This is a genomic window from Pseudomonas sp. Sample_9, from assembly GCF_004307535.1.
GTDB classification, from domain to species: Bacteria; Pseudomonadota; Gammaproteobacteria; order Pseudomonadales; family Pseudomonadaceae; genus Aquipseudomonas; species Aquipseudomonas mercuritolerans.
Genome location: NZ_RAZO01000306.1, coordinates 3,750 through 61,420, shown reverse-complemented (window position 1 = coordinate 61,420; position 57,671 = coordinate 3,750). Strand labels below are relative to the sequence as shown.

Annotated in this window: 40 protein-coding genes and 1 other RNA gene (1 of these 41 only partly in view); 20 read left to right on the top strand and 21 right to left on the bottom strand. The window is 60.9% G+C overall.

Features of this window, described 5'->3' with window-relative positions; genetic code table 11:
* From D6877_RS17130 to D6877_RS17100, 7 genes are all read right to left on the bottom strand, one after another.
* Positions 1 to 1,190, bottom strand: partial view of a nitrate reductase gene (locus tag D6877_RS17130; protein WP_130911544.1) — the start only. The gene continues 1,522 nt to the left of window position 1, outside the view; only the first 1,190 of its 2,712 coding nucleotides appear in the window; the start codon lies at positions 1,188 to 1,190; its stop codon lies beyond the left edge, outside the window.
* Complete coding sequence (gene nirD / locus D6877_RS17125) at positions 1,190 to 1,507, bottom strand: nitrite reductase small subunit NirD (protein ID WP_016773836.1); 318 nt, start codon at positions 1,505 to 1,507, stop codon at positions 1,190 to 1,192. Before nirD ends, D6877_RS17130 begins: the two co-directional genes overlap by 1 nt.
* Positions 1,504 to 3,957, bottom strand: a complete 2,454-nt coding sequence (nirB, locus tag D6877_RS17120) for a nitrite reductase large subunit NirB (protein WP_130911543.1) — start codon at positions 3,955 to 3,957, stop codon at positions 1,504 to 1,506. The genes nirD and nirB overlap by 4 nt, the downstream gene beginning before the upstream one ends.
* 412 nt (positions 3,958 to 4,369) lie before the next feature.
* On the bottom strand, positions 4,370 to 6,040 hold the full coding sequence (locus D6877_RS17115) for a bifunctional protein-serine/threonine kinase/phosphatase (RefSeq protein ID WP_130911542.1): 1,671 nt from the start codon (positions 6,038 to 6,040) through the stop codon (positions 4,370 to 4,372).
* Positions 6,041 to 6,047: 7 nt separating this feature from the next.
* On the bottom strand, positions 6,048 to 7,259 hold the full coding sequence (locus tag D6877_RS17110; RefSeq protein WP_016773839.1) for a nitrate/nitrite transporter: 1,212 nt from the start codon (positions 7,257 to 7,259) through the stop codon (positions 6,048 to 6,050).
* Positions 7,260 to 7,690: 431 nt separating this feature from the next.
* Complete coding sequence (locus D6877_RS17105; RefSeq protein ID WP_007916390.1) at positions 7,691 to 8,266, bottom strand: ANTAR domain-containing protein; 576 nt, start codon at positions 8,264 to 8,266, stop codon at positions 7,691 to 7,693.
* A gap of 15 nt (positions 8,267 to 8,281) precedes the next feature.
* Positions 8,282 to 9,493: a CmpA/NrtA family ABC transporter substrate-binding protein gene (locus tag D6877_RS17100; RefSeq protein ID WP_130911541.1), complete on the bottom strand. Its 1,212-nt coding sequence runs from the start codon at positions 9,491 to 9,493 to the stop codon at positions 8,282 to 8,284.
* 218 nt (positions 9,494 to 9,711) lie between these two features.
* Here D6877_RS17100 and D6877_RS17095 point away from each other — a divergent pair, with 218 nt between their 5' ends.
* Positions 9,712 to 10,731, top strand: coding sequence for a quinone-dependent dihydroorotate dehydrogenase (locus tag D6877_RS17095; RefSeq protein WP_122705815.1), 1,020 nt, complete (start codon positions 9,712 to 9,714; stop codon positions 10,729 to 10,731).
* Positions 10,732 to 11,029: 298 nt separating this feature from the next.
* Here the strand turns inward: D6877_RS17095 and D6877_RS17090 are convergent, their stop codons facing one another.
* Positions 11,030 to 11,245: a ribosome modulation factor gene (locus D6877_RS17090; protein WP_003223300.1), complete on the bottom strand. Its 216-nt coding sequence runs from the start codon at positions 11,243 to 11,245 to the stop codon at positions 11,030 to 11,032.
* 530 nt (positions 11,246 to 11,775) lie between these two features.
* Between D6877_RS17090 and rlmKL the strand changes: the two genes are divergently transcribed.
* Complete coding sequence (gene rlmKL, locus D6877_RS17085) at positions 11,776 to 14,046, top strand: bifunctional 23S rRNA (guanine(2069)-N(7))-methyltransferase RlmK/23S rRNA (guanine(2445)-N(2))-methyltransferase RlmL (RefSeq protein WP_024012311.1); 2,271 nt, start codon at positions 11,776 to 11,778, stop codon at positions 14,044 to 14,046.
* 144 nt (positions 14,047 to 14,190) lie between these two features.
* Positions 14,191 to 16,575: a diguanylate cyclase gene (locus tag D6877_RS17080; RefSeq protein WP_130911540.1), complete on the top strand. Its 2,385-nt coding sequence runs from the start codon at positions 14,191 to 14,193 to the stop codon at positions 16,573 to 16,575.
* 159 nt (positions 16,576 to 16,734) lie between these two features.
* On the opposite strand, the gene dacB is transcribed toward D6877_RS17080, so the two are convergent.
* Complete coding sequence (dacB, locus tag D6877_RS17075) at positions 16,735 to 18,195, bottom strand: D-alanyl-D-alanine carboxypeptidase/D-alanyl-D-alanine-endopeptidase (protein WP_024012313.1); 1,461 nt, start codon at positions 18,193 to 18,195, stop codon at positions 16,735 to 16,737.
* Positions 18,196 to 18,429: 234 nt separating this feature from the next.
* Between dacB and D6877_RS17070 the strand changes: the two genes are divergently transcribed.
* The gene (locus D6877_RS17070; RefSeq protein ID WP_016773843.1) at positions 18,430 to 18,774 is read left to right on the top strand and encodes a YggL family protein; all 345 of its coding nucleotides are present in this window, start codon (positions 18,430 to 18,432) and stop codon (positions 18,772 to 18,774) included.
* A gap of 248 nt (positions 18,775 to 19,022) precedes the next feature.
* Here the strand turns inward: D6877_RS17070 and D6877_RS17065 are convergent, their stop codons facing one another.
* Positions 19,023 to 20,213, bottom strand: coding sequence for a benzoate/H(+) symporter BenE family transporter (locus D6877_RS17065; RefSeq protein WP_130911539.1), 1,191 nt, complete (start codon positions 20,211 to 20,213; stop codon positions 19,023 to 19,025).
* A gap of 359 nt (positions 20,214 to 20,572) precedes the next feature.
* Here D6877_RS17065 and D6877_RS17055 point away from each other — a divergent pair, with 359 nt between their 5' ends.
* Positions 20,573 to 21,337, top strand: coding sequence for a GntR family transcriptional regulator (locus D6877_RS17055; protein ID WP_007918375.1), 765 nt, complete (start codon positions 20,573 to 20,575; stop codon positions 21,335 to 21,337).
* Between the two features lie 156 nt (positions 21,338 to 21,493).
* Here the strand turns inward: D6877_RS17055 and guaD are convergent, their stop codons facing one another.
* The 4 genes from guaD to xdhA form a co-directional block, all read right to left on the bottom strand.
* Positions 21,494 to 22,798: a guanine deaminase gene (gene guaD, locus D6877_RS17050; protein WP_122506510.1), complete on the bottom strand. Its 1,305-nt coding sequence runs from the start codon at positions 22,796 to 22,798 to the stop codon at positions 21,494 to 21,496.
* A gap of 13 nt (positions 22,799 to 22,811) precedes the next feature.
* On the bottom strand, positions 22,812 to 23,669 hold the full coding sequence (xdhC, locus tag D6877_RS17045) for a xanthine dehydrogenase accessory protein XdhC (RefSeq protein ID WP_130911537.1): 858 nt from the start codon (positions 23,667 to 23,669) through the stop codon (positions 22,812 to 22,814).
* A gap of 118 nt (positions 23,670 to 23,787) precedes the next feature.
* Positions 23,788 to 26,187: a xanthine dehydrogenase molybdopterin binding subunit gene (xdhB, locus tag D6877_RS17040; RefSeq protein ID WP_130911536.1), complete on the bottom strand. Its 2,400-nt coding sequence runs from the start codon at positions 26,185 to 26,187 to the stop codon at positions 23,788 to 23,790.
* Positions 26,180 to 27,634 carry a xanthine dehydrogenase small subunit gene (gene xdhA, locus D6877_RS17035; protein ID WP_122602796.1) on the bottom strand — a complete coding sequence of 485 codons (1,455 nt, stop codon included), beginning with the start codon at positions 27,632 to 27,634 and terminating at the stop codon, positions 26,180 to 26,182. Before xdhA ends, xdhB begins: the two co-directional genes overlap by 8 nt.
* Before the next feature lie 268 nt (positions 27,635 to 27,902).
* Between xdhA and D6877_RS17030 the strand changes: the two genes are divergently transcribed.
* The 8 genes from D6877_RS17030 (at position 27,903) to D6877_RS16995 (ending at position 39,967) form a co-directional block, all read left to right on the top strand.
* Positions 27,903 to 28,562, top strand: a complete 660-nt coding sequence (locus D6877_RS17030; protein WP_039763015.1) for a GntR family transcriptional regulator — start codon at positions 27,903 to 27,905, stop codon at positions 28,560 to 28,562.
* Between the two features lie 2 nt (positions 28,563 to 28,564).
* A complete protein-coding gene (smc, locus tag D6877_RS17025; protein WP_130911535.1) occupies positions 28,565 to 32,053 on the top strand; it encodes a chromosome segregation protein SMC in 3,489 nt (1,162 codons plus the stop codon).
* 225 nt (positions 32,054 to 32,278) lie between these two features.
* Complete coding sequence (zipA, locus tag D6877_RS17020; protein ID WP_041479106.1) at positions 32,279 to 33,142, top strand: cell division protein ZipA; 864 nt, start codon at positions 32,279 to 32,281, stop codon at positions 33,140 to 33,142.
* Positions 33,143 to 33,282: 140 nt separating this feature from the next.
* Entirely contained in the window at positions 33,283 to 35,640 is a 2,358-nt protein-coding gene (ligA, locus tag D6877_RS17015; RefSeq protein ID WP_130911534.1) for an NAD-dependent DNA ligase LigA, read from the top strand.
* 237 nt (positions 35,641 to 35,877) lie between these two features.
* Entirely contained in the window at positions 35,878 to 37,041 is a 1,164-nt protein-coding gene (locus tag D6877_RS17010; RefSeq protein ID WP_130911533.1) for a putative zinc-binding metallopeptidase, read from the top strand.
* A 131-nt stretch (positions 37,042 to 37,172) separates the two neighbouring features.
* An RNA gene (ffs, locus tag D6877_RS17005) (signal recognition particle sRNA small type) lies at positions 37,173 to 37,269 on the top strand.
* 205 nt (positions 37,270 to 37,474) lie between these two features.
* Positions 37,475 to 37,963 (top strand): hypothetical protein, encoded by a 489-nt coding sequence (locus D6877_RS29410; RefSeq protein ID WP_178083702.1) that lies wholly within the window; start codon positions 37,475 to 37,477, stop codon positions 37,961 to 37,963.
* Between the two features lie 36 nt (positions 37,964 to 37,999).
* Positions 38,000 to 39,967 carry a hypothetical protein gene (locus tag D6877_RS16995; protein WP_130911532.1) on the top strand — a complete coding sequence of 656 codons (1,968 nt, stop codon included), beginning with the start codon at positions 38,000 to 38,002 and terminating at the stop codon, positions 39,965 to 39,967.
* A gap of 24 nt (positions 39,968 to 39,991) precedes the next feature.
* Here the strand turns inward: D6877_RS16995 and D6877_RS16990 are convergent, their stop codons facing one another.
* On the bottom strand, positions 39,992 to 40,741 hold the full coding sequence (locus D6877_RS16990; RefSeq protein WP_130911531.1) for a transporter substrate-binding domain-containing protein: 750 nt from the start codon (positions 40,739 to 40,741) through the stop codon (positions 39,992 to 39,994).
* 145 nt (positions 40,742 to 40,886) lie between these two features.
* On the opposite strand from D6877_RS16990, the gene dnaX reads away from it, so the two are divergent.
* From dnaX to D6877_RS29405, 6 genes are all read left to right on the top strand, one after another.
* Entirely contained in the window at positions 40,887 to 42,971 is a 2,085-nt protein-coding gene (gene dnaX / locus D6877_RS16985; protein WP_130911530.1) for a DNA polymerase III subunit gamma/tau, read from the top strand.
* A gap of 66 nt (positions 42,972 to 43,037) precedes the next feature.
* Positions 43,038 to 43,376, top strand: a complete 339-nt coding sequence (locus tag D6877_RS16980) for a YbaB/EbfC family nucleoid-associated protein (RefSeq protein WP_003223337.1) — start codon at positions 43,038 to 43,040, stop codon at positions 43,374 to 43,376.
* 270 nt (positions 43,377 to 43,646) lie between these two features.
* Positions 43,647 to 44,681 carry an NADP-dependent oxidoreductase gene (locus D6877_RS16975; protein ID WP_130911529.1) on the top strand — a complete coding sequence of 345 codons (1,035 nt, stop codon included), beginning with the start codon at positions 43,647 to 43,649 and terminating at the stop codon, positions 44,679 to 44,681.
* A 66-nt stretch (positions 44,682 to 44,747) separates the two neighbouring features.
* The gene (gene recR / locus D6877_RS16970) at positions 44,748 to 45,350 is read left to right on the top strand and encodes a recombination mediator RecR (RefSeq protein ID WP_016773861.1); all 603 of its coding nucleotides are present in this window, start codon (positions 44,748 to 44,750) and stop codon (positions 45,348 to 45,350) included.
* Between the two features lie 192 nt (positions 45,351 to 45,542).
* Positions 45,543 to 46,691, top strand: a complete 1,149-nt coding sequence (locus D6877_RS16965; RefSeq protein WP_130911528.1) for an acyl-CoA dehydrogenase family protein — start codon at positions 45,543 to 45,545, stop codon at positions 46,689 to 46,691.
* Positions 46,692 to 46,856: 165 nt separating this feature from the next.
* On the top strand, positions 46,857 to 52,781 hold the full coding sequence (locus D6877_RS29405; protein ID WP_178083701.1) for an SET domain-containing protein-lysine N-methyltransferase: 5,925 nt from the start codon (positions 46,857 to 46,859) through the stop codon (positions 52,779 to 52,781).
* Positions 52,782 to 52,994: 213 nt separating this feature from the next.
* Here the strand turns inward: D6877_RS29405 and D6877_RS16955 are convergent, their stop codons facing one another.
* Complete coding sequence (locus tag D6877_RS16955) at positions 52,995 to 53,543, bottom strand: adenine phosphoribosyltransferase (RefSeq protein ID WP_130911527.1); 549 nt, start codon at positions 53,541 to 53,543, stop codon at positions 52,995 to 52,997.
* Positions 53,544 to 53,618: 75 nt separating this feature from the next.
* Entirely contained in the window at positions 53,619 to 54,353 is a 735-nt protein-coding gene (gene fnr, locus D6877_RS16950) for a fumarate/nitrate reduction transcriptional regulator Fnr (protein ID WP_016773865.1), read from the bottom strand.
* A gap of 155 nt (positions 54,354 to 54,508) precedes the next feature.
* Here fnr and D6877_RS16945 point away from each other — a divergent pair, with 155 nt between their 5' ends.
* The gene (locus tag D6877_RS16945) at positions 54,509 to 54,991 is read left to right on the top strand and encodes a hypothetical protein (RefSeq protein ID WP_130911526.1); all 483 of its coding nucleotides are present in this window, start codon (positions 54,509 to 54,511) and stop codon (positions 54,989 to 54,991) included.
* On the opposite strand, the gene hemN is transcribed toward D6877_RS16945, so the two are convergent.
* The 4 genes from hemN to D6877_RS29960 all read right to left on the bottom strand — a co-directional run.
* Positions 54,988 to 56,370, bottom strand: coding sequence for an oxygen-independent coproporphyrinogen III oxidase (hemN, locus tag D6877_RS16940; protein ID WP_130911525.1), 1,383 nt, complete (start codon positions 56,368 to 56,370; stop codon positions 54,988 to 54,990). The genes D6877_RS16945 and hemN overlap by 4 nt on opposite strands.
* Before the next feature lie 197 nt (positions 56,371 to 56,567).
* Positions 56,568 to 57,251: a sulfite exporter TauE/SafE family protein gene (locus D6877_RS16935; protein WP_130911524.1), complete on the bottom strand. Its 684-nt coding sequence runs from the start codon at positions 57,249 to 57,251 to the stop codon at positions 56,568 to 56,570.
* Entirely contained in the window at positions 57,244 to 57,456 is a 213-nt protein-coding gene (gene ccoS, locus D6877_RS16930; RefSeq protein ID WP_130911523.1) for a cbb3-type cytochrome oxidase assembly protein CcoS, read from the bottom strand. The genes D6877_RS16935 and ccoS overlap by 8 nt, the downstream gene beginning before the upstream one ends.
* A gap of 23 nt (positions 57,457 to 57,479) precedes the next feature.
* The coding region (locus D6877_RS29960) for a hypothetical protein (protein WP_241662916.1) at positions 57,480 to 57,671 on the bottom strand (192 nt) is incomplete at its 5' end.

The following is a 57,671-nucleotide window of genomic DNA, read 5'->3' as shown; positions in this document are numbered from 1 at the left end:
GCCTTGATCTTGCCGCTTCTCACGCTTTCGAACAGCTCGATGGCGCTCAGGCCCGGCGCCTCGGGCAAGCTCTCCACGCCCCAATACGCCGCCACCTCGGCGCGATGCTCGGGGTTGGCGGCATCGCGGTGACCGGGCAGCAGATTCGACAGACTGCCGGTTTCCCGCCCGCCCATGGCGTTTGGCTGACCGGTCAGGGAGAAAGGTCCTGCACCGGGACGGCCAATTTGCCCGGTGGCCAGGTGCAGATTGATCAGCGCGCTGTTTTTTGCGCTGCCGGCGCTGGACTGATTCAGGCCCATGCACCACAGCGACAGGAAGCTCGGCGCCGTGCCGACCCATTCTGCGCATTGCTGCAGTTGTTCGATGCTGATGCCGCACAGCTGCGAAACCATCTGCGGGGTGTAATCGCGTACCAGCGTTTTAAGCTCGGCGAGGCCGTCGGTGTGCGCCTTGATGAAATCGCGATCGATCCAGTCTTCCCACAGCAGCAGATGCAAAATCCCATGGAACAACGCGACATCGGTGCCTGGAAGAATAGCCAAATGCAGGTCAGCCAAATCGCAGGTGTCCGTGCGACGCGGGTCGATCACGATGACTTTCATCTGCGGGCGACGGGATTTGGCTTCTTCAAGTCGACGGAAAAGTACCGGATGGGCGTAGGCCATGTTACTGCCGACGATCATCACGCAGTCGCTGAGCTCCAGGTCTTCGTAACTGCACGGCGGCGCGTCGGCGCCGAGGCTGCGTTTGTAGCCGACCACCGCCGAAGACATGCACAGCCGCGAATTGCTGTCGATGTTGTTGGTGCCGACCAGCGCCCGCGCCAGTTTGTTGAAGGCGTAGTAGTCCTCGGTGAGCAACTGCCCGGAGATGTAGAACGCCACGCTGTCCGGGCCGTGTTCGGCGATGGTTTCGGCAAACACGTTGGTCGCGTGGTCGAGGGCGGTATCCCAGTCAGTACGGCTGCGCGCCAGGCCTTTGCCCAGGCGCAGTTCCGGGTACAAGGCGCGGGCGGCGACGTCGCCGGTCAGGTGCAGCGTCGAGCCTTTGCTGCACAGTTTGCCGAAGTTGGCCGGGTGCGCCGGATCGCCGCTGACGCCGAGGATGCGCTCGCCGTCATGCTCGATCAGTACGCCGCAGCCGACCCCGCAGTAACAGCAGGTCGAGGCGGTCGTCTGGCGGTTCATCAGATGGCGTCCCGCAGGGCCAGTTGCACCCGGCCGTTCTCGACCCGCGCCGGATGATGGTGCGCACAGCCGATGTCCGGCGCCTGGGCTTCGCCGGTTTCGAGGTCGATCTGCCAGTTATGCAGCGGGCAGGCCACGCGCTTGCCGTAGATCAGGCCTTGCGACAGCGGGCCGCCCTTGTGCGGGCAGCGGTCATCGAGGGCGAAAACCTCGTCGTCGCTTGTACGAAAAATCGCGATGTCACCTTTCGGCCCGGCAATGATCCGCGAACCGAGGGCGTTGATCTCTTCCAGCGCACAGATATCGAGCCAGTTCATGTCGGCACCTCCAGGTTTTTCACGGGGATAACGTCGAATTCTTTCTTCAGTTGCGGCTGCGCCAGGCGCTCTTTCCATGGGTCCTGTTCGAACGACAGGGAGAATTGCAGGCGCTCATTCAGGGCCTTGCGCCGCTCGGCGTCTTCGAGCACGTTCTTCTTGATGTGCTCCATGCCGACCCGTTGCAGGTAATGCACGGTGCGCTCGAGGTAGAAGGCTTCTTCGCGGTAGAGCTGCAGAAACGCGCCGTTGTATTCACGGACTTCTTCGGCAGTCTTGAGCTTGACGAAGAACTCGGCGACTTCGGTCTTGATCCCGCCATTGCCACCGATGTACATCTCCCAGCCGGAGTCGACGCCGATAATTCCTACGTCCTTGATGCCCGCTTCCGAGCAGTTGCGTGGGCAACCGGACACTGCCAGCTTCACTTTGTGCGGCGACCACATGTTGAACAGGTCGTGCTCGAGTTCGATGCCCAGTTGCGTCGAGTTTTGCGTGCCGAAGCGGCAGAACTCGCTGCCGACACAGGTTTTCACGGTGCGGATGGATTTGCCGTAGGCGTGGCCGGACGGCATGTCGAGGTCTTTCCAGACGCCGGGCAGGTCCTGCTTCTTGATCCCCAGCAAGTCGATGCGCTGACCGCCGGTGACCTTGACCATCGGCACGTTGTACTTGTCGGCCACATCGGCGATCCGCCGCAGTTCCGACGGATTGGTCACGCCGCCCCACATGCGCGGCACCACCGAATAGGTGCCGTCCTTCTGGATGTTGGCGTGGGCGCGTTCGTTGATCAGACGCGATTGCGGATCATCCTTGGCTTCGCCCGGCCAAGTGGAAATCAGGTAATAGTTGAGCGCCGGGCGACAGGTCGCGCAGCCATTGGGCGTGCGCCAGTTCAGGTAACTCATGGTCTCGGCGATGGTCAGCAGGTGTTCCTGGCGGATCGCCTGACGAATCTGCCCGTGGTTGAGGTCGCTGCAACCGCAGATGGCTTTTTCGCTTTTCGGTTTGACGTCGGCCGCGCCACCCACCGTATTGATCAGGATCTGTTCAACAAGGCCGGCGCAGGAACCGCAGGAGCTGGCAGCCTTGGTGTGTTTCTTGACTTCATCGACGCTGAACAGGCCGTGTTCCTGAATCGCCTTGACGATGGTGCCCTTGCACACACCGTTGCAGCCGCAGACTTCGGCGCTGTCGGCCATGACCATGGCTTTGTCCTGGCCCTGATGTCCTACGTCGCCCAGAGCGTTTTCGCCGAACATGAGGTGATCGCGGATCTCACCGATGGCGTGATTCTCACGAATCTGCCGGAAATACCAACCGCCATCTGCCGTATCGCCGTACAGACACGCGCCGACCAGCACGTCATCCTTGATCACCAGTTTTTTGTACACGCCGCCGATCGGGTCGGAGAGGGTGATGGTCTCGGTGCCTTCGCCGCCCATGAAATCGCCGGCGGAGAACAGGTCGATGCCGGTGACTTTCAATTTGGTCGAAGTCACCGAGCCCTGATAGCGAGCGAAACCCAGTTGCGCGAGGTGGTTGGCGCAGACCTTGGCCTGTTCGAACAGCGGCGCAACCAGACCGTAGGCGATGCCGCGATGGCTGGCGCATTCGCCGATCGCGTAGATGCGCGGGTCGTAGGTTTGCAGGGTGTCATTGACCAGAATCCCGCGATTGCACGGGATGCCGGCCTTTTCCGCCAGCTCAGTGTTGGGGCGGATGCCGGCGGCCATCACCACCAGGTCGGCAGGGATGATATCGCCGTTCTTGAACTGCACCGAGCCGACCCGGCCATTGCCGGCGTCGTGCAGGGCTTGGGTCTGTTCGCACAGGCGGAAATGCAGGCCACGGGATTCCAGCGCCGATTGCAGCAACTGGCCGCTGGTCTTGTCCAGTTGCCGCTCCAGCAGCCATTCGCCGAGGTGCACCACGGTCACGTGCATGCCTCGCAGCATCAGGCCATTGGCGGCTTCGAGGCCGAGCAGGCCGCCGCCGATGACCACGGCGTGCCTGTGGGTCCTGGCGGTGTCGATCATGGCCTGGGTGTCGGCGATGTCGCGATAGCCGATCACACCCTGCAAGGTATTGCCGGGGATTGGCAGGATGAACGGGGTCGAGCCGGTGGCGATCAGCAGGCGATCGTACTCGGCTTCGGTGCCGTCCTCGGCAATCACTCGGCGTTTGACCCGGTCGATCTCCACCACTTTGCGGTTGAGCAGCAACTTGATGTTGTTTTCCAGATACCAGTCGAGGTCGTTGAGCACGATCTCTTCGAAAGTCTGCTCGCCGGCCAGCACCGGCGACAGCAGGATGCGGTTGTAGTTGGTGTGCGGTTCGGCGCCGAAGACGGTGATGTCGTAGAGCTCGTCGCTCAGCTTGAGCAGTTCTTCCAGGGTACGCACCCCGGCCATGCCATTGCCGATCATCACCAGTTTGAGTTTTTTCATCAGGTTCTCCGGGAGCTGCGGCTGGCCTCTGGTGGGCCGTCGGGCCTTGCTCGACAAATTTTGCGCAAACAAAAAAAGGCGTCCCGCTAGTTGCCTAGCGAGGACGCCTTTGTCCTGGTCCCGTTCTCTCGGGAAGCGCAGCCTTCGTCGTTGAAGGTTGGGCTTTATGTATGGTGAAAAGGGTAATGCAGTGGTTGTGCCAACTCGGGGGGGCGCGGTTTTATTGGGGATTGGGGTTATGACAGGAGGTTTTTTGCACCGAATCGAGGCGTGTTGCTCGTTCGTGGCGCGTTAATTCTTATGCGGTGTGACGCCGAATGCCTTCGCGAGCAGGCTCGCTCCCACAAGGTGTCTGCGAACGACACAAATCCCCTGTGGGAGCGAGCCTGCTCGCGAATGGCGCAACTCAATCTCAGCCATGAAACAACAAAACCAGCAGCACCACATTCCCCAGCAACGCCACCAACGCCATGGTCCGCCAGACCTTCAACGGCTCTCGCTCCAGTAAAGGCCGGGGCCGCACACTCAAACTTTGCCGCTCACCCTGTTCCAGCACCAGCAGCCACTCTTCAGCGGTTTCAAAGCGTTGCTGCGGATCGGCGGCGACGCCGCGTTCCAGACTTTGCGCCAGCCATTCCGGCAGGTCCGGGCGATAGCGACTGGCATTCACCGGTACGCCAAATCGGGGCCGCTGGAATGCTTCGATTTCGCCGTAGGGAAAATGCCCGGTGAGCAGGTAATAGAGAGTGACACCGACAGAATACAAATCCTGCTGTGCACTCGGTGGTTCGCCGCGAAACGCTTCCGGGGCGATGAAACTAGGCGTTCCCGGCAGGGTCGACGGCGCGTCCTCCGACAGTCCCGGGCAATAAGCCAAGCCGAAATCCAGCAGGCGCAGCTCGCCGTCATCCCCCAGCAACAGGTTTTGCGGCTTGATGTCGCGATGCAGAATTTGCCGTCGATGCAGCAACCCGACCGCGCGCAACAGGCGCTCGGCGATGTCCTGCCACTGCGCCAAAGGCAACGGGCCGCTGTGTTGAAACACGTCGGCTAGCGTCGTCCCGGCGTATTCGCGCATGACGTAATACAAATGCTGACGCTGAGTGCAGGCATGGATTTGCGGAAAATGCCGGCCGGCCACGCGCTTGAGGAACCATTCTTCCGACAGCAGCGCCTGCCCGGCTTGCGGATCGTCGGCCAGGCGCGTCGGCAAGGTCTTCAACAGCCAAGGCTGGCCCTGACTATCGAGCACGCGATACAGCAATGATTGCTGGCTCTGGCCGATGATGCCTTGCACCTGCCAGCCTTCAAACGCTTGTCCGGGTTTCAGCGTTGGCGGCAGTGGCCATTGCTGCAATTGCACCAGCGCATCGCCAATGCTCGCTTCGCCCAGCGCATCGACGCGCACCAGCAGGGCACTGGCGTTGTCCTGACTGCCGGCCAGATGCGCGGCGTTGACCAGGGTTTGCGCGGCGCTGGGCAGATCCGCTTGATCACGCAGAATCGCGGCGATCGCGGTATCGCCCAGGGTCGACCAGACGCCGTCGCTGAGCAGCACGAAGCTTTCGCCCTCACGCAGTTCGCCGTCGAGGAAATCCAGCACCAGATGTTGATCGAGCCCGAGCGCACGCTTGAGCACATGCTGCATGCCCGGTTGTTCCCAGACGTGATCCTCGCTGATGCGCTGCAAGCGCTCGGCGTGCCAGCGATAGACCCGGCAATCGCCGACGTGGGCGAGGGTGAAGCGTCGACCGCGCATCACCAGCGCGCTGACCGTGGTCAGCAGCGGTTGCCCGCCGCCGTTGGCCTGCAGCCAGCGATTTTGCGCGAGCAGCAGGCGATCCAGCGCTTGGGCCGCGCTCCAGGTTTCCGATGTCGCGTAGTAGTCCAGCGCCAGCGCCTGCAAGGTCGAACGCGCGGCGAGGCCGCCATCGGTGCACTGGCTGACGCCGTCGGCGATGGCGAACAGATATCCCTTGCTCACCGCCAGTGCCGGCGCCGGTGTCACCGAGCGCAGGGCGTCCTGATTCTCCGCGCGCGGGCCGGTGGCGCTGGCTTCGGCGAAGCTCAGTTGCAGGGCCATTGGGGCCTCAGACCCGCGCCGCCGTTACTGCCGCCGAACCCCAGGTGGTTCTCCAGCGACGCTTGACGCCGTGCAGGCCAAACCAAGCCAACACACCCAGGCTGGCGAACAACCACAGCGCCAGTTGATAGCTGCCGGTGCTTTGCTTGATCGCGCCCATGCCGGCCGCGAGGGCGAAGCCGCCGATACCGCCGGCCATGCCGATCAGCCCGGTCATCACGCCGATCTCCAGACGAAAACGCTGCGGCACCAGTTGGAAAACCGCACCGTTGCCGGCGCCCAAGCCGAGCATGGTGCAGACGAAAAGCGCCAGCGCCGCGTAGGAACTTGGCAGATTGAAGCCCACCGCTGCAATGCAGATGGCAGCGACGGTGTACATCGCCAGCAAAGTGCGGATGCCGCCGAAGCGATCGGCCAGCGCGCCACCCAATGGCCGCATCAGGCTGCCGCCGAACACGCAGGCAGCGGTGTAGTAGCCGGCGGTCACCGGGCTCAGACCGTATTGATCGTTGAAGTAACCGGGCAGGGCGCTGGCCAGGCCGATGAAGCCGCCGAAGGTGACGCTGTAGAAAAACATGAACCACCAGCTGTCGCGATCACCGAGGGCCTTGAAGTAGTCGGCCATGGCTTTCGGTTTCGGCCGCTGCGGGGCGTTTTTTGCCAACAGGGCGAACAGCACCAAGGTCAAAACCAGCGGGATCAGGGCGAAACCGAAGACATTGCTCCAGCCGAACGCGGCGGCAATCACTGGCGCCAGCAGCGCGGCGAACACGGTGCCGGAGTTGCCGGCGCCGGCGATGCCCATGGCTTTGCCCTGATGTTCTGGTGGATACCATTGCGAGGCCAGCGGCAGGGCTACGGCGAACGACGCGCCGGCCATACCGAGAAACAGACCGAGGATCAGCGCCTGTTCATAACTGTGGATGCCGAGTTTCCAGGCGCCGAACAGCGCGCAGATGACGATGACCTGGCCGATCAGTCCGGCGGTCTTCGGCGACAAGCGATCAGCGAGCATGCCCATGGCGAAGCGCAACACCGCGCCGGCGAGAATTGGCGTGGCGACGACGAGGCCGCGCTGCTGGGTGGTCAGGTGCAGGTCGGCGGCAATCTGCACCGCCAGCGGGCCGAGCAGGTACCAGACCATGAAGCTCAGGTCGAAATACAGGAAGGCCGCGAACAGGGTCGGGGTATGGCCGGATTTCCAGAAGCTTGAATTCATCGCGCACCTCGGCTGAAAAGAGTCTCGAAAGGAGTCATGCACAGCAGGTGGAGCGCCTCACGGCCGCACCACCGGCCCCGCTCTGTGGGGCCAAAACGCAAAAACGCCGCTACCTGATTCGCCGGGGGGCGAACGGGGTGAGCGACGTCTTTGTCGTAGGTGGGGCAACCGCCGTTGGTTACCTGTGCGGTTTACTTAGCGAGATTTGTGCCAACAGCTGAAAAGCAAAAGCCCCTCACCCTAGCCCTCTCCCAGAGGGAGAGGGAACCGAGCGGGGGATGGCCGAGTCATTTGCCGATCTGAACGATTTCGAGTGAATCCATAATCGACTCGGTCGTTCAGGTCGGCGGACAGCGCAAGACAACGCGGTCGGTCCCCTCTCCCTCCGGGAGAGGGCTAGGGTGAGGGGCTCTTGATTTGCAGCGAAAATTTCAGCCCAGCAACTCACTCATGGCAATGATCTGCTCCGCCACCTGAATCAGCTTCTGCTGGCGGCTCATGGCCTGGCGGCGCATCAGCGTATAGGCCTCTTCCTCGTTGCAGTCCTTCATCTTCATCAGCAAACCCTTGGCCAGTTCGATGCGCTTGCGCTCGGCCAGTTGCTGATCGCGCGCCTGCAATTGCGCGCGCAAGGCCTGGTCACTCTCGAAGCGCGCCATCGCCACGTCGAGAATCGGCTGCAACCGTTGTGCGTGAATGCCTTCGACGATGTAGGCACTGACCCCGGACTTGATCGCCTGACGCATCACCCCCGGGTCATGTTCGTCGGTAAACATCACGATCGGCCGGGGCTGGTCGCGGCTGACCAGCACCACTTGCTCCATGACATCGCGGCTCGGTGACTCGGTATCGATCAGGATCACGTCCGGGCGCACCGTTTCGACGCGCGCCGGCAGGTCGATGGTCAGGCCGGACTCGTCGATTACCTCGAAGCCGGCCTCGGTCAGCGCCGCTTTCAGGCGTCCGACTTTTTTCGCGGTGTCATTGATCAGCAGAATGCGCAACATGTTCGCGGTCTCCTGTCAGCGCTGGGCGAGAAGCGGGGCGGCGTCGCTCAGGGCATGCAGCTTGAAACTGCGCGCATAGCCCGACGGATCGCTGCCGTCCCAGACCTTGCCATCGAGCAACTGGCTGCTGCGCAGGTCTGCGCAGGAAGACGCGACGCCAACAGCGCTCGCTGCCTCGCGATACAGATCCAGGCGCTGAACCTGGCGGGCAACGGCCAGATAATCCGGATCCTCGCGCAACAGACCCCAGCGACGGAACTGGGTCATGAACCACATGCCGTCGGAAAGGTAGGGCAGATTGACCTCGCCATCGCCATGAAAACGCAGCGCATGCGGGTCCTGCCAGCGATTGCCGAGGCCATCGGCGTAGTCACCCATAAAACGCGGCTCGATGCACGCGGCGGGAGTGTCGAGGTACTCCGCAGCGCTGAGCAATTGCGCGGTGCTGCGGCGGTTTTCCGGGCTTTCTTCGATGAAGCGGCTGGCCTCAAGAATGGCCATGACCAGCGCCCGCGTGGTGTTGGGATATTGCTCGACGAATTCGCGGGTGCAGCCGAGGACTTTTTCCGGGTGGTCGGGCCAGATGCTCTGGCTGGTCGCCAGGGTGAAACCGAGATTCTGCTGCACGGCGCTGGCCGCCCACGGTTCGCCGACGCAAAAGCCGTCGATGCGCCCGGCTTGCAGGTGCGCAACCATTTGCGGCGGCGGCACCACCACGCTGTCGACGTCCTGCAACGGATGAATGCCCTGGCTCGCCAGCCAGTAATAAAGCCACATCGCATGGGTGCCGGTGGGGAATGTCTGGGCGAAGGTCAGTTTTGCGCGGCTTTGGTGCACACGCCGATCGAGCGCTTCAGGACTGTTCACGCCAGCCTGTTGCAAACCATGGGACAGGTTCAGGCTCTGGCCATTCTGGTTCAGGCCCATCAGCACTGCCATGTCGGTCGGGGCGACGCCGCCGATGCCCAGGTGCACCGCATAAATCAGTCCGTACAGGCTGTGCGCGGCATCCAGTTCGCCGCTGACCAGTTTGTCGCGCAGGTTGGCCCATGACGCCTGCCGCTTGAGGTTCAGGGTCAAGCCGTAGGGCTGGGCGAAGCCCTGAGTGGCGGCGACCACCACCGAGGCGCAGTCGCTCAGCGCCATGAAGCCGAGATCGATCGCGCTCTTTTCCGGCGCATCACTGCCATTGACCCAGGCCAGAGGCCCCAAGGACGTTTCGTTCATACGCTACCTCAAAAAAAACGTCGTCTCGGATTCTGCGCAGGCAAAACCCGGGGACGACGCCATTGTCCTGGCCTGCGCGCCGTCATTGGTCGGCAGACTGATGAGCGGGGTGGTGCAAGGCATATGCCAGTCGCCTGATTCGTACAGGCGCCTCGCGCCGGGGGACGATGCCCGGCTATAATCGCCGCCTCTTTTCGCCGCCCGAGTCATTGCCGCCCATGTACACCCTGGCCCGTCAGCTGTTGTTCAAACTTTCCCCGGAAACCTCCCACGATCTGTCGCTGGATCTGATCGGCGCGGGTGGACGTTTGGGCCTCAACGGCTTGCTGTGCAAGGCGCCGGCGAAAATGCCGGTGACCGTCATGGGGCTGGAGTTCCCGAACCCGGTGGGGCTGGCGGCAGGTCTGGACAAGAACGGCGCGGCCATCGACGGCTTTGCGCAACTGGGTTTCGGCTTTGTCGAAATCGGCACCGTGACCCCGCGCCCACAACCGGGTAACCCAAAGCCACGGATCTTCCGCCTGCCGGAAGCCGAGGCGATCATCAACCGCATGGGCTTCAACAACCTTGGTGTGGACAACCTCCTGGCGCGGGTCGCTGCGGCAAAATACCAGGGCGTGCTGGGCATCAACATCGGCAAGAACTTCGATACCCCGGTCGAGCGTGCGGTCGACGATTACCTGATCTGCCTGGACAAGGTTTACGCCCACGCCAGCTACGTCACCGTCAACGTCAGCTCGCCAAACACCCCGGGCCTGCGCAGCCTGCAGTTCGGTGACTCGCTCAAGCAATTGCTCGCTGATCTGGCCACCCGTCGCGCCGAACTGGCCCTGCGTCACGGCAAGCATGTGCCGCTGGCAATCAAGATCGCCCCTGACATGACCGACGAAGAAACCGCGCAGGTGGCCCAGGCATTGATCGAAACCGGCATGGACGCGGTCATCGCCACCAATACGACTTTGAGCCGTATCGGCGTCGAAGGCATGGAGCATGGCGACGAGGCGGGCGGTCTGTCGGGTGCGCCGGTGCGTGAGAAAAGCACCAACACGGTGAAAGTGCTGGCGGGCGAATTGGCCGGGCGTTTGCCGATCATTGCCGCGGGCGGGATTACCGAAGGCAAGCACGCGGCGGAGAAGATCACGGCCGGTGCAAGCCTGGTGCAGATATATTCGGGCTTCATCTACAAAGGCCCGGCGCTGATTCGTGAATCGGTGGATGCGATCGCTGCCCTGCGCTGAGGATTGCCGAAAACTTGTGGCAGCCTTTGTGGCGAGGGGATTTATCCCCGCTGGGCTGCCCAGCAGCCCCAACCTTCCACAGTGATATGTCAGGTAAATTGAAATTCGGACTTCGCGACTGCTGCGCAGCCGAGCGGGGATAAATCCCCTCGCCACGTGGATCCCGATTAACCCTTTTTGCAGGCAATAAAAAGGGCTCCTCGAAGGAGCCCCTGGGCCGTAGCCCGCCGTCCGGGAAGGACGTGCGTGGTTAATTCATTGCAAATTCAGATTGTCGTGTCGGAATAAATGCCCTGTGTCAGCCGACGGCGTGAAGTTCGTTGAGTCTGTGGATTCCCGCAGTGCCGGTCATACCGTCCCAGTTGTCGCCGCGTCCTTCTCGCCAGCCGTTGATCCAGGCTTGACGTACCGACGGTAGAGTAAATGGGCAAAGCTCACGGGATTTGCCACCAACGCCATATTGATATCCGCGCAAAAATGCTCTTTCCAACGGATCACGCTTAAGTCTTCTCATAGGGTGTTTCCCTCACTTGTTGACTGTAGTGTCGCGTTGACCTCAATTGAGGTCTGGCAGAAAAAACCTGCCATCGTGCGGCTCGCTGCCGGCGTGGCGAGCCAAGGTGTTGACGCCGTTGCGACGTCAACCTGTGCTCAGTTCTAACCAATGAGTCACACCGAGGGAATGATCGTTTTGTCATAAGCACGTAACGTAAAGGATGCTATGGCGATAAGTAACCGCGTATTTATTCAACGTTCAATGCGCAAACCCCGGTATGATCGGCGCCCCGCTGACTCAGGGGGTTAATCCTTTAGTGAGAATGACCCACGTTTGCGCTTGGGTAATATTCGACGAAGGGTCGCTTTCAGTCTTTTTGTTGCACCAACTTTTTTATCTGTCCCGGCATCTAAGCTCTTTTAACCCGAGCAGCGGGGATGGAACGGCACACCTTCGTGCCACGCGGGCGCTCTTTCAGAAAAGCGCCTGATTGAAAACCGGGTCGGCAATGCGTTGCCGGCCCACTAGCCAAAGGCTCTGGAATTACCATGTCCGATCGTTTCGAACTCTTCCTCACTTGCCCCAAAGGCCTTGAAGGCCTGCTCATCGAGGAAGCCGTCGGGCTTGGCCTTGAAGAAGCGCGCGAGCACACCTCCGCCGTGCGTGGCATGGCGACCATGGAAACCGCCTATCGCCTGTGCCTCTGGTCGCGTCTGGCCAACCGCGTGTTGCTGGTGCTCAAGCGTTTCCCGATGAAGGACGCCGAAGACCTCTACCACGGCGTGCTCGACATCGACTGGCAGGATCACATGCTCAGCGACGGCACCCTGGCCGTTGAATTCAGCGGCCACGGCTCGGGCATCGACAATACCCACTTCGGCGCGCTGAAAGTCAAAGACGCCATCGTCGACAAACTGCGCACGCCGCAGGGCGATCGTCCATCCATCGACAAACTCAACCCGGACCTGCGTATCCACCTGCGTCTGGATCGCGGCGAAGCGATTCTGTCCCTCGACCTTTCCGGCCACAGCCTGCACCAGCGCGGCTATCGCTTGCAGCAGGGCGCGGCGCCGCTGAAGGAAAACCTCGCGGCGGCAATCCTCATTCGCTCCGGTTGGCCGCGTATTGCTGCCGAAGGTGGCGCACTGGCTGACCCGATGTGCGGTGTCGGTACGTTCCTCGTCGAAGCCGGGATGATTGCCGCCGACATGGCGCCGAACCTGCGTCGCGAGCAGTGGGGCTTTACCGCGTGGCTCGGTCACGTGCCGGCACTGTGGAAAAAACTCCATGAAGAAGCCGTCGAGCGTGCCGCCGCCGGTCTGGCCAAACCGCCGCTGTGGATTCGCGGTTACGAAGCCGACCCACGATTGATTCAGCCAGGCCGCAACAACGTTGAGCGCGCCGGCCTCAGCGAGTGGATCAAGATCTACCAGGGCGAAGTGGCGACCTTCGAGCCGCGCCCGGACCAGAACCAGAAAGGTCTGGTGATCTGCAACCCGCCGTACGGCGAGCGTCTCGGTGACGAAGCCAGCCTGCTGTATCTCTATCAGAACCTCGGCGAGCGTCTGCGTCAGGCCTGCCTGAACTGGGAAGCGGCGGTGTTCACCGGCGCCCCGGATCTGGGCAAGCGCATGGGTATCCGCAGCCACAAACAGTATTCGTTCTGGAACGGCGCGCTGCCGTGCAAACTGCTGCTGATCAAGGTTCTGCCCGATCAGTTCGTCACTGGCGAACGTCGCACTCCGGAACAGCGTCAGGCCGAGCGCGAGCAAGCGGCTTACGATCAGACCCCGGACGAGCCGCAAGAGCGCAAGTTCAACAAGAACGGCAACCCGATCAAGCCGACGCCAGCCCCGGCGCCAGTGATTGAGCAGCCGCGCTTGAGTGAAGGCGGGCAGATGTTTGCCAATCGCTTGCAGAAAAATCTCAAGGCAATGGGCAAGTGGGTCAAGCGCGAAGGCATCGATTGCTACCGCGTCTATGATGCCGACATGCCGGAATACGCGATGGCCATCGACCTGTACCACGACTGGGTGCACGTTCAGGAATACGCCGCGCCGAAATCCATCGACCCGGAAAAAGCCTCGGCGCGCATGTTCGATGCGCTGGCGGCCATTCCGCAGGCGTTGAACGTCGACAAGAACCGCGTGGTGGTCAAGCGCCGCGAGCGGCAGAGCGGCACCAAGCAGTACGAGCGTCAGGCTGCGCAGGGCAAGTTCGTCGAGGTCAATGAAGGTGGCGTGAAGTTGCTGGTCAACCTCACCGACTACCTCGACACCGGCCTGTTCCTCGATCACCGGCCGATGCGTATGCGCATTCAGAAAGAGGCGGCCGGCAAACGCTTCCTCAATCTGTTCTGCTACACCGCGACCGCCAGCGTACACGCGGCCAAGGGCGGCGCGCGCAGCACCACCAGCGTCGACCTGTCGAAAACCTATCTGGACTGGGCGCGGCGCAACCTGTCGTTGAACGGCTTCTCCGACAAGAACCGTCTGGAGCAGGGCGATGTGATGGCGTGGCTGGAAAGCAGCCGTGACGAATACGACCTGATCTTCATTGACCCGCCGACGTTCTCCAACTCCAAGCGCATGGAAGGCATCTTCGATGTGCAGCGCGATCAGGTGCAGTTGATCGACTTGGCGATGGCGCGGCTGGCACCGGGTGGCGTGCTGTATTTCTCCAACAACTTCCGCAAGTTCCAGTTGGAGGAAAACCTCGCCGAGCGTTATGCGGTCGAGGAAATCAGTGCGCAGACCATTGATCCGGATTTCGCCCGCAATACCAAGATCCACCGCGCCTGGAAAATCACGGCTCGTTGACGCTTTCACTGGTTGGATCCACAGAGCGTTGATTTTTAACGGCTCGGTGGATCCAGCGGTGCTAGCTAAATTAGTGGCTAATAGCTATAACTCACACACCGCCAATGGGGTTTTCCCGCAAATCTGGCGGAGTGAGTCGTGCTTATGCCGTTGCACCCCGTGCGCCCGAAAATCCTCGGTTTCATCAGTGAAGACGTCTCAGCCTGGCTGGTCGCTTTGCTGGTGTTGCTTGCCGGCGGGATTCTCACTGGGCTGCTCGCATGGGGCACCTTCAACCAGTTTCAGCAACAATCGCGTCAGCGTTTCCAACTGCTGGCCAACGAACGCTACAGCCGCATCGCCGAACGTTTTCAGGACCAGGAGCAACGTCTCGATGGTCTGCGCCGGTTCTTCGCCAACTCCGAATCGGTGTCCCGCGCTGAATTCGATGGTTACTCTCGACCCTTATTGCTGCGCACCCAAGCCTACACTTACGCGCCGCGAGTCAGCGGTGCCGAACGGGCCGCGTTTGAACAGCAGGTACGTGATGAAGGCCTGAGCGAATTCACCATTCGCGAACTGGACGCCAAAGGCGAATTGCAACTGGCGCCGCCGCGCGACGAATACGTGCCGGTGCTCTACACGCAAACCCAGAGCCGACTGGCGCCTCCGCTGGGCTACGACTTGCTCGCCCAACCCTTGCGCCGCGAAACCCTGCAACGCGCCGACCAGCTCGGCAGCATGGCGGTGTCGCAACCGATGCATCTGGTCGGGATCGAGCCGTCGTATGCGCGTGGTGTGCTGCTGCTGGCGCCGGTCAGTCGCGCTGGAGAGTCGCAGCCGTTCGGCTATGTGATGGCGGTGATCAGCATGCGCCAGTTGCTCGCCGACGGGCTGCCCGATGCCCTGCACGATTATTTGTCGGTGCGCATTCTCGACCTGTCGACCCAAGGGCAGCACGAGGCGTTGTTCGAATCGACCAACGAAGCGGTGCCCGGCGATCTGGCGGCGACGCGCTTGCTGCGCATGGCCGATCATGACTATCAGGTCGATATCCTGCCAAGCTACGCGTTCATGCAGGCCAACCATTCTTCGGTGGGCAGTGTGATCATTCTGGGCGGCTTGCTCAGCGCGCTGCTCAGTGCCTTGCTTTACGTACTGGTCAGCCAGCGTCAGCGCGCAGTGCGCCTGGTCGAGGTGCGCACCCAGGAGTTGCATGAACGCGAGCAGGAACTGCGCGGCACCCACGGTCAACTGCGCGGCGTGCTGAATGCCGCCACTCAGGTCGCGATCATTGCCACCGACCTGCGCGGCGTGATCAACACTTTCAATCCCGGTGCCGAGCAAATGCTCGGCTACAGCAGTGCCGAAGTCGTTGGGCGGATGACCCTGGAAAACCTGCATTTGCCCCGCGAGCTGGCAGCGCGTTCGGCGGAGCTGAGTGCGCGCTACGGCAAAAACATTCCGACTTGCCACGCGATGCTGGTCGAGGGCGGCGAAGTCGGCGGCCATGAAGCGCGCGAGTGGACCCTGGTGCGCAGCGATGGCAGTCACCTGCCGGTGAACATGCTCGCCACCCCGGTGCTTGACGAGCAAGGCCTGTGGGTCGGTCATCTGGCGATCTGCATCGACATCACCGAGCGCAAACGCGTGCACGAAGTGCTGGCAGCACGCGACACATTGCTGAAGAAGCTCAGCGCCCATGTTCCCGGTGGCATCTACCAATTCAAGATGGAATTCGACGGACGCTTCAGCGTGATCTACGCCAGCGATGGCATCCGCGAAATCTACGAGCTGGAACCGGATGTGCTGCTGCTCGACTCCGAGGCGATCTTCAGTCGTATCCACCCGCAGGATGCGATTCGCGTGCGCAGCTCGATCCGCGAATCGGCGGAAAACCTCAGCCCTTGGCGCGAGGAGTACCGCGTGCAACTGCCCGAGCGCGGTCTGCGCTGGGTGCGCGGCGAGGCGACACCGGAAGAGCTGCCGGGCGGCGGGGTGCTGTGGCACGGTTATATCTCGGATATCTCCGATCTCAAGCGCGTGGAAGAAGAATTGCGCGCGTTGTCGATCACCGACTCGCTGACCGGCATTCACAACCGCCGCTATTTCCAGGAACGCCTGACCACCGAAATGGCCCGGGTCGAGCGTGGCGGCGGCGAGCTGTCGGTGATCATGCTCGACATCGACCACTTCAAGCGCATCAACGATCAGTTCGGCCACGCCGTCGGCGACCGCGTGCTGCAGGCAGTCTGCGAGCGGATCGGCCATCGCCTGCGCCGCACCGACGTGTTCTGCCGTTTGGGCGGTGAAGAGTTCATGGTGCTGTGCCCGGATATCGACGGTGAACACGCCTACATGCTGGCGATGGAGTTGTGGGAAGGTTTGCGCAGCGCGCCGGTGGACGTGGTCGGCTTGGTCACCGCGAGTTTCGGCATCGCCAGCTGGCGCCCGGGGGAGGGCGCAGATGCATTGTTGCTGCGCGCCGACTCAGGGGTTTACGCAGCGAAGCAGAATGGCCGGGATCGGGTTGAGCGGGAGATGAGCTGATTCCAACCTGACACCTGATCCTGTGGGGCAGAGGGGACCTGGCGCTGATTTTCTGTGGGAGCGAGCCTGCTCGCGAAAGCGGTTTGACAGTCACTGAACATGCTGCCTGAACTGACGCCTTCGCGAGCAGGCTCGCTCCCACAAATGAATCTGCCGCGCTTACAGCACCGAAGCGGTCTGCGGCAGTTTCGGCTGTTTGTACAGATCCAGCAGCACCTGATCGAGTACCGACGAGGCGCCGAACGGGGCCTTGTCGTTGAGGATCGCTACCACCGCCCAGGTATTGCCATTCACATCACGGCTGAAGCCAGCAATCGCGCGCACGGTGTTCAGGGTACCGGTCTTGACGTGCGCCTCACCGCGCATCGCCGTGGTTTTCAGGCGTTTGCGCATGGTGCCGTCGGTGCCGGCAATCGGCAGCGAGCTGATGTACTCGGCGGCGTACGGGCTGTGCCAGGCGGCTTGCAGCATGTTGGCCATCTCACGCGCGCTGACCCGCTCGGCCCGCGACAGACCGGAGCCGTTCTCCATCACCAGATGCGGCGCGGTGATGCCTTTCTTCGCCAGCCACTGCCGCACCACGCGCTGCGCAGCCCGGGCGTCATCACCGTCGGCATCGTTGCGGAAACGCTGACCAAGGCTGAGGAACAGCTGCTGGGCCATGGTGTTGTTACTGTATTTGTTGATGTCGCGGATGATCTCGGCCAGATCCGGCGAGTACGCGCGGGCAAGCAGTTTGGCGCCGCTCGGCGTTGGCGCCAGACGATCCTTGCCCTGAATGCTGCCACCCAGCTCCTTCCAGATCGCGCGGACGGCGCCGGCGGTGTAGGTCGCGTGGTCGAGCAGCGACAGGTAGGTCTGCGAACTGCAGCCTTCGCCCAACTGGCCGCCGACGGTTACGGTCACGCTGCCATCGGCCTGCGGCACCGGGTTGTAGCGCACGCCGCCGGTGCATTGCTTGGACGGCAGCGCCTTGACGGTGTTTTCGATGCGGATGCTGGCAATCGGCGGCTCAACCGAAATCAGTACGCGGCCACCGTCATTGCGCGCAACAAAGCGCAGGGCCTTGAGGTTGACCAGCAATGAGTCGGGTTTGACCAGGAACGGCTTGTTGTCGTCGTTGCCGTCATCGTTGAATTCCGGCAATTGCGGCTGCACGAAGAAGTTGCGGTCGAGGATCAGGTCGCCGGTAATCTGGGTCACGCCGTTGGCGCGCAGGTCGCGCATCAGCAGCCAGAGTTTTTCCATGTTCAGCTTCGGGTCACCGCCACCCTTGAGGTAGAGGTTGCCGTTGAGAATGCCGCCGCTCAGGTCGCCATCGGTGTAGAACTCGGTTTTCCACTGATGGTTGGGGCCGAGCATTTCCAGCGCCGCGTAGGTGGTGACCAGTTTCATTGTCGAGGCCGGGTTGACCGAGACGTCGGCGTTGAACACCGTCGGCGTGCCCGGACCGTCGAGCGGCACCATCACCAGCGACAGCGCAGTGGGCTGCAACTTGCTGGCCTTGAGGGCTTTTTCGACGTTCGGGGTGAGGGAAGTGTTGATGGTGGCAGCGGAGACAGGCAGGGCCAGAGGCAGAAGAAGGCCGGCGAGAAACAGTGGACGCAACGATTTGATCATATGCAATAAAACCCTGCAAAAGAGGGGAAAAAAGACGAGGACATGGATGAAAAGGCCCTCAGTGGTCATGAAAGTGTCGGCATTATGCCCCAAGCTGTAACAGCTTGTGCCGTGTCAGGCCCGGCCAATCGCTTATTTTTTTACAGGCGGTCGGCCGCAGCGACCAGAGAGTCGGGCAATCGCCGGCTTAAACTGGTAAAGTGCCGGCCGTTATTACTTAAGAGGATTGTTCCAATGGCGACTAACCGTTCCCAGCGTCTGCGCAAAAAACTGTGCGTTGATGAATTTCAAGAGCTGGGTTTCGAATTGAACCTGGACTTCAAAGAAGACTTGTCCGAAGAAGCCATTGACGCTTTCCTCGAAGCATTCATCAAAGAAGCCATGGAAGCCAACGGTCTGGGTTATGTTGGCGGCGACGACTTCGGTCTGGTGTGCCTGCAGAAGCGTGGCTCGGTCAACGAAGAGCAGCGTGCTGCCGTTGAAGCCTGGCTGAAAAACCGCTCCGAGCTGACCAAGTACGAAGTCAGCCCGCTGCTGGACGTGTGGTATCCGGAAAAGCCGATCAACGCGGCCAAGTGATACTGAAAAAACGGCGACCTTCGGGTCGCCGTTTTTTTTCGTCTGGGGTTTGAGTGTTCGGTTTGAGATTTGCGGTGGAACTGCCCCTCACCCCAGCCCTCTCCCCGAGGAGAGGGAGCCGACTTGCGGGCTTTTCAAAACCTGAGTTCGACTCGATATCCCACGTTGGCGTATGTCTTCCAGACACCTCGGTCAGTCCCCTCTCCCTTTGGGAGAGGGCTAGGGTGAGGGGCTTTTGATCTTTTGCCTTAAGCTTTGCGCCAATTGAGGATCAGCAAGGTCAGCACCCCCGCCACAATCCCCCAAAACGCCGAACCAATGGAAAACAGCGTCAGCCCCGACGCCGTGACCATGAAGGTGATCAACGCCGCTTCCCGTTCCTTCACCTCGCTCATGGCAATGCTCAAGCCATTGATGATCGAGCCGAACAGCGCCAGCGCGGCAATCGACAGCACCAGTTCCTTGGGCAACGCCGCAAACAATGCCGCCAACGTCGCGCCGAACACCCCGGCAATCCCGTAGAACACCCCGCACCACACCGCTGCGGTGTAGCGCTTGTTGCGATCTTCGTGGGCATGCGGGCCGGTGCAGATCGCCGCGCTGATCGCTGCGAGGTTGATGCCGTGGGAGCCGAACGGCGCCAACAGCAGCGAGGCAATGCCGGTGGTGGTGATCAGTGGCGAGGCCGGGACGTTATAGCCATCGGCGCGGAGCACGGCGATGCCGGGCATGTTCTGCGAGGTCATCGCCACCACGAACAGCGGAATGCCGATGCTGATGGTCGCCGCCAGTGAAAAGTGCGGGGTGGTCCAGACTGGCGTGGCAACTTCCAGATGAAACGCACTGAAATCCAGCAGCCCCATGAAGCCCGACAGCGCGGTGCCGATCAGCAGCGCCGCGAGCACGGCATAGCGTGGCGACAGGCGCTTGACCAGCAGATAGGTGAAGAACATCCCCAGCACCAGACCGGTACGGTGTTGCGCGGCGACGAAGATTTCGCTACCGATCTTGAACAGAATCCCTGCCAGCAGAGCTGCCGCCAAAGAAGCCGGGATCTTTTTCACCAGCCGTTCGAAGCTGCCGGTCAGGCCGCAGATCGTCACCAGCACCGCGCACGTGATGTAGGCGCCGATCGCCTCGCCGTAACTGACGCCCCCCAGGCTGGTGATCAGCAACGCCGCGCCGGGGGTCGACCAGGCGATGGTGATCGGTGTGCGATAGCGCAGCGACAGGCCGATCGAACACACAGCCATGCCGATCGAAATCGCCCAGATCCACGAGGAAATCTGCCCGCTGGTCAGCCCGGCCGCTTGCCCGGCCTGGAACATCAGCACCAGCGAACTGGTGTAACCGGTCATCATCGCGATGAAACCGGCGACGATGGCGGAAGGCGATGTGTCGGCCAGAGGGCGCAAGCGAGCTTGGATGGCGTCGGTCATGACGGCGGTGTTCCTTATACCAATGGAGATGTCCGCCACAACACAGAACCTCTGTGGGAGCGAGCCTGCTCGCGAAAGCGGTAGGTCAGTCAACATTCATAGTGAATGTGGAATGGCTTTCGCGAGCAGGCTCGCTCCCACGGGAGGATTGCGGTCATTCAGCGGATTCTGCGATCAAGCCTAAACTCAAACGTAACCCAGCGTTGCAATACAGCCGCAGGCGCAAACAGCCGTACAGTCGTGTTGCCACCATTCATTGTGTACAATCGCGCTGTTTTTTACGCGATACTTGCCAGCGACCTACTGTGCCGTATTACAGTCACGGTCTATTCGCCGCAGTTTTCCCGACTCGAGTGCCCATGAACGAACAGTTGCAACCCCTCAAGAAACAACCGCGAGCAGGCAAAGCCGGCCGCAGCGGAACCCAGGACGATATTGTCTACGCGCATATCTTCGAGGCCATCCTCGAACAGCGTCTGGCGCCCGGCACCAAGTTGAGCGAAGAAGCGCTGGGGGAAATCTTCGGGGTCAGCCGCACCATCATTCGCCGCGCGCTGTCGCGTCTGGCCCATGAAGGCGTGGTGCTGTTGCGGCCCAATCGTGGTGCCGTGGTCGCCAGCCCGAGCGTTGAAGAGGCGCGTCAGGTGTTTCTCGCCCGGCGTCTGGTCGAGCGGGCGATCACTGAACTGGCGGTGCAACATGCCACTGCCGAGCAGATCGCCGAACTGCGGCAGATGGTCAACGACGAGCGCGACAGTTTCTCCCGTGGCGATCGTGGTGCCGGTATTCGTCTGTCGGGCGAATTCCACCTGAAACTGGCGGAAGCGGCGATGAACGCACCGTTGATCAGCTTCCAGCGCAGCCTGGTGTCGCAGACCTCGCTGATCATTGCCCAATATGAAAGCGGCAACCGCTCGCATTGCTCGTACGACGAACACACGCAGCTGATCGATGCCATCGAAAAGCGCGACGGTGAACTGGCGGTGAACCTGATGATGCATCACATGGACCACATCGACAGCAAGCTCAATCTCGACGAGGAAGGCGCGTCGGATGATCTGCATGCGGTGTTCTCGCATTTGTTGCAGACCAAGAAGCCGGGGCGTCCAGCGGCCAAGCTCTAAGCTGAAACCGAGTCGCGGCTTTCGCGAGCAGGCTCGCTCCCACAGGAGAATGCATTTCAAAGGTGGGAGCGAGCCTGCTCGCGAAGACAACCTGACCGGCAACAAAAATCCCCCGGGGTAAACACCGCCGGGGGATTTTTTATGCTCTGGAAAAACTCAGCGCTGATGCACCAGCGCCCCCGCCGCATACGTCTGCGCCACCGTCCGGTCATCCCCCAGCGTCATCAGTACAAACAACGTCTCGGCAATGTTATTGGACTGCTTCAAGCGGTAGCTCAGCAGCGGCGTGGCGTTGTAATCCAGCACCAGGAAGTCGGCATCCGAACCCGGTTGCAGGTTACCGATCTTGTCTTCCAGGCGCAGCGCCCGCGCACCACCCAGCGTCGCCAGATACAGCGACTTGAACGGGCTCAACCGCGCACCCTGCAATTGCATCACCTTGTAGGCTTCGTTGAGGGTTTGCAGCAGTGAGAAACTGGTACCGCCGCCAACGTCGGTGCCGAGGCCGACATTGAGCTTGTGCTTTTCCGCCATCGGCAGGTTGAACAGGCCGCTGCCGAGGAACAGGTTCGAGGTCGGGCAGAACGAGATCGCCGAGCCGGTTTCCGCCAGTCGCGCGCATTCTTCGTCACACAGGTGCACGCCGTGGGCGAATACCGAGCGTTCGCCAAGCAACTGGTAGTGATCATAGACGTCGAGGTAACCCTTGCGCTCCGGGAACAGCTCTTTGACCCACTCGATTTCCTTGAGGTTTTCGCTGATGTGGGTCTGCATGTACAGATCCGGATATTCCGTCAGCAATTGCCCGGCCAGGGTCAGTTGTTCCGGGGTGCTGGTGGGGGCGAAGCGCGGCGTCACCGCATAGTGCAAGCGACCCTTGCCGTGCCAGCGCTCGATCAGCGCCTTGCTGTCGACGTAGCTGGATTCGGCGGTATCGACCAGATAATCCGGGGCATTGCGGTCCATCATCACCTTGCCGGCGATCATGCGCAGATCTAGCTTTTCCGCCGCTTCGAAAAACGAATTCACCGATTGCGGGTGCACGCTGCCGAACACCAGCGCCGTGGTGGTGCCGTTGCGCAGCAGTTCCTTGATGAAAATATCGGCCACTTCGTCGGCGTGGGCCTTGTCGCCAAACTGGCTTTCGCAAGGAAAGGTGTAGGTGTTCAGCCAGTCGAGCAGTTGCTCGCCGTAGGAGCCGACCATGCCGGTCTGCGGCAGGTGAATGTGTGTGTCGATAAAGCCCGGTGTGATCAGCGCATCCTGATAATGGTTGATCTCGATATCTGCCGGCAGGGTTGGCAGCAGTTCGCTGGCGTGGCCGAGGGCGCTGATCTTGCCATCGTCGATCACCAGCAGGCCGTCCTCGAAATATTCATAAGAGGCTTCGATGCCGACTTCGGCAGGGTCGGCGATGCTGTGCAGGATGGCGGCGCGGTAGGCTTTGCGAGTCAGAGGCATGAGGGTTCTCTAATCAGTTTGAGGCTTTGAGTTTGGCGGCCTGGCTGCGGCGCGAGGCGGGCAGCAGTCGGGCAATCGGTTCGGCGCGGGCGCTGTGCTGGCCGAAATTGGCGTTGTAAGTGGCGATGATTTCGCCGGCGATGGAAATGGCGATTTCCACAGGCAATTTGCCTTTGACTTCGCCGATGCCCATCGGGCAGCGCATGCGCTGCACCACGCTCGGGTCGAAACCACGATCACGCAGACGGTGTTCGAATTTGGCGCGTTTGGTTTTCGAGCCGATCAGGCCGAACCAGGTGAAATCGTTACGCTTGAGAATCGCCGCGGTCAGCTCCAGATCGAGCTGATGATTGTGGGTCATGACGATGCAGTAGCTGCCGGCAGGCAGGTCGTCGACTTCATCTACCGGCTCTTCGCTGACGATTTTACGCACGCCGTGAGGGACGTGTTCAGGGAACTCGGCCTCGCGCGAATCGATCCAGCGCACCCGGCAGGGCAGGCTGGCCAGCAGCGGCACGAGGGCGCGACCGACATGGCCTGCACCGAACACGGCAATCTGCGCCTGCACCTGGCCCATCGGTTCGAACAGCAACACCGTGGCGCCGCCGCAGCACTGGCCGAGGCTGGCACCGAGGCTGAAGCGCTCCAGATGGGTGTCCTGCTTGCCGCTGGCGAGCATCTCGCGGGCGATCTGCATGGCTTTGAATTCCAGATGCCCGCCACCGATGGTGTCGAACATCCGGTCGGCGCTGACGACCATTTTCGAGCCGGCATTGCGTGGCGTCGAGCCGAGTTCTTCGATGATCGTCACCAGCACACAGGGCTCGCCCTGATTCTGCAGGTCGGCGAGGGCGTCGATCCAGTTGTACATGTTCACCTCGACATCTTCGTTGTCTGTGCCGGCCTCTTCGCGAGCAGGCTCGCTCCCACATTGGCAATGCATTCCAAATGTGGGAGCGAGCCTGCTCGCGAATAGCCGCGCCTCGGTCCTAGAGCGGAGCCAGCTCGGTTTCAGCTTCGACAGCCTTCACCGCTTTGAGCTGGCGCATCTGCTCGCAGCCCCACAACACCCGCTCCGGCGTGGCCGGCGCATCGATCTTCGGCTGATGCTGATAATCACCGAGGCTCGCCACCGCGTCCTTGATCGCGCACCAAGCGGCGATGCCGAGCATGAACGGCGGTTCACCGACGGCTTTGGAGTGGAACACCGTGTCTTCCGGGTTCTTGCGGTTCTCCACCAGTTTCACCCGCAGATCCAGCGGCATGTCCGCCACCGCCGGGATCTTGTAGCTGGCCGGGCCGTTGGTCATCAGCTTGCCCTTGTTGTTCCAGACCAGCTCTTCCATGGTCAGCCAGCCCATGCCCTGGACGAAACCGCCCTCGACCTGACCGATGTCGATCGACGGGTTCAGCGAGGCGCCGACGTCATGCAGGATGTCGGTGCGCAGCATCTTGTACTCGCCGGTCAGGGTGTCGACGATCACTTCGCAGCAGGCTGCGCCGAAAGCGAAGTAATAGAACGGACGCCCACGGGCCTGACTGCGGTCGTAATAGATTTTCGGGGTCTTGTAGAAGCCAGTGCTCGACAGCGAGACCTGATTGAAATACGCCTGCTGGATCAGCGCTTCGAAGGTCAGGATCTGCTCGCGCACCCGCACGTGGCCGTTGCGGAATTCGACGTCTTCTTCGCTGACTTTGTAGTGCCGCGCGGCGAATTCGACCAGGCGTTGCTTGATGGTCTGTGCTGCGTTCTGCGCGGCTTTGCCGTTCAGGTCGGCGCCGCTGGAAGCAGCGGTCGGCGAGGTGTTTGGCACCTTGTCGGTGTTGGTCGCGGTGATCTGCACACGGTCGATTTCGACCTGGAACACTTCCGCCACGACCTGAGCGACTTTGGTATTCAGGCCCTGACCCATTTCCGTACCGCCGTGGTTCAAGTGGATGCTGCCGTCGGTGTAGATGTGGATCAGCGCACCGGCCTGATTGAGGAAACTGGCGGTGAAGGAAATGCCGAATTTCACCGGGGTCAGCGCCAGGCCTTTTTTCAGGATCGGGCTGTTGGCGTTGTAGCGACGGATCGCTTCGCGGCGCTCGGCGTACTGGCTGCTTTCTTCCAGTTCGGCGGTCATCTCTTCGAGCATGTTGTGCTCGACGGTCTGGTAGTAGTGGGTGACGTTGCGCTCGGTCTTGCCGTAGTAATTGGCCTTGCGCACCGCCAGCGGGTCGAGTTTCAAGTGCCGGGCAATCGCGTCCATCACCTCCTCGATGGCGACCATGCCTTGCGGGCCACCGAAGCCACGGTAAGCGGTGTTCGACGCGGTGTTGGTCTTGCAACGGTGACCGTTGATGGTCGCATCGCCGAGGTAGTAGGAGTTGTCCGAGTGGAACATCGCCCGGTCGACGATCGAAGCAGACAAGTCCGGCGAGCAACCGCAGTTGCCGGCCAGCTCCATGTTGATCCCGTGCAGACGGCCGCTGCTGTCGAAACCGACATCATATTCAACGTAGAACGGGTGGCGCTTGCCGGTCATCAGCATGTCTTCGACGCGCGGCAGGCGCATCTTGGTCGGTTGGCCAGTGAGGTGCGCGACCACCGCGCACAGGCACGCCGGGCTCGCGGCCTGGGTTTCCTTGCCACCGAAACCACCGCCCATGCGGCGCATGTCGACAACGATCTTGTTCATCGACACGTCGAGCACTTCGGCGACCAGTTTCTGCACTTCGGTCGGGTTCTGCGTCGAGCAGTAGACGATCATTCCGCCATCTTCGGTAGGCATCACCGAGGAGATTTGTGTCTCCAGATAGAAGTGCTCCTGGCCGCCGATGTGCAGCGTGCCCTGAATGCGGTGTTCAGCCGTGGCCAGCGCCGAAGCCGAATCGCCGCGCTGATGGGTGTGGCTGTCGAGCACGAAATGGCGTTTGCGCAGGGCTTCGACGACGTCGAGCACCGGTTCCAGATCCTGGTATTCGATGATCGCGGCCATCGCTGCTTTGCGCGCGGTTTCCAGGTCTTTCGCCGCGACCGCCAGCACCGGTTGGCCGACAAACTGCACGTCATCGATCGCCAGCAGCGGGTCGCCCGGCATCAGCGGGCCGATGTCTTTCAGGCCCGGCACGTCTTCGTGGGTGATGACGATGCGCACGCCTTCGAAGGCGTAGCACGGCGACGTGTCGATGCTGAGGATTTTCGCATGGGCGCGGTCCGACAGGCGTGCATACAGGTGCAATTGGTTGGGGAATTCCAGGCGATCATCGATGTACTGCGCTTCACCGGACACATGCTTGGCGGCGCTGTCGTGCTTGACGCTGCGGCCGACACCGGTGGTCAGATCCTTGGCGAACAGTTCGGCCAGTTCAGCCTGGGTCTTCTCTACGGCGTGATGGTTAGACATAAGCGGTCACCCGAGTCTCGATGTGCGGTGTTTGCAGTTCGATGAAGTATTTGCGCAGCAGGTTCTGCGCGCTGAGCAGGCGATATTCCTTGCTGGCGCGGAAGTCCGAGAGCGGCGTGAAGTCTTCGGCCAGCGCGGCGCAGGCGCGTTCGATCACGGCGTTGTTGAAAGGTGCACCTTGCAGCACGGCTTCGCAGTGCGCAGCGCGTTTCGGAATCGCCGCCATGCCGCCGAAGGCCACGCGCGCGTCGCTGATCACGCCATTTTCCACGCGCAGATTGAAGGCAGCGCAGACGGCGGAGATGTCGTCATCCAAGCGCTTCGACACTTTATAGGCACGGAACAACTGCTCGGCGCTGGCGCGCGGGACGATGATTTTTTCGATGAACTCGCTTTCCTGACGCGCGGTGACGCGATAGTCGATGAAGTAATCTTCCAGGTTCAAGGTGCGGCGGGTTTCGCCTTTGCACAGCACGATCTGCGCGCCGAGGGCGATCAGCAGCGGTGGCGAGTCACCGATCGGCGAGGCGTTGCCGATGTTGCCGCCGAGGGTGCCTTGATTGCGGATTTGCAACGAAGCGAAGCGGTGCAGCAGTTCGCCGAAGTCCGGGTACTCGGCATTCAAGGCCTCGTAGCAGTCGGAGAGGGCGGTGGCGGCGCCGATTTCGATGCGGTCATCGAAGGTTTCGATGCGCTTCATTTCGGCGACGTTACCGACATAGATCATCACCGGCAGAGTGCGGTGGAACTGGGTGACTTCCAGCGCCAGATCGGTGCCGCCGGCGAGCAGCCGCGCTTGTGGATAAGCGTCGTAGAGATCGGCCAGGTCAGCGACGGTCAGCGGCACCAGGCAGCGCTTGTCGCCGCTGTTGAGTTCGCCGATATCGGTCGGCGCGATGGCCTTGAGGCGGGCAATGGTTTCGGCTTCGCGAGCGTCGAACTGATCCGCTGGCTTGGCGCAGCAGGATTGTTCGGCAGCGGCCAGAATAGGGCGGTAGCCGGTGCAGCGGCAGAGGTTGCCGGCCAGCGCTTCGTGAGCCTTGGCCTGATCCGGCGCATCGCTGTTCTTTTGCAGGGCGAACAACGACATCACGAAACCGGGGGTGCAGAAGCCGCACTGCGAACCGTGGCACTCGACCATGGCTTTCTGCACGCTGTGCAGTTCGCCTTTGTGCTTGAGGTCTTCAACGCTGATCAGTTGTTTGCCGTGCAAGGACGAGACGAAAGTCAGGCACGAATTGAGGCTGCGATAGCGAATATGTTCACGCCCCGTATCATCGGTCTGCAACTCGCCAACCACCACGGTGCAGGCGCCACAGTCACCGCTGGCGCAACCTTCTTTGGTGCCGGGCTTGCCTACGTGTTCACGCAGGTAATTGAGCACAGTCAGATTCGGGTCCAGGGCGTGCTCGCTACGGAGTTCCTGGTTAAGTAAAAACTGGATCACGGAAGGCCTCGCAGACTCATTATTGTTGTTAACCGACGTGAACCGAATTTAGCAGGTCTGACTTTTCGGTCAATGGTTTTCTGACTTAAGGGTCAGGAAAAACCGTTTCGTCGATCAACAGCGTGTCTATTCAGTATTGACCTTCATCGGTCACTGCGCTTTTTTGCGGGATTCGTGCCAAAAACCGCTGAGTGGGCACTCCGCCATGACCGTGCATTTGCGCTACACTGCGCCGCTTGTGCAGATCGATAGAGTTTGAAGGACAACCATGACGTTCAAGGCGCCGGACAGCCTCGCCGAGCAAATCGCTCACCACCTCGCCGAACGCATCATTCGTGGCGAAATGAAGCCAGGAGAGCGCATCCAGGAACAGAAGGTCACGCTGGCGCTCAACGTCAGCCGCGGTTCGGTCCGCGAAGCCTTGCTGATCCTCGAGCGCCGTCACCTGATCGCGATCCTGCCGCGTCGTGGCGCCCACGTTACCGAGCTGACGCCGCACAAGGTGCAGAGCCTGTGCACGCTGATGAGCGAGCTGTACATCCTGCTCGGCAATTCCGTGGCCAATGGCTGGCAAGTGCAGTCGGACATGGCGCCGTTCGTGCAGATCCAGCAGCGCCTGACCGCCAATTACGAACGCGGCGACATCCGCAGCTTCGTCGATGACAGCTTCGCGGTGATGCGCGCCGCCTATCCGTTTGCCAACAATCCGTACCTGCAAGAAACCGTCGAGAACCTCCAGCCGGCGATGAGCCGCGCGTATTTCCTCGCCCTCGAACAGCGCAAGGCGGAAATGAGCGAATTCCTCGAACTGTTCGAACGCTTGCTCGCCGCCGTACTCGCCCGTGATTTGCCGCAGATCCGCATCGTGCTCACGGCGTATGCCCAGCGCAGCTGCGATCTGGTGGTGTCTGCGCTGACGGTTGCCTGAGCGTGCGGCTGAAGTGCATCAAACTGGCGGGGTTCAAATCCTTCGTCGACCCGACCACGGTGAACTTCCCCAGTAACATGGCGGCGGTCGTCGGGCCGAACGGTTGCGGCAAGTCGAACATCATCGACGCCGTGCGCTGGGTGATGGGCGAAAGTTCGGCGAAGAACCTCCGTGGCGAATCGATGACCGACGTCATCTTCAACGGTTCGACCAGCCGCAAACCGGTGAGCCAGGCGAGCATCGAACTGGTGTTCGACAACTCCGATGGCACGCTGCTCGGCGAATACGCGGCCTATGCGGAAATTTCCATCCGCCGCAAAGTCACCCGCGACAGCCAGACCACTTATTACCTCAACGGCACCAAATGCCGTCGACGCGACATCACCGATATCTTCCTCGGCACCGGCCTTGGCCCGCGCAGCTACTCGATCATCGAACAGGGGATGATCTCCAAGCTGATCGAATCCAAGCCCGAAGACCTGCGCAATTTCATCGAAGAAGCCGCCGGCATCTCGAAATATAAAGAGCGCCGCCGCGAGACCGAGAACCGCATCCGCCGCACTCACGAGAACCTCGCCCGCCTCACCGACCTGCGCGAGGAGCTGGAGCGCCAGCTCGAACGTCTGCACCGTCAGGCCGAGGCGGCGAAAAAGTATCAGGAACTCAAGGCCGAAGAGCGTCAGCTCAAGGCGCAACTGTCGGCCCTGCGCTGGCAGGATCTTAACGAGCAGGTCGGTCAGCGCGAGTCGATCATCGGCAACCAGGAAGTCAGCTTCGAAGCGCTGGTCGCTGAACAGCGTAACGCTGATGCGGCCATCGAACGCCTGCGCGACGGTCACCACGACCTGTCCGAGCGCTTCAATCTGGTGCAGGGCCGCTTCTATTCGGTCGGCGGCGATATCGCCCGGGTCGAGCAGAGCATTCAGCATGGCCAGCAGCGGTTGCGCCAGTTGCAGGACGATCTGAAAGAAGCCGAACGCGCGCGTCTGGAAACCGAATCGCACCTTGGCCACGACCGCACGCTGTTGCTGACCCTCGGCGAAGAGCTGGACATGCTCACGCCAGAACAGGAAGTCACCAGCGCCGCCGCCGAGGAAGCCGCTGCGGCCCTCGAAGAAGCCGAAACCACCATGCACGGCTGGCAGGAGCAGTGGGATGCTTTCAACCTGACCGCTGCCGAACCGCGCCGTCAGGCTGAAGTCCAGCAGTCGCGGATCCAGCAGCTGGAAAGCAGCATGGAGCGTCTGGCCGACCGGCAGAAACGTCTCGCTGAAGAGCGCGCGTTGCTGTCCGCCGACCCGGAAGACGCGGCGATCATGGCGCTCAACGAGCAGCTCGCCGAGTCCGAAGCGACCCTCGAAGATTTACAGACCAGCGAAGAAGCGCAAGTCGAAAAGCTTGAACAACTGCGTCAGGAATTACAGCAAGCGTTGACCGCACAGCAGCAGGCGCAGGGCGATCTGCAGCGGCTCAACGGTCGTTTGGCGTCGCTGGAAGCCTTGCAGCAGGCCGCGCTCGATCCGGGCACCGGCACCGCCGAATGGTTGAAGGAACACAATCTCGCCGAGCGTCCGCGCCTGGCCGAAGGCCTGAAGGTAGAGGCCGGTTGGGAGCTGGCGGTGGAAACCGTGCTCGGCGCCGATCTGCAAGCGGTGCTGGTCGACGATTTCAGCGGTTTTGATCTGTCCGGTTTCACTCAAGGCGATTTGCGCCTGCTCAGCCCGGCCAGCGGTGGCGTGCGGGTGGCGGGCAGCCTGCTGGACAAAGTCGAGGCGCAGATCGATCTGTCGCCGTGGCTCGGCCAGGTCAAACCGGTCGACAGCCTTGAACAGGCGCTGGCCTTGCGCGGCCAGTTGAGCGCCGGGCAAAGCCTCATCAGCCGCGACGGCTATTGGGTCGGTCGACACTTTTTACGCGTACGTCGCGCCAGCGAAGCGGAAAGCGGCATGCTCGCCCGTGGCCAGGAAATCGAAGACCTGCAACTGGAGCGCGAAGAGCGCGAAGCAACGGTCGAAGCCATGGAAACCCGTCTGCAAACCTTGCGCGCGCAACAGCGCCAGCAGGAAAACGGCCGCGAACATCTGCGCCGCTTGCTGCAGGACGAAGCGCGCCAGCAAGGCGAACTGAAAGCGCAGTTGTCCGCCGGCAAGGCCAAAGCCGAACAGCTGACATTGCGCCGCACCCGTCTCGATGAAGAACTGGTCGAACTCGCCGAACAGCGCGAGCTTGAGCACGAGCAGGTCGGCGAAGCGCGCATGAATTTGCAGGAAGCGCTGGACGCCATGGCGCTCGACACCGAGCAGCGCGAGTTGCTGCTGGCCCAGCGCGACAGCCTGCGCGAGCGCCTTGATCGCGTGCGTCAGGAAGCGCGGCAGCACAAGGATCACGCCCATCAATTGGCCGTGCGTCTCGGCTCGTTGCGCGCCCAGCATGACTCCACGCGACAGGCGCTGGAGCGTCTGGAGATGCAGGCCGAGCGCCTGACCGAAAAGCGCGAACAGTTGAGCCTGAATCTGGAGGAGGGCGAGGCGCCGCTGGAAGAGCTGCGTCTGAAACTCGAAGAACTGCTCGACAAGCGCATGACCGTCGATGAAGAACTCAAGACCGCGCAGATCGCCCTGGAAGACGCCGATCGTGAATTGCGCGACGCGGAAAAACGCCGCACCCAGGCCGAGCAGCAATCGCAGTTGATTCGCGGCCAGCTCGAACAGCAACGCATGGAGTGGCAGGCGCTGACCGTACGGCGCAAGGCTTTGCAGGATCAATTGCTCGAAGATGGCTACGATCTCAACGGCGTGCTCGCGACATTGACCGCGCAAGCCAGTGAACGCGAAGCCGAAGAAGAACTCGAACGCATCAACGCGCGGATTCAGCGCCTGGGTGCGATCAACCTCGCGGCCATCGACGAATACACGCAACAATCGGAGCGTAAACGTTATCTGGATGCGCAGGACGCCGATCTGGTCGAGGCGCTGGAGACCCTGGAAAACGTCATCCGCAAAATCGATAAGGAAACCCGCAACCGTTTCAAAGATACCTTTGATCAGATCAACGGTGGTTTGCAGGCACTTTTCCCGAAAGTTTTCGGTGGCGGGCGCGCGTATTTGGAACTGACGGGCGAAGATCTACTCGATACAGGGGTGACGATCATGGCGCAGCCGCCCGGGAAGAAGAACAGCACCATCCATTTGCTCTCCGGCGGCGAAAAGGCCCTGACTGCATTGGCCCTGGTTTTTGCCATCTTCAAGTTGAACCCGGCGCCGTTCTGCATGCTCGATGAGGTTGACGCGCCACTGGATGACGCTAACGTTGGACGCTACGCACGCCTGGTCAAAGAGATGTCGCAGACCGTGCAGTTCATCTACATCACCCACAACAAGATCGCCATGGAAATGGCCGAGCAGTTGATGGGTGTGACGATGCATGAACCGGGCTGTTCGCGACTGGTGGCGGTGGATGTCGAGGAGGCGATGGCGATGGTGGACGCCTAGCGGCGCAGCTGCAGGTTACAAGCTCCAAGCTGCAAGTGGACGGCTTGTGGCTTGGAGCTTAAAGCTTGTAGCTGCGAAGCCTTTGATCGTGCTAGTTTAATGTCAATTTTTCGTATACGTGGGCAAAACGCCTGTCAGAACATAGAGTTGGCGCCACGTTTTAAAGCGGTTTACGCAGTGTAAACCCCTTATTTTTCAGCATTTTTTATAGAGGCACGGGATTACATGGAAATCGGTCTGCGCGAGTGGCTGATCGTCATCGGCATCATTGTGATAGCCGGTATTCTTTTCGATGGCTGGCGCCGTATGCGCGGCGGCAAGGGAAAGCTGAAGTTCCGTCTCGACCGGAGCCTGTCCAATCTGCCGGACGAGGACACCAGCGCCGAGCTGTTGGGCCCGGCCCGCGTCCTGGACACGCACAAAGAGCCGCAACTGGACGAGCACGATCTGCCGTCGGTGAGCATGCCCAACCGCGAAGCCCGCGAGCCGCGTGAATCCGGCTCGAAACGCGGCAAGCGCGGCAGCAACGGCCCGGCGCAGGGCGACTTGAACCTCGACCTCGATCTGGATGGCGGCCCGAGCTTCAGCAGCCGCGATGACGATTTCGCCGAAGACAGCAAGCCTGCACCTGCCGTGGCGGAAAAAGATCAGCCGCAAGCCGAAGAAGTCCTGGTGATCAGCGTGATCTGCCGCGACCCGGCCGGCTTCAAAGGCCCTGCGCTGCTGCAGAACATTCTCGAAAGCGGCCTGCGTTTCGGCGAGATGGATATTTTCCACCGCCACGAAAGCATGGCCGGCAACGGCGAAGTACTGTTCTCCATGGCCAACGCGGTCAAGCCGGGCATCTTTGATCTGGACGACATCGACCACTTCAGCACTCCGGCGGTGAGCTTCTTCCTTGGTCTGCCAGGCCCGCGTCATCCGAAGCAGGCTTTCGACGTGATGGTCGCGGCGGCCCGCAAGCTGTCGCAGGAACTGAACGGCGAGCTGAAAGACGATCAGCGCAGCGTACTGACTGCGCAGACGATTGAGCACTACCGTCAGCGCATCGTCGAATTCGAACGCCGCGCATTGACGCAGAAGCGCTAAGGCCAAAATCGAAAGATCGCAGCCTTCGGCCTGTAGGAGCTGACGAGTGCAACGAGGCTGCGATCTTCTGGCACCGCCGCCGATAATGGAATAAAACTGGAGCAGCCTCGGCTGCTCTTTTGCTTTATGAGAGAACACCCATGACCGCCGCCAAAACCCGCATTCTAGAGCTGCGCGCTGAGCTGGATCAGCACAACTATCGCTATCACGTTCTCGACGAGCCGAGCATTCCCGATGCCGAGTACGACCGCTTGTTCCACGAGCTCAAGGCGCTGGAAGCGGCCAACCCGGAACTGATCACCAGCGATTCGCCGACCCAGCGCGTCGGCAGCATGGCGTTGACTGCGTTCACTCAGGTGCGCCACGAAATCCCGATGCTCAGCCTCGGCAACGCCTTCGAAGAATCCGACATGCGCGAGTTTGATCGCCGCGTCAACGAAGGCCTCGACGTGCCGGCCGGCGATCTGTTCGGTGGCGGCGCGGCGGTGGAATACAGCTGCGAGCCGAAGCTCGATGGCCTGGCGGTCAGCCTGCTGTATCAGGATGGTCTGTTGGTGCGCGGCGCCACCCGTGGCGATGGCACCACCGGCGAGGACATCAGCGTCAACGTGCGTACCGTGCGCAATATTCCGCTGAAGCTGCACGGCGAAGGCTGGCCGGCGACGCTGGAAGTGCGCGGTGAAGTGTTCATGTCCAAGGCCGGTTTCGAGCGCCTCAATGCTTCGCAGCTGGAAATCGGCGGCAAGACCTTTGCGAACCCGCGCAACGCGGCAGCAGGCAGCCTGCGCCAGCTCGATTCGAAGATCACCGCCAATCGTCCGCTGGAATTCTGCTGCTATGGCATCGGTCAGGTGTCTCACGATATCGCCGACACCCACATCGGTAACCTCAAGCAGTTGCAGAAGTGGGGCATGCCGATCAGTCACGAACTGAAGCTGGCCAAGGGCATCGATGAGTGCCTGGAGTACTACCGCGACATCGGCGAACGTCGTAACTCGCTGGCCTATGAAATCGATGGCGTGGTGTTCAAGGTCAACAGCATCGCTGACCAGCGTGAGCTGGGCTTCCGCGCCCGCGAGCCGCGCTGGGCGATCGCACACAAATTCCCGGCGATGGAAGAACTCACCGAGCTGCTCGACGTGGAATTCCAGGTCGGCCGCACCGGTGCGGTGACGCCGGTGGCGCGTCTGAAACCGGTGAAGGTCGCCGGCGTCACCGTGGCCAACGCCACGTTGCACAACATGGACGAAGTGGCGCGACTGGGCCTGATGATCGGCGACACGGTGATCATCCGCCGCGCCGGTGATGTGATTCCGCAAGTGGTGCAGGTAGTCACCGAGCGTCGCCCCGATGACGCGCGCCCGGTGGCCATTCCCGAAAGCTGCCCGGTGTGCGGCTCCCACGTTGAACGCACGCAACTGGTCAAGCGCAGCAAGGGCAAGGAAACCTTCAGCGAAGGTGCGGTGTATCGCTGCGTCGGCCGACTGGCCTGTGGCGCGCAATTGAAGCAGGCGATCATTCACTTCGTCTCGCGCCGGGCCATGGACATCGAAGGCTTGGGCGACAAGAGCGTCGAGCAACTGGTCGACGAAGGGCTGGTCAGCTCGCCGGCCGATCTGTATGCGCTGAAGTTCGACGACATCGTCGATCTGGAAGGCTTTGCCGAGGTATCGAGCAACAAGCTTCTCAAAGCCATCGAAGACAGCAAGCAACCGAGCCTGGCACGTTTCATCTACGCCCTCGGCATTCCCGATGTCGGCGAAGAAACGGCCAAGGTGCTGGCGCGTTCGCTGGGTTCGCTGGAGCGCGTGCAACAGGCCTTGCCGCATGTGCTGACTTACCTGCCGGACGTCGGCCTGGAAGTGGCGCACGAGATTCACAGCTTCTTCGAGGATGCGCACAACCAGCAGGTCATCAGCGAACTGCTCGGCCATGGTCTGCAGATTCAGGATCAGGGCGAGCTGGGCGCCGAATTCGCCGCCAGTACCACCCTGGGCGGCTTGCTCGACAAGCTGCACATTCCTTTCGTCGGCCCCGGTGGCGCGCAGAAACTGGCCGACCGCTTTGGCTCGCTGGATGCAGTGATGAGCGCTGACTGGCTGGATATGCGCCAGGCATTGCCGGAGAAGCAGGCCAACTCGGTGCGCGAGTTCTTCGCCTCGCCTGAGCATCGGCAACTGGCCGAGCAGGCCGAGCAGCAATTGCGCGATTTCGGCATGCATTGGCAGAGCGAGAAGAAAGTTGTCGAAGGTCTGCCATTGTCCGGCGAAACCTGGGTGCTGACCGGCAAGGTCGAGTTGATGAGCCGGGATGTGGCCAAGGATCATCTGGAAAGCCTGGGTGCCAAAGTCGCCGGTTCGGTGTCGGCGAAAACCCATTGCGTGGTCGCAGGCCCGGGTGCCGGGTCGAAACTGACCAAGGCCAACGAACTGGGGGTGAAGGTCATGGACGAAGAAGCGTTTATCGCCTTCCTCAAAACCCACGGCGTCGCTGTCTGACGGTGTGAACCCCTGTGGCGAGGGGATTTATCCCCGCTGGGTTGCGCAGCGACCCCAAAACCCTGCGCCCGATCATCTCATCTGTATCGCGTGTACGGTTTTTTGCGACTGCTGCGCAGTCGAGCGGGGATAAATCCCCTCGCCACAACGGCGGTGTCACTCAGGAGCGGGCTGTATTCGGGAACGATGTTGTCTTCCGGATGATCTAGTCTTGGCCAGTCCCAGGGAGAGATCGCCATGCACCGCTTCTTCGAGCAGCTCAGTTCCCGCATCATCGCGCCGTTCGTGGCCGGATCCTCGCGCAACAGCAAAGTCTGGCCGTGCCGTTGCGGCCAGTCGCTGTTCTTTCGCAACAGTCAGTGCCTGGCCTGTAACGCCTTGCTCGGCTATCAACCTGAAGAAAGTCGCCTGACCTCGCTGCAACCGGGGCCGGAAGAGGGCACCTGGACGCTCGACGCCGATCCCGACGCCGGCCTGTTCCGCCGCTGCGCCAACCTCGACATGCCCGCCGCGTGCAATTGGCTGCTGCCGGCCAATGATCACGACACCTTGTGCATCGCTTGCAGCCTCAACCGCACCATTCCCGACCTGTCCGTCGCGGAAAATCCCGAACGCTGGCGCAAGGTCGAAATCGCCAAGCGCAGACTGGTCGCGCAACTGATCACCCTCGGCCTGCCGGTGATCCCGAAAACCGTCGACGAAGAAACCGGACTGGCGTTCGACTTCATTGGCGTAGACCTCGAAGGCAACGCGCCGATGACCGGCCACGCCAATGGCCTGATCACCCTCGACATCAAAGAGGCCGACGATGCACACCGTGAGCAGGTCAGGGCGGCGATGCACGAACCTTACCGCACGCTGCTCGGGCATTTTCGCCACGAAGTCGGCCACTACTACTGGGACCGCCTCATCGCCAACGGCCCTTGGCTGGACGCGTTCCGCAATCTGTTCGGCGACGAACGCGCCAGTTACGCCGAGGCGCTGGACCGGCATTACCAGCAAGGCGCACCGCTGGACTGGCCGCAGCACTACGTCAGTGCCTACGCGACCATGCACCCGTGGGAAGACTGGGCGGAAACCTGGGCGCATTACCTGCACATGATGGACGCGGTCGACACGGCGCTGGGCTTCGGCATGAGCGCGCGGGAAATGGACTTCGACTATCAGCCGTTTCCGACCAGCACCCTGTACGACCCCGAGCATCCCGGCGGCACGGCATTCCTGTCGTTCGTCAATGCGTGGATCGAACTGGCCGGCATGCTTAACGAACTGTCGCGCAGCATGGGCCAGCCGGATTTCTACCCGTTCGTACTGCCGGCGGCGGCGATCGCCAAGTTGCACTTCATTCATCTGGTGATCCAGCAGGCGGGCGGAAGGGCGGATGAGGTGCTGGCCTTGTAGGTGTCGCAGGCCGTGATGTTTATGTCCTTGAAGCCGTTCAGGTTTTTTATCTGCAACCAACGGTTGTAAGTTCATCTCAGACAGGTACAATGGCGCGGCTCGCCGACAGGCAAGCGTCGTTATGGTGACCCCATCGGTCCCCCCGCAACGATTACCCGTGAACCTGGTCAGATCCGGAAGGAAGCAGCCACAGCGGGAACATTGTGTGCCGGGGTGTGGCTGGTGGGGGCACCACCTTAACGAACCTACCGAGAATTCAAAGAGAACTGCATGGGTTTCGCCCACTGCGGTTTTTTTATGCCTGCGATTTGGCTAGTGGCGTTGATCCGCCATCAGAAACGCGCGGATCAGCAGCGCAGCGTCCCGGTGCCCGTGCGGCTGTCGACCGCGAACAGTGGCATACTCCCTCGCCTGGCATTGAGAGGTAAGGCAAGTGGGTGAAATCGACGATCTGACTCGTGAAAAACTGCGCGAATGGCAGATGCGGCGTCTGGAAGTCAAAACGCAGATGCAGGATCAGCCCGAGCGCACGCTGGAGTTGTCGCGAGTGCTCGACCTGATGGATGAGGAGCACGCTGCGATTCTGGCGGCTTCGACCGTGTTCAACGCGGCTGAAGAAACTGCGCAGCCGCTCGCGGTGCAGGACCAGCCCGTCATCACTGAATCGGTGGCCGGCCAGTACGACCTGCAACTGCACGCCAGCGCGCAAAACCCTGAACACCTGCGCAAACTGCTGGAAATGGCGCTCTACGAAGTGCAGGCGCAGATCGATGCGGGGGCGATGGCCAGCGGCACTGAACGACGTGGCATGTCCGGCACGCTCGGCGGCTACTCCTTCGAACTGCGGATCAGCCCCGAGTCCGGCAGTGAGGGAAACTTGCCGCAGTCCCATGAAATGCACGACGAGAATGACCAGGACTGATCTGGTGTTGTATTAAAGCCCAGGCGGCGAGGTTGTATGCACCCGGAACATTTTGATTTGGCCACCCCGGTATTTCTGCCCATCACCCATGATGCGTGTACGGCGCTGTTGCAGCCCGAGGGTGTCGCGACACTGGCAAGCCTGAGCGACCCGGAACTTGCGGCAGTGCTGGTTATTCAGAACCTCGCCCAGGCCACGGAACAGGATCTGAGCGCCAGCGCCGCGGAGAAGATTCTCGCCAGACTCATTGACTGGTCTGTCACCTCCCGGCGCACCGGATCGGCAGGACTGCTTGCAGAGGCGCGGCGTCTGTTCGATTCGCGCAAATTGTATTTCGGCCTCAATGCGCTCAAAGGCCTGAACTTGCGCTTTCTCATGGCCGATGAAGTCGCCGCGCAGGCATTTCTGTTGCCCGGCGGGCAGTGGGATGTCGACTACAAGATCCGCCATCAGCAACAGAACAACCCGTTCATTCAGCAAATGGTCACGCCACGCGAGCGTGAACACTGGTTAAGTGCGGCGCAGGACAAACTGCTGCGAACCTTCCGTGCCAACCTCGACGAAGACCTGCACGTGCAGGGTTATGCGGGCATCGGCAAGAGCTACATGCTCAGCGCGCTGATCGAGTGCCTGCGCTCGAAACGCACTCTGGTACTGGCGCGCACCCCGGCGAAACTGGCGACGCTGCGCAAGCACATCGTGCAGGTCCACGACACGGAAATTGGCCAGACCTTTTTCGATTTCGCCCAGGCGCAGCTGCTCGGTCCCCGGTTGCCTATGGCCAGAGCGCCGGCGCGTCTCCCGAGCAAGCAGGCGCTGGCGCAGGAGCTGAATATCTTCGGCTTTCGCCACCACGACGGGCCGGGCACCCTCGAGGTTTGTCTGCGCGTGCTCAAGCTGTACTGCGCCTCAAGAGATCACACGCTGTCCGCCAGGCACTTGCCGCACTTCCAGCAGCCCTTGACCGGCGCAGACTCGCAAGCGCTGCTGGAATACTCCAGTCGCCTGTGGGTGTATCTGGAAGCCAATCCGGCCTGGGCCAGCCAGAGCGGTTTTCAGACGTTGTTGATGGTCAAGCGCGCCAGTCTCGCCAGTTGCCGCGTCCCGCCGCGCTACACCCATGTGATCATCGACGAAAGCCAGGATGTGCCGGCGTCGCTGCTGCAAATCATCGAGCGCGGGCAGCAGGTGCTGATCACCCTCGGCGATGAGTATCAGCAGGCCACGGGCGAGGCGCCCAAGCGCAAGCGTGAAGTTCGTCAGAGCGATATCTGCTATTCGGTGCGCTCGGGGCGCAATGTCGAGCGCCTGGTCAATCCGCTGATCTCGCGTCACACGCACAAGAGCAAAGTGCCGTTTGAAGGCGCTCGACACGCCGACGTCGATATCGAGTACTACCCGCAAGCCTTCGTGCCGCCCGAAGGTTGCGTGGTGCTGACCGCTTCACCGTGGGACACGATGATGTGGGCTATCCACCTGCACGATTGCAATTGCGCCTTCAGTTTTCCCGACCGGGAAGCGCAGGACGACATCAAGCATTTCATGACCACCGCCATCGAGCTGTTCCGCCGCGACTTCTATAACGCCGGGTCCAGCGAGAAAGGACCGCACCCGTATTTCAGCGACATGGCTGATTGGCAGCAGGTGCGCGCCGCCAACCAGTTCGATGAAGCATTCTTGTGGATCGAGGCACAGTTGCAAAACGGCTTCATGATTGCCGACCTGACGCGACTGAGCCAAAAGATCATCGAGCCGGGCAAAGCCTGCCTGTTGATGATGGCCGAGCGGGCTGGCGGCATGGAGTTCAGGCGCGTGCTGTTGACCCGGACGTTGCTCAGTAACGAGAAATTCAAGGACGCCTACGAGTTCGATCAGCGCATCTGCGCGGTGTACATCGCCGTGTCTCGTGCCCGGCAGCAGCTTTATCTGCCTTATGACGTGGTCGAGTGGATCGATTATCACCATAGCCGTGAGCCGAAATTCCGCGAATCGCACGGTTATTGACCCGGCCAACCCTGTGGAAGCCGGTTAGGGTGTGGTTGATGAGGCGCCGGTGTACAACCGGATTATGTCGTCGATCTCGCCGGACATTTTCATCCGCAGCAGCGTGCGCAGGATCCGCTGCACCGGCACTTTCGGGTCGTTCCGCACATAGCACCCTATATTCTGTTCCTGCAGCACCGCGACCCCTTGCAGCTGCTGCTCCGGCAGCAGGCGCTGATTGATCCAGTCCAGCGTCCACTGATTGCTCACCGCATAGCGATATCGCCCGGCGAGGAGCTTTTCCAGGACCTGTTCCTGATTGCGCGCGTCTTCGCGTTGCAACTGGTCGGCGTCGAACAGCGGTTGCAGGGTAGGGTAGCTATAGCCAAGAACGGTGCCGATGGCCTGGCGCGGCAGCTGGGCGGGATCGATCTGCGCCGGGTATTCCTTGCGGCTGATCAGCAGGTCGCGCTGGAACCACAACGGCACGCTCCAGATGTAATCGCCGGACTGATTCGGCAGCCACGACTGTGCGGCATAGCAGCGCACGTCGATGTCGCCGTGCTCCATGGCGCTCTGTACCCGCGCGCGCGGCAGGACGACGAATTGCGCGGGCGCGCCGACCTGGGTCGCCAGGCTGAGCAGAATGTCATGCAGGATGCCCTGGGTCGGTCTGCCGCTTTGCAGTTGCACCATCGGCATCGCCCAACTGTCCGGCACGGCGAAGCGCAACGGCGCTTGCGCTGCCATCGCGTTGAGGCTGATACCCAGCAATGCCGCCACGGCCCACCGCATAGACGCTCCGGTAATTCCCCATCCCGAGCTGATAAAAGCCTCTGCTGATGCAGCTTAGCCATATTAGACGAGGACACCGGATGCAATTTTGCCCTTGCTCCGCTAGCATTAGCCGCTTCTGCTTCCTTCGCTGCGACGGTTTTCGATGAGTTATCAGGTTCTTGCACGTAAATGGCGTCCGCGCTCGTTCCGCGAAATGGTCGGCCAGACCCATGTGCTCAAGGCTCTGATCAATGCCTTGGACAGCCAGCGGCTGCACCACGCCTACCTGTTCACCGGGACGCGCGGGGTCGGCAAGACCACCATCGCGCGGATCATTGCCAAGTGCCTGAACTGCGAGACAGGTATCACTTCCAGCCCCTGCGGCGAGTGTTCGGTGTGCCGCGAGATCGATGAAGGCCGTTTTGTCGACCTGATCGAGATCGACGCCGCCAGCCGCACCAAGGTCGAAGACACCCGCGAACTGCTCGATAACGTGCAGTACGCGCCAAGCCGTGGGCGCTTCAAGGTCTACCTGATCGACGAAGTGCACATGCTTTCCAGCCATTCCTTCAATGCGCTGCTGAAAACCCTCGAAGAGCCGCCGCCCTACGTCAAGTTCATCCTGGCGACCACCGATCCGCAGAAACTTCCGGCAACGATTCTTTCGCGTTGCCTGCAGTTCTCCCTGAAGAACATGACGCCCGAGCGTGTGGTCGAGCACTTGACCCACGTTCTGACCGCGGAAAACGTACCGTTCGAAGACGATGCACTGTGGCTGCTCGGCCGCGCGGCTGACGGTTCGATGCGTGACGCCATGAGCCTGACCGATCAGGCCATCGCGTTCGGTGAAGGCAAGGTCCTCGCGACCGACGTGCGCGCGATGCTCGGCACACTGGATCACGGTCAGGTCTATGACGTGCTGCATGCGCTGATCGAAGGCGATGCCAAGGCGCTGCTCGAAGCCGTGCGTCACTTGGCCGAGCAAGGTCCGGACTGGAACGGCGTGCTCTCGGAAATTCTCAACGTGCTGCACCGCGTGGCCATCGCTCAGGCGCTGCCGGAAGGGGTCGACAATGGCCACGGCGACCGTGATCGCGTATTGGCTCTGGCCCAGGCGTTGCCGGCCGAAGATGTGCAGTTCTATTACCAGATGGGCCTGATTGGTCGCCGCGACTTGCCGCTGGCGCCGGACCCGCGTGGCGGTTTCGAGATGGTCTTGCTGCGGATGCTCGCGTTCCGCCCGGCGGATACGGCGGACGCGCCGAGGCAACCGCTAAAGCCAGTGGGGATCAGCCAGGCCACAGTTGATTCCGCAAACTCAGTGGCTGCCGCGCCGAAGCCTGCGCCGGTGGTCGCTGCGGCTGTTGCGCCCACACCTGCGCCCGCACCGGTAGCGGCGCCGGTTGCCGAGCCAGAACCTGTGGCGCCGGTTGTCGAAGCACAACCGGAGCCTGAGCCAGTCGCCGTCGAAGCCGTGGTCGATCTGCCGTGGAACGACCCGGTGGAAGCCGAGGCCGAGCCTGCGCCCGCTCAGCAACCCGCTGTCGAACCAGTGCTGGAAACCGCTGGCGAGCAGCCTGAATTGCCGCCGATGCCGCTGCCGACCCCGGACAGCGTGGTGCCGGATGCGCCGGAGTGGGCCGCTGCGCCAATTCCCGAGCCGTCCGTCGCCGACGTCGATGCCGCTACGCCGGGCATGGACATGGACGACGAACCGCCGCTGGATGAAGACTACATCGAGCCGGACATGGATTCGGCCTACAGCTATCTCGACGAACTGGCCAGCGAACACGCCGCCGATCCTGAGCCTGAGCCCGAGCCGGAACCTGCCGCCGCGCCGGCCACCGGTCTGGCCCTGCAATGGCTGGAGCTGTTCCCGAAACTGCCGATTTCCGGCATGACCGGCAGCATCGCCGCCAACTGCACGTTGATTGCGGTCGATGGCGATCACTGGCTGATGCACCTTGACCCGGCCCACAGCGCCCTGTTCAACGCCACGCAACAGCGTCGTCTCAACGACGCGTTGAACCAGTTCCACGGGCGCACGCTGACGCTGACCATCGAGCTGATCAAGCCCGAGCAGGAAACCCCGGCCCAGGCCGCCTCGCGCCGCCGCGCCAATCGCCAGCGTGAGGCGGAGGAATCGATCCACGGTGATCCGTTCATCCAGCAGATGGTTCAGCAGTTCGGCGCAGTGGTGCGAAGCGATACTATTGAACCTGTCGACGCCTTGGTCACCCAAGGCTAATAACTGAAGGTGCTCGGCCTCGATGGCCGGGCGCTGTTTTATCCAAGTACGTTTGAGGTGATTCCCATGATGAAAGGTGGCATGGCCGGCCTGATGAAGCAGGCGCAGCAGATGCAGGAAAAAATGGCCAAGATGCAGGAAGAACTGGCCAACGCCGAAGTCACCGGCAAGGCCGGCGGCGACATGGTCACCGTGGTGATGACCGGTCGTCACGACGTTAAAAGCGTGAGCATCGACCCAAGCCTGGTCGAAGGCCTGAGCGAAGACGACAAAGAGATGCTGGAAGCCGTGGTCGCCGCCGCCGTCAACGACGCCGTGCGCAAGATCGAAGCCAACAGCCAGGAAAAAATGGGCAGCATGACCGCCGGCATGAACCTGCCAGCGGGTATGAAACTGCCATTCTGATTCGCCATTGGGCGGCAGATGAGCTACACAAAATGCCAGGCATCGCGCCTGGCATTTTTGTTTCTGGCCCAGTAACACCGCGCCCTGTAGGAGCTGTCGAGTGAAACGAGGCTGCGATCTTTTGATTCTATTGTTTACAAGCAAGATCAAAAGATCGCAGCGTTCCGCAGCTCCTACATGAATGTGGTGCATTGCGAAACATCGAACGCCCGAAAACCTTAACGGTCTGCTCCCTATACACCGAATTCCCCATTCACAGGAGACGCTGACATGTCCGACCCTCTCACCCTCAATCAACGCTTCGTCCTCGCCTCGCGCCCGACCGGCGCGCCGACCCCGGAGAACTTTCGTCTCGAGCGCGAGGCGCTGCCGGATCTGCAGGACGGCCAGGTATTGCTGAAAACCCTGTACCTGTCGCTCGACCCGTACATGCGCGGACGTATGAGCGACGCACCGTCCTACGCTGCGCCAGTGCAAATCGGCGAAGTTATGACCGGCGGCGCGGTCAGCCGGGTCGAGCAGTCCAATCACCCGAAATTCCACACCGGTGATCTGGTGGTTGGCGCCACCGGTTGGCAGAGCCACAGCATCAGCGACGGTCGCAACATCATGCCGATCCCGGCCGGCCTGCCGAGCCCTTCGATGGCCCTCGGCGTACTGGGCATGCCGGGCATGACCGCGTACATGGGCCTGATGGACATCGGCCAGCCGAAAGAAGGCGAAACCCTGGTGGTGGCTGCGGCGTCCGGCGCCGTCGGCTCCGTGGTTGGGCAAGTGGCGAAGATCAAAGGTCTGCGCGCGGTCGGTGTGGCCGGTGGGGCCGAGAAGTGCAGATACGTCGTTGAGGAGCTGGGTTTTGATGCCTGCATCGACCACAAGGCCGATGACTTTGCCGAGCAACTGGCCAAGGCCTGTCCCAACGGCATCGACATTTATTATGAGAACGTAGGCGGCCATGTCTTCGATGCCGTCGTGCCGTTGCTCAATCCCAAGGCGCGCATCCCGTTGTGCGGCCTGATCGCCGGCTACAACGCCGCCGAAGCGCCGACCGGCCCGGATCGCCTGCCGATGCTGCAACGCACACTGTTGACCAAACGTGTGCGGATTCAGGGCTTCATCGTCTTCGATGACTATGGTGATCGTCAGCCGGAATTCATCAGCCACATGGTGCCGTGGGTACGCGACGGCAAGGTGAAATTCCGCGAGGATGTGGTCGAAGGCCTGGAGCAGGCGCCCGAGGCTTTCATCGGTCTGCTGGAAGGGCGCAACTTCGGCAAACTGGTAGTCCGGGTCGCCCAGGACTGAGGATTTGACGCTGGCCAGAGGCGCGGGTATAAACCGCGTCTCGTTGTTTAGTCGGACTGTTTAACCATGAGCTTCAGCCCTTTGATTCGCCAACTGATCGACGCTCTGCGCACCTTGCCGGGCGTGGGTCAGAAAACCGCTCAGCGCATGGCGTTGCAGTTGCTCGAACGTGATCGCAGCGGCGGTACGCGTCTGGCCCAGGCCTTGAGCCAGGCCATGGAAGGCGTCGGCCATTGCCGCCAATGCCGCACGCTGACCGAAGACGATCTGTGCCCGCAATGCGCCGACCCGCGCCGCGATGACACGCTGCTTTGCGTGGTCGAAGGGCCGATGGATGTTTATGCGGTAGAGCAGACCGGCTTCCGTGGCCGCTATTTCGTGCTCAAGGGGCACTTGTCGCCGCTGGATGGCCTCGGGCCTGAAGCGATCGGTATTCCGCAACTGATGGCGCGGATTGAAGAGGCGGGGACCTTTACCGAAGTCATCCTCGCCACCAACCCGACCGTGGAAGGCGAGGCGACGGCGCACTACATCGCGCAGTTGCTCAACAACAAAGGCCTGGTCGCCTCGCGGATTGCCCACGGCGTGCCGCTGGGCGGTGAGCTGGAGCTGGTCGACGGCGGCACGCTGGCGCATTCGTTTGCCGGGCGTAAACCGATTTCCCTCTGAATTTGCGGCGTCTGAACTGACGCCTTCGCGAGCAGGCTCGCTCCCACATTGGTTTTGTGTCGTTCACAAATCCCCTGTGGGAGCGAGCCTGCTCGCGAATGGCGCGCCGCGGTCCATCTGATTCACACAATTTCATTGATAACCAAGCAAGCGCTCGGTTAACGTCGGCGAACCCTTCCGTGGAGCTCGCCCATGCCTGCCTTTCAGGAATACTTCGACCCCAGCCACCAATTGGTCCGCGACAGCGTCAGACGTTTCGTCGAACGCGAGATCCTGCCGGACATCGATCAGTGGGAAGAAGCCGAAAGCTTTCCCCGTGAGCTGTACCTCAAGGCCGGTGCGGCGGGCATTCTCGGTATCGGCTATGCCGAAGCGCTTGGCGGCAGCCATGAAGGCGATCTGTTCGCCAAGGTCGCCGCCAGTGAAGAGCTGATGCGCTGTGGCTCTGGTGGCCTGGTGGCGGGGCTGGGTTCGCTGGATATCGGCCTGCCACCGATCGTCAAATGGGCGCGGCCTGAGGTGCGAGAGCGGGTCGTCCCCCAAGTGCTCAGCGGCGAAAAGATCAGCGCCCTGGCGGTGACCGAGCCCGGTGGCGGTTCCGACGTCGCCAACCTGCAAACCCGCGCCGTGCGTGACGGTGACTTCTACCGGGTCAGCGGCAGCAAGACCTTTATCACCAGCGGCGTGCGCGCGGATTTCTACACCGTCGCGGTGCGTACCGGTGCGCCGGGGTTTGGCGGCATCAGTTTGTTGCTGATCGAGAAGGGTACGCCTGGTTTCACCGTGGGTCGGCAGTTGAAGAAAATGGGCTGGTGGGCGTCGGACACGGCTGAATTGTTCTTCGACGATTGCCGCGTGCCTGTAGGAAACCTCATCGGCGGGGAGAACATGGGCTTCGCCTGCATCATGGGCAATTTCCAGAGCGAACGCCTGGCCCTGGCGCTGATGGCCAACATGACGGCGCAATTGGCGCTGGAGGAGAGCCTGAAGTGGGCGCGCGAGCGGGAGGCATTCGGCAAGCCCATCGGCAAATTTCAGGTGATCAAGCATCGCCTCGCCGAAATGGCCACGGCGCTGGAAGTGTCGCGGGAGTTCACGTATCGGCAAGCGGCAAAAATGGCGGCGGGGCAGAGCGTGATCAAGGAGATTTCCATGGCGAAGAACTTCGCCACCGACACCTCGGACCGTATCACCACCGAGGCCGTGCAGATTCTTGGCGGGCTCGGTTACATGCGCGAAAGCCTGGTGGAACGGCTGTATCGGGATAACCGCATTCTCTCGATTGGCGGCGGGACGCGGGAAGTGATGAACGAAATCATCAGCAAGCAGATGGGGCTTTGACCAAAAGCGTGAGGGCTGCTTGTGAGCAAGCTCGCCCGGAGGGACAGCGAAGATAACTTGAATCAAATTCGCCGCGAAGGCGGGGTGACTGCATCACGGACTGGCAGGTACATTCCCCAAGAGCAGTACAGCAGGATGACTTTTTACCAAGGACAGGTATTTTTCATGACCGGCATTACCCCAGCACCCCCACATCTTCCGTTCGTGGCCAGTACATCTGATAACCACGCGCACCCACCAGCCGACAAAGTCGAGTCGTTGACCACCCCTGAGGGATCAAGAGGGGATATTGCGTTACCTCCCGACGTTGACAGAATCGCCGGCGCCGAATTGCGCCGCTTGGGCAATCTCGGAGGAGCGTTGTCATGGTCGATTCCCTTGAACACAGACGAGCAGCGCCGCTTGCGTCTTGTCACCATGAGCCATCAACACCATTTGGGCGATCAGCCGCTGGTCATGCAAATCAAGGGCGGTGTGCTGGAGTTCCTGAACTATTGCCACCCCATCCCCTTAATGGCGCAGCATGAGCCGGCGAAGATGCTCGAAGCGTTGGTCGACTCCCCACAGGGGCAGCTGATGGGCAAAGCGCTGCAACATAAAATGCAGGGCATGGAAAGCGATAGAAGCGTCACGGATTACCTGCTGGCCGGGATTGCTCTGCAGCTGGATCCTGAATCAATCGTCGCCCCCGTGCGCAATAAAGTCGCTGGTTTTGACCTGGCCAGTGAGCAGTATTGGGGAAAGGCTCCGCGCGCGGTCGTGGATGGTCTTGCTGAGCACTTGAGCTCGACCGGTCGCACCAGCGCCGCAATGGCAAAAATCGGTGCCCGCATCCTGATTGCCAGAATCGCCCCGTCTCTGTTGATTCAGCAGGTTCCCCCTAATGTAACAATCGGCAGCCAGGCCTGGGCCAACGTGACGATCGCGGCAATGACAATAGAGGCGTTGCACCCTGGCAAGGTTCTCGACATGACGTTCGCTCAGGTCATGAATGATGCTGACCAATTCCGCCAGATCGATACCGCCGTCACTCAAAGCGCCCGGACAGTTTCGGTACTGGATTGGGCAGTAGCCAACGGAGTGATAAGAAGAAACTACGATGACGCGTACACCGCCGCGACACTCGAAACGGCGAGAAATGCATTCAACGCACAACTTGATCAGCGACTTGCTGCCTCCAGCATATTGACCAGTGAGATACCAACGCGCAGAGAAATCGCACTGGCAATCCTGAAGAAGCGATTTGGTGATCTCGGTGCGCTGTTTGAAGTGAAGGCGCTCAGTACAGATATGTATCGAGGGGAAAACGGGCAAAGAGGGTTCGGTGGCACTCATTCGCTTCTGGATTACGCAATGATGGACCTGCCGAATCTGCGGCCCCTCAAGTCAACCGACGCTCGCCTTCCGCTGGAGGCTGTAAACCATAACCCGGCATTTGGCGTGCTGGCGGCTTTCGAAGAGCAGTTCGCCAATGCAATCAGCGAGAAAAAATCCGCCGTCGCTGCAACGGTCAGGCACATGATCGCGCAGCTTCCATTGGCAGACAGAAAAACTCTGCAATTCGCAAAACTCACCTTCTTTCAGGAGAGTTCGTATACATCCGACGGTTTTTTCAATAACAGTCCGGAACAAAAAGAGCCCTGGCTGCTCCTCAGAACCGAGCTGCGCGGAAGCTTCCAGGCATACGAAATCAATTTCGAAAAAGGTGCGATTGAACAGGCGAACCTGAACAGAGCGAAGAGCAAGCAATCAAGAGATGCCAACAAATATTTCACGACCAGAGAGCTCAAACCAGGAGACACCGAAAATGATCTGGGTCGCGAGCAATCCTTGAACGACTCACTATTGGACAGCTTCAACAGCGCGCGTGCCCGTGGCATTGCCGATGTATTTGTCCAGCACCTTGATCTCGATGATCCTGCAATAAAGCAGTTGGCACGCGGGCAAACCCCGTTAGATGAATATTTCGCTCCAAGGCCCTTGAACGATTTTCTGCTGAACCTGATTCCTTTCCGCTCTGCAATAGCCAATCTTCGGGCCGGTAGTTATGGCGAGGCAGTATTTGATCTGCTGCTCGACGTGTTCGGATTTCTCACTGCTGGTGCCGCCACTGCCGGCAAACTCCTGAAGATCGGACGTACTGCCGTTTCTGCCGGAGCCAAGGTATTAAGGTCGGCCAACGTTATCGGTGTGTCGGCCATAGAATTGCTCAATCCCGTCGGTGGGGTGGGAGATTTGGCCAGACTTGCCGGCGTTGGCGGCTTGTACGTAGTGTCCAAAGGCGTCAGAGCGATCAACAGGCTCAGGGGGGCAGCTGCCAGTTACGATGTCTTGAAGGCGGTGAGCAAACAGTACGACGCTGCGGCGATCGGGGGGTTGAATATAGCGGGACACAAGTTGGAGGTCGCTGCGGTCCTCAGGAGCGGACACTGGTACGCCTTTGACGCCGATTCCATGAGGCCTTTCGGTCGTCCGCTCGAGGACTTCGAAGTTGCGACCCAGGCTGTTGCAGGCCAGGTCTGGACAGCCCATATAGACGAGGCGCTGGCGCTGAGTCATGAGCGCTACGGTCGCCTTGCGGTACCTGAATCGCGTATCGCCGGGCTTACGCGCAACAGCCAGGGTGTCTATGTTGCTGCCGATGGGTATCTTTCCCATGTACGCCATATTGATAACCGGGGTACAACGGCTGTGTACGAAGTGCGACAGGTCACGCGCACGGAAGACGGCGTCGTTCAGGCGCGGGTTTATCACAATACCCGGCAAACCGAGTTGCTGATCCAGCATGTTCACGGTGACCAGTGGCAACGCCTGGGTTTATCCGGTGGTGGGAATATTACCGCTGAACATTTGCGAGCGTGGGAGGCGTTGTCGCGCGAGGAACAGCTGACACTCACTCGTCGGGGCTTTGCACGTCAGAAGCGCGTCTCTGCAAGAACCTTTGAATATTACGTAAACGCTGACGGCCAACTAAGTGCTACAGGACTGCTCCTGCGTGACCGCGCTGCCGGGACGGCCTTCAATGCGGTCACTGCAGCGCAGGTTCGTAGCTGGCAATCCATGACGCAGCAAGCGCGCGATGCGATGACCCTTGAAGGATTTGCCGCTCACCATCACCTCCAGCCGCAGACGTTCAAAAATCACGTACACGTCGATGGCAGCCTGTCGCTCCAAGGTGAATCGCTGCTGTACCGGGAGGGTGGTGGCATATATAACAAAATTACCGATGAACATTTACGCTTGTGGCAGGAGCTATACGACCAACCGGACAATTCAGTCACGGCAGGGCAGTTCAGGCAACAACACGGGCTCGATCCACGACTGTGGGAGAAATACGTTCACAGCAATGATTCTCTGAAAGACGCTGCTCTGCAACGTGTCGCGCGGATCAGCACCACCGGGCCGGCAGCAGGCCGTTCAAGCGTGCAGAGAATCACGGGCGCAAATCTGCGAGCGTGGGAAGCCCTGTCAGCCGAGGAACAGTTGCGGGTTACACGGAAGGGGTTTGCGCAGGAACATCATCTGTCCATAAAAACCTTTGAGCACTTTGTACAACCTGACGGTCAGCTAAGCGCTACGGGCGTACTTGTGCGAGACCGTCCAATGGGCTCGCCCTACAATGAGATAACCGCCGAGCACGTCCGTAGTTGGCAAAACATGACACAGCCGGCGCGCGATGCAATGACCATAGATGGATTTGCCGCACATCACCATTTGTATCTCAATACATTCAGGTCGTACGTACGGAGCAAAGGGACGTTGACTCCTGGCGGAGAAGCCCTGTTGTTCAAGGCGGGTGGGGGGGCCTACAAGACGATTACCGATGAGCATTTGCGTGAGTGGAGCAAGCTCCTGGCCCAAGGGGATGGATCGATTGCCGAGGAGGCGTTCCTGCGTCAGCATGAGCTGAACCCGAACCTGTGGAGGTTTCAAGTCAACCCCGATGGTTCCTTTAGAAAGGCGACTGAGCAACGTCTGCAACAGGCAAAGAAAAACCCCGCACTACCCGCGGTCCAGGCGCTGGGTACACACAGGAACAGAATCACCGCCGAGCATTTGCGGGCCTGGGAGGCGCATTCACCTCAAGAGCAGCGCAAGCTGACCCCGCCAGGCTTTGCCCAACAGCACCACCTGTCTTTGAAAACCTTTGCCCACTATGTGAAGTCTGACGGCCGGCTGAGTGACGTCGGCGTGCTGGTGCGCGACCGCCCCGCCAACATGCCGTTCAATATGGTGACTGCCACGCACGTCCGCAGCTGGCAAGGCATGTCAGAGCAAGTGCGAGACGCAACGACCCTGGAAGGATTTGCCGGTCAGCACCATTTGAACCCGGGAACACTGAAAAACCACGTGCATGCGGACGGGCGCCTGACTGCGATTGGTGAGACGCTTTTGTTCAAGGCAGAGGGTGGTATCTATGAACCGATTACCAATAAGCATTTACGCGATTGGAGCGAGCTCGTTGCCAGTGCGGACGACGCTGTCACGCCAGAACAATTCGTCAGGCGCAACAAACTGAACCCAATCAAATGGAAAAGATACGTTAATGACAACGGTTCATTAAAAGATGAAGCGGTGCGACGTCTGGATCGTGCAGGGCAGAACAGCACGCCGTCTCCTGACGTTACCGAAGCGGATCTGGACGCCAAAACAACCAAAGTGACGGCTGAACATTTGCGGGCCTGGGAGACATTATGGCTCAAGAAGCGGTTAGGGCTGACCCCTGAAGAGTTTGCCCGCAAGCATAATCTCTTCCCTAAAACCTTCGCACATTACGTAGAGCCTGATGGCACGCTGAGCGCTACTGGCGTGATTGTGCGTGATCGCCCTGCTGGAATGCCTTTCAATAAGATAAGCGAAGTCAACATTCGTCGTTGGCAGAGCATGACCCAGCAGGCGCGTGATGCAATGACCATGAAAGTTTTTGCTGATCACTACCACCTGAATCCCGAACGGCTGAAATCGTTTGTGCGGCTAAATGGCCGTTTGGCCCCCAGCGGCGAGGCGCTGATGAACAGGCTGGTCGGTCGCACCTACAAGACGATTACCGACGACCATTTACACCATTGGCGAGAGCAGTTCTTGCAGCCTGACAACTCAATGACACCTGAGCAGTTCATACGCAAATACGAGCTCAACCCGAGCCGTTGGGCAATTTTGGTTGACGCAGACGGCACCTTGAAAGAGGCCGCCACGCGCCGTCTCGATCGAGCGGAGCAACATATCGCGGCGGAGCAGGCGGGTGCGAGCACGACACGAAAGCGGCCAGCATCAGATCCTTTGGATCCGCCGCCGCCGCCGCCGAAGGCGGCGGCCCAGGCCAGCTCGACCGATACGCCGGAGGATGCAGAAGTCCCCGGGCCGTCTTCGGCGGTCGAGCCTGTTGTAATCAAGACCGAGCCCGGTGTCTCTACGCCGTTACGTCGCCATCAGATCGACAATACTCTGCCGATTCTGCAGGATCCGGCGAATCCGAGACTCAGCTTGACCCGGTCACTTGAAGGACCCATTGATGACATTCGTATCGCCTACTGGAATGGTCTGCGTGATGGACTCGACAGTGCAACGAAGAAGCGGGTTTCGGCTCAGATCAAGGCGTCGATAAAAGACTGGCTGCGTACCGAGGGTCAACATCAGTCCCGATTTGATGAGTGCCTGGAGGTAATCATCTCGTTGGATGATGGTGGGCCGACCCGAGGCGCTTCGGTATGGGCGCGGCGCGATATCTCCCAATTTGAAGTACTCGGACCTTATGCGGGCAAGTACCATCCATCAGAGGCATCGTTGTTTCAGGAGCAGCGCAAGCAAGGTTCAGAGGCCGTGCTGACTTATATTTTCGGCACACGTTCGGTGAAGCGCACGGTGAGCGGGCTGCACACTGGCAATACCTTGAGCCTGATCAACACTTCGCAACTGAAAAGCGGACCTGTGTGGAAGTCGAATAATGTCATCTCCATTGCGGTCGGGAAAAACCTGACGTTCTATGTGGCGCTTTCGGATATCAAGAAGGGAGATGAATTGTTGTTGGACTATGGGCCGTTCTATCAGCCAGTGCCTGATATCGCGATCAAGCCAGATCCGGACCAATGAGTTGAAGTGTCTCTGGTTTGATTGTCAACACTGGCAATCCAGGAAGACGCGGCGGGACAGGGAAGTGATGGACGAGATCATCAGAATGCAGATAGGGCTTTAGATCTTGCGGTGCAGCTGACGGCCCCTTCGCGAGCAGGCTCGCTCCCACAGTTGAAATGCATTGCCCTGTGGGAGCGAGCCTGCTCGCGAAAGCGGCCTGTCAGACGCTGCTTATTTATCGGTCAAAGCAAACTGCGTCAGGCAGAACGTAGGAATGCCCATGTCCTCAAGGCGCTGCGAACCGTGCAGCTCTGGCAAGTCAATGATCGCCGCCGCTTCATGCACCCGCGCGCCCATGCGGCGAATCAGGTTGGCCGCTGCGATCAGCGTACCGCCGGTGGCGATCAGGTCATCGAACATCACCACCGAATCGCCTTCACACAGGCTGTCGGCATGCACTTCCAGAAACGCTTCGCCGTACTCGGTCGCATAACCTTCGGCCAGCACGTCCGCCGGCAGTTTGCCTTGCTTGCGGAACAGCACCAGCGGCTTGTTCAACTGATAAGCCAGTACCGAACCGATCAGGAAACCACGGGCATCCATGGCGCCGATGTGGGTGAAGTCGGCTTCGACGTAGCGGTGGGCGAAGCTGTCCATCACCAGGCGCAGGGCCGTCGGCGACTGGAACAGCGGGGTGATGTCGCGAAAGATCACGCCCGGCTTGGGGAAGTCGATCACGGGGCGGATCAGGGATTTGATGTCGAAGGAGTCGAAGACCATCGGGGTGTCCTGGCAGGGCTGCAAACGGCGCAGTATACCCGCGGCTGAAACGATTCGCTCAACCGCGGGTCGTGATCAGCCTTCGATCGAACCGCCGGCCAGCGCGCACAGCTGGATCGGGTCGAGGATATGGATCTCCTTGCCCTCGGCGGCAATCAGCTCGTTCTGCTGGAAACGGGTGAACACCCGCGACACGGTTTCCACCGCCAGGCCCAGGTAATTGCCGATTTCATTGCGCGACATGCTCAGGCGGAACTGGTTGGCCGAGAAGCCGCGAGCGCGGAAGCGTGCCGATAGGTTGACCAGAAAAGTGGCGATGCGCTCGTCAGCGGTCTTCTTCGACAGCAGCAGCATCATTTGCTGATCGTCGCGAATCTCGCGGCTCATCACCCGCATCAACTGGCGGCGCAGTTGTGGCAATTGCAGCGCCAGTTCGTCGAGGCGCTCGAAGGGAATTTCGCAGACTGACGTAGTCTCCAGCGCCTGGGCCGAGACCGGGTGTTTTTCGGTGTCCATGCCCGACAGTCCTACCAGTTCGCTTGGCAGGTGGAAACCGGTCAGTTGCTCTTCGCCGGCATCGCTCAGACTGAAGGTTTTCAGCGCGCCGGAGCGGACTGCATAAACAGAATCGAAGGTGTCGCCTTGGCGAAAGAGGAATTCGCCTTTCTTCAGCGGGCGGCCGCGTTTAACGATTTCGTCAAGCGCATCCATGTCTTCCAGATTCAGAGAAAGTGGCAGGCAGAGCGGGGCCAGGCTGCAATCCTTGCAGTGGGCCTGGTTGTGAGCGCGCAGTTTGACTGGCTCGGACATTTCTTCAATCCTTGTGGGAAAACACACATAAGCCGTAAGGGTAACCCAGCAAAGGACATTCAGGCCAGCGCGCTGCGGCGTTGTCCTACAGACATAAAGCCGCAGCACCTACGGCCGATAACCCGTTATCAGCATTCATCCAAGGAAGGCCCCCGATGACCGCCATTGGCACGCTAAGCCCCGGTAGCAGCGGTATTGCTGCTTCGCCGGAGGTAACCGGTCCCGACGCTGCAGTGGGCCGCGAGGACACCTTGTCACGTACCGCAACCCCGACCTTGGTCGAGGGTGTCAAAGTGTCGCTGTCCGGCGCGGCCATCGCCAAATCCGCCGCTGTCGGCGGCGAAAACAGTGACATCGACAACAGTGGCTTGCCGGAGAACATCCAGCAGTTGCTGAAGATGATTCGCAAGATCCAAAAGGAAATCATCGAGAAAAAAGCGCGCATGGCGGCGGTCATGTCAGACAGAACCCTCTCCAACGAGGAAAAGATCAACAAGCTCGCCGCATTACGTGGCGCCATCGCCGCCCTCAACAGCGGCCTGATCACCGCCAACCTTTCCTTGTCGAAAGTCATGAACCAGTCGGCGCTCAACCCTGATCAGAACCTCAAGGTCGGCTCGTTGCTGACCAAGCCTTAAATCACTCGGGAGAAACGCTGGCGGTTCTGCTGCTCCAGGTACGCATCGAAGACCATGCACACCGAACGCACCAGCAATCGGCCCGCCGGCAACACCTCGATGCGCTCGCGCTCGAGCCTGATCAGGCCATCCTCGGCCATGCCTTGCAGCTGCGGCCACAGCGCACCGAAATAGCCCTGGAAATCGATGTTGAATTGCTGCTCGATCTCGGCGAATTCGAGTTTGAAATTGCAGATCAGCTGCTGAATCACTGCGCGGCGCAAGCGGTCGTCGGCGTTGCACACCAGGCCGCGACTGGTCGCCAGCTGCGCGCTGGCGAGGCTGTTCTGATAGGCGTTGAGGTCGCTGCTGTTCTGGCAGTACAAATCGCCAATCTGGCTGATCGCTGACACGCCCAGACCAATCAGGTCGCAATGGCCGTGGGTGGTATAGCCCTGAAAGTTGCGTTGCAGGGTGTGTTCTTCCTGAGCGATCGCCAACTCGTCATCGGGCAGGGCGAAGTGATCCATGCCGATGTAGCGGTAGCCGGCAGCGGTCAGTTGCTCGATGGTGCGCTGGAGCATCTCCAGTTTGTGCGCAGGGCTCGGCAAGTCGCTGCTGTTGATCCGCCGCTGGGGCATGAAGCGTTCCGGCAGGTGCGCGTAGTTGAATACCGACAGGCGATCCGGTTGCAGACTGATCACTTCCTCGACGGTGCGGGCGAAATTGTCGGGCGTCTGCTTCGGCAGGCCGTAGATCAGATCGATGTTGATCGAGCGAAATTGCAGGGTTCGCGCCGCATCGATCACCGCGCGGGTTTCTTCCAGACTTTGCAGGCGGTTGACCGCACGCTGCACCGCCGGGTCAAGATCCTGCAGGCCAATGCTGACCCGGTTGAAACCCAGTTCGCGCAGCAGGCCCATGGTCGACCAGTCGGCTTCGCGCGGGTCGATTTCAATGCCGTAATCGCCCGAGTCATCGTTGAGCAGATTGAAATGCTTGCGCAGGTGCGCCATCAACTGACGCAACTCGTCGTGGCTGAGAAAGGTCGGTGTGCCGCCACCGAAATGCAGTTGCTCGACGGTTTGCGCCGGGTCGAGGTGGCAGGCAATCAACTGGATTTCCTGCTCGAGCCGTTGCAGATACGGCTGCGCACGGCCGCGATCCTTGGTGATGACCTTGTTGCAGGCGCAGTAGTAGCAAATGTTCGCGCAGAACGGCACATGCACGTACAGCGACAGCGGCCGCTGCGCCTTGCGGCTGTCGCGCAGGGCGTGGAACAGGTCGAAAGTGCCGACCTGACCGTGAAATTGCACGGCGGTCGGGTACGAGGTGTAGCGTGGCCCCGCCAGATCGTAGCGGCGGATCAGATCAGAGTCCCAACGAATGGCGTCGAGCATGCGGGCATTCCCCCGGATAGGCTGGCAGTGTGGCGAGTCTAGGGGAGGGCGTGACAGGGCATGTTGATTTGCATCAACGGCGAGGATTTGGGTTGTTCGTGCGGGCCTCTTCGCGAGCAGGCTCGCTCCCACAGGTCTTGTGTTCGCTGCAAGTCTCATGTGGGAGCGAGCCTGCTCGCGAAGGCCGCGCCGGCGGTCTAATGACCCATGAGCCAATGCTGATGCGGCCCGGGCAAGGTCCAGATCCCGAACACAATCACCAGCAAGCCCCCCGCCATGCGCACGCTGCGTTTGCGCAGGATCGCGGTGACTCGTTCAGCCGCGAGCCCGGTGGCGAGCAGCACCGGCCACGTGCCGAGGCCAAACGCAAGCATCAACAGCGCGCTGTCCAGCGCATTGCCTTGGCTGGCGCTCCACAGCAAGGTGCTGTAAACCAGCCCGCACGGCAGCCAGCCCCACAGCGCGCCGAGCAGCAAGGCACGCGGCAGGCTGGAAACCGGCAGCAAGCGATTCGCCACCGGTTGAATAAAGCGCCACAAACCACGCCCGAGCGCTTCGATACGCGTCAACCCGCTCCACCAGCCGGCGAGGTACAAACCCATGGCAATCAGCAGCAACCCGGCCAGTACGCGCATGAACAGCGCCGCCGGGCTGTTGGCGACTGCCCAGCCGGCGAGGCCGATGAGCAATCCCGCCGTGGCATAACTGAGAATCCGCCCGAGGTTATACGCCAGCAACAGACGAAAGCGCCGGCTGCGCTGCTCCTTGGGGATCGCCAGGGTCAGCGCGCCCATCAGACCGCCGCACATACCCAGACAGTGGCCGCCACCGAGCAGGCCGAGGATCAGCGCTGAGACCAGCAGGGGCGCCAGTTCAAGCATGGGGTGGCGCCTTGTCGTCCGGTTTGCGTGCGTTGGCTTCGTCCACCGCAGCGGTGTGGTTGGGATCCTGATCGTCAAAAAGGATGCTGTGCGCCGGGCCGTCGAGGTCGTCGTACTGACCGCTGTCCACCGCCCAGAAGAAGATGTACACGGCGATGGCGACGATGAGCAAGGCAGCGGGAATCATCACGTAGAGAGCTGGCATCGGTAACTCCAGGCCCGCGCGGCTCAGGCCGGCAGCGGGCGGGTTTGGGTCGGGCTGCTGGCGGCCGGCGCGCTCGGCAGACGAGTCAGGCGCAGGGCGTTGAGCACCACGGTCAGCGAACTGATCGACATGCCGACCGCCGCCCACACCGGAGTGATCCAGCCGAGGGCGGCGAACGGCAACATGAGGCCATTGTACAGCGCTGCCCACAGCAG

Bases quoted from the DNA above. Each gene is read 5' to 3' on its own strand.
- nirD (WP_016773836.1), bottom strand. From the start codon at position 1,507: ATGAACTGGCTCGATATCTGTGCGCTGGAAGAGATCAACGCCCTCGGT.
- nirB (WP_130911543.1), bottom strand. From the start codon at position 3,957: ATGAAAAAACTCAAACTGGTGATGATCGGCAATGGCATGGCCGGGGTG.
- D6877_RS17115 (WP_130911542.1), bottom strand. From the start codon at position 6,040: ATGGCCCTGCAACTGAGCTTCGCCGAAGCCAGCGCCACCGGCCCGCGC.
- D6877_RS17110 (WP_016773839.1), bottom strand. From the start codon at position 7,259: ATGAATTCAAGCTTCTGGAAATCCGGCCATACCCCGACCCTGTTCGCG.
- D6877_RS17105 (WP_007916390.1), bottom strand. From the start codon at position 8,266: ATGTTGCGCATTCTGCTGATCAATGACACCGCGAAAAAAGTCGGACGC.
- D6877_RS17100 (WP_130911541.1), bottom strand. From the start codon at position 9,493: ATGAACGAAACGTCCTTGGGGCCTCTGGCCTGGGTCAATGGCAGTGAT.
- D6877_RS17095 (WP_122705815.1), top strand. From the start codon at position 9,712: ATGTACACCCTGGCCCGTCAGCTGTTGTTCAAACTTTCCCCGGAAACC.
- D6877_RS17090 (WP_003223300.1), bottom strand. From the start codon at position 11,245: ATGAGAAGACTTAAGCGTGATCCGTTGGAAAGAGCATTTTTGCGCGGA.
- rlmKL (WP_024012311.1), top strand. From the start codon at position 11,776: ATGTCCGATCGTTTCGAACTCTTCCTCACTTGCCCCAAAGGCCTTGAA.
- D6877_RS17080 (WP_130911540.1), top strand. From the start codon at position 14,191: ATGCCGTTGCACCCCGTGCGCCCGAAAATCCTCGGTTTCATCAGTGAA.
- dacB (WP_024012313.1), bottom strand. From the start codon at position 18,195: ATGATCAAATCGTTGCGTCCACTGTTTCTCGCCGGCCTTCTTCTGCCT.
- D6877_RS17070 (WP_016773843.1), top strand. From the start codon at position 18,430: ATGGCGACTAACCGTTCCCAGCGTCTGCGCAAAAAACTGTGCGTTGAT.
- D6877_RS17065 (WP_130911539.1), bottom strand. From the start codon at position 20,213: ATGACCGACGCCATCCAAGCTCGCTTGCGCCCTCTGGCCGACACATCG.
- D6877_RS17055 (WP_007918375.1), top strand. From the start codon at position 20,573: ATGAACGAACAGTTGCAACCCCTCAAGAAACAACCGCGAGCAGGCAAA.
- guaD (WP_122506510.1), bottom strand. From the start codon at position 22,798: ATGCCTCTGACTCGCAAAGCCTACCGCGCCGCCATCCTGCACAGCATC.
- xdhC (WP_130911537.1), bottom strand. From the start codon at position 23,669: ATGTACAACTGGATCGACGCCCTCGCCGACCTGCAGAATCAGGGCGAG.
- xdhB (WP_130911536.1), bottom strand. From the start codon at position 26,187: ATGTCTAACCATCACGCCGTAGAGAAGACCCAGGCTGAACTGGCCGAA.
- D6877_RS17030 (WP_039763015.1), top strand. From the start codon at position 27,903: ATGACGTTCAAGGCGCCGGACAGCCTCGCCGAGCAAATCGCTCACCAC.
- zipA (WP_041479106.1), top strand. From the start codon at position 32,279: ATGGAAATCGGTCTGCGCGAGTGGCTGATCGTCATCGGCATCATTGTG.
- ligA (WP_130911534.1), top strand. From the start codon at position 33,283: ATGACCGCCGCCAAAACCCGCATTCTAGAGCTGCGCGCTGAGCTGGAT.
- D6877_RS17010 (WP_130911533.1), top strand. From the start codon at position 35,878: ATGCACCGCTTCTTCGAGCAGCTCAGTTCCCGCATCATCGCGCCGTTC.
- D6877_RS16995 (WP_130911532.1), top strand. From the start codon at position 38,000: ATGCACCCGGAACATTTTGATTTGGCCACCCCGGTATTTCTGCCCATC.
- D6877_RS16990 (WP_130911531.1), bottom strand. From the start codon at position 40,741: ATGCGGTGGGCCGTGGCGGCATTGCTGGGTATCAGCCTCAACGCGATG.
- dnaX (WP_130911530.1), top strand. From the start codon at position 40,887: ATGAGTTATCAGGTTCTTGCACGTAAATGGCGTCCGCGCTCGTTCCGC.
- D6877_RS16980 (WP_003223337.1), top strand. From the start codon at position 43,038: ATGATGAAAGGTGGCATGGCCGGCCTGATGAAGCAGGCGCAGCAGATG.
- D6877_RS16975 (WP_130911529.1), top strand. From the start codon at position 43,647: ATGTCCGACCCTCTCACCCTCAATCAACGCTTCGTCCTCGCCTCGCGC.
- recR (WP_016773861.1), top strand. From the start codon at position 44,748: ATGAGCTTCAGCCCTTTGATTCGCCAACTGATCGACGCTCTGCGCACC.
- D6877_RS16965 (WP_130911528.1), top strand. From the start codon at position 45,543: ATGCCTGCCTTTCAGGAATACTTCGACCCCAGCCACCAATTGGTCCGC.
- D6877_RS29405 (WP_178083701.1), top strand. From the start codon at position 46,857: ATGACCGGCATTACCCCAGCACCCCCACATCTTCCGTTCGTGGCCAGT.
- D6877_RS16955 (WP_130911527.1), bottom strand. From the start codon at position 53,543: ATGGTCTTCGACTCCTTCGACATCAAATCCCTGATCCGCCCCGTGATC.
- fnr (WP_016773865.1), bottom strand. From the start codon at position 54,353: ATGTCCGAGCCAGTCAAACTGCGCGCTCACAACCAGGCCCACTGCAAG.
- D6877_RS16945 (WP_130911526.1), top strand. From the start codon at position 54,509: ATGACCGCCATTGGCACGCTAAGCCCCGGTAGCAGCGGTATTGCTGCT.
- hemN (WP_130911525.1), bottom strand. From the start codon at position 56,370: ATGCTCGACGCCATTCGTTGGGACTCTGATCTGATCCGCCGCTACGAT.
- D6877_RS16935 (WP_130911524.1), bottom strand. From the start codon at position 57,251: ATGCTTGAACTGGCGCCCCTGCTGGTCTCAGCGCTGATCCTCGGCCTG.
- ccoS (WP_130911523.1), bottom strand. From the start codon at position 57,456: ATGCCAGCTCTCTACGTGATGATTCCCGCTGCCTTGCTCATCGTCGCC.